The sequence below is a fragment of the Devosia naphthalenivorans genome (assembly GCF_003056355.1).
GTDB lineage: Bacteria > Pseudomonadota > Alphaproteobacteria > Rhizobiales > Devosiaceae > Devosia > Devosia naphthalenivorans.
Window position 1 is genome coordinate 54,578 of the sequence record NZ_PYVW01000002.1, and the last position, 57,671, is coordinate 112,248.

The 57,671-nt window shown below is 61.9% G+C and carries 54 protein-coding genes and 1 pseudogene (2 of these 55 running past the window's edge); 35 read left to right on the top strand and 20 right to left on the bottom strand.

Annotated features, from left to right (window positions below; all coding sequences use genetic code 11):
- The 9 genes from C8264_RS22350 to C8264_RS03445 form a co-directional block, all read left to right on the top strand.
- A protein-coding gene (locus tag C8264_RS22350; protein ID WP_205245608.1) for a hypothetical protein crosses the window boundary here: on the top strand, positions 1-498 show its final stretch. The gene continues 711 nt to the left of window position 1, outside the view; 498 of the gene's 1,209 nt are visible here — the last part of the coding sequence; its start codon lies off the left edge, out of view; the stop codon is at positions 496-498.
- A gap of 60 nt (positions 499-558) precedes the next feature.
- Positions 559-1,869: a Tol-Pal system beta propeller repeat protein TolB gene (gene tolB, locus C8264_RS03410; protein WP_245892920.1), complete on the top strand. Its 1,311-nt coding sequence runs from the start codon at positions 559-561 to the stop codon at positions 1,867-1,869.
- Positions 1,870-2,288: 419 nt separating this feature from the next.
- On the top strand, positions 2,289-2,744 hold the full coding sequence (pal, locus tag C8264_RS03415) for a peptidoglycan-associated lipoprotein Pal (RefSeq protein WP_108459973.1): 456 nt from the start codon (positions 2,289-2,291) through the stop codon (positions 2,742-2,744).
- A gap of 173 nt (positions 2,745-2,917) precedes the next feature.
- Entirely contained in the window at positions 2,918-3,934 is a 1,017-nt protein-coding gene (locus C8264_RS03420; RefSeq protein WP_162783436.1) for a tol-pal system YbgF family protein, read from the top strand.
- Positions 3,919-5,193, top strand: a complete 1,275-nt coding sequence (tilS, locus tag C8264_RS03425; protein ID WP_108459566.1) for a tRNA lysidine(34) synthetase TilS — start codon at positions 3,919-3,921, stop codon at positions 5,191-5,193. Before C8264_RS03420 ends, tilS begins: the two co-directional genes overlap by 16 nt.
- 869 nt (positions 5,194-6,062) lie before the next feature.
- Entirely contained in the window at positions 6,063-7,991 is a 1,929-nt protein-coding gene (gene ftsH / locus C8264_RS03430; protein WP_108459567.1) for an ATP-dependent zinc metalloprotease FtsH, read from the top strand.
- Between the two features lie 235 nt (positions 7,992-8,226).
- Positions 8,227-9,570: a phosphoglucosamine mutase gene (gene glmM / locus C8264_RS03435; protein WP_108459568.1), complete on the top strand. Its 1,344-nt coding sequence runs from the start codon at positions 8,227-8,229 to the stop codon at positions 9,568-9,570.
- Between the two features lie 151 nt (positions 9,571-9,721).
- On the top strand, positions 9,722-10,453 hold the full coding sequence (locus C8264_RS03440) for an outer membrane protein (RefSeq protein ID WP_108459569.1): 732 nt from the start codon (positions 9,722-9,724) through the stop codon (positions 10,451-10,453).
- A gap of 73 nt (positions 10,454-10,526) precedes the next feature.
- Positions 10,527-11,195 (top strand): HAD family hydrolase, encoded by a 669-nt coding sequence (locus C8264_RS03445; RefSeq protein ID WP_245892921.1) that lies wholly within the window; start codon positions 10,527-10,529, stop codon positions 11,193-11,195.
- Positions 11,196-11,207: 12 nt separating this feature from the next.
- Here C8264_RS03445 and C8264_RS03450 read toward each other — a convergent pair whose 3' ends face one another.
- A complete protein-coding gene (locus tag C8264_RS03450; RefSeq protein WP_108459571.1) occupies positions 11,208-12,140 on the bottom strand; it encodes a dihydrodipicolinate synthase family protein in 933 nt (310 codons plus the stop codon).
- A 373-nt stretch (positions 12,141-12,513) separates the two neighbouring features.
- On the opposite strand from C8264_RS03450, the gene C8264_RS03455 reads away from it, so the two are divergent.
- The 10 genes from C8264_RS03455 to C8264_RS03500 all read left to right on the top strand — a co-directional run bounded on the left by C8264_RS03455 (position 12,514) and on the right by C8264_RS03500 (position 21,941).
- Positions 12,514-15,453 (top strand): monovalent cation/H+ antiporter subunit A, encoded by a 2,940-nt coding sequence (locus C8264_RS03455; RefSeq protein WP_108459572.1) that lies wholly within the window; start codon positions 12,514-12,516, stop codon positions 15,451-15,453.
- On the top strand, positions 15,453-15,788 hold the full coding sequence (locus C8264_RS03460) for a Na+/H+ antiporter subunit C (protein ID WP_108459573.1): 336 nt from the start codon (positions 15,453-15,455) through the stop codon (positions 15,786-15,788). Before C8264_RS03455 ends, C8264_RS03460 begins: the two co-directional genes overlap by 1 nt.
- Positions 15,789-17,420 carry a monovalent cation/H+ antiporter subunit D gene (locus C8264_RS03465; RefSeq protein WP_108459574.1) on the top strand — a complete coding sequence of 544 codons (1,632 nt, stop codon included), beginning with the start codon at positions 15,789-15,791 and terminating at the stop codon, positions 17,418-17,420. It abuts the gene before it with no gap.
- Positions 17,417-17,908: a Na+/H+ antiporter subunit E gene (locus tag C8264_RS03470; protein WP_245892922.1), complete on the top strand. Its 492-nt coding sequence runs from the start codon at positions 17,417-17,419 to the stop codon at positions 17,906-17,908. The genes C8264_RS03465 and C8264_RS03470 overlap by 4 nt, the downstream gene beginning before the upstream one ends.
- Positions 17,905-18,186, top strand: coding sequence for a K+/H+ antiporter subunit F (locus tag C8264_RS03475; RefSeq protein ID WP_108459575.1), 282 nt, complete (start codon positions 17,905-17,907; stop codon positions 18,184-18,186). The genes C8264_RS03470 and C8264_RS03475 overlap by 4 nt, the downstream gene beginning before the upstream one ends.
- Positions 18,183-18,572, top strand: a complete 390-nt coding sequence (mnhG, locus tag C8264_RS03480; protein ID WP_108459576.1) for a monovalent cation/H(+) antiporter subunit G — start codon at positions 18,183-18,185, stop codon at positions 18,570-18,572. Before C8264_RS03475 ends, mnhG begins: the two co-directional genes overlap by 4 nt.
- 48 nt (positions 18,573-18,620) lie before the next feature.
- Positions 18,621-18,986, top strand: coding sequence for a response regulator (locus C8264_RS03485; protein WP_108459577.1), 366 nt, complete (start codon positions 18,621-18,623; stop codon positions 18,984-18,986).
- Between the two features lie 455 nt (positions 18,987-19,441).
- Entirely contained in the window at positions 19,442-19,870 is a 429-nt protein-coding gene (locus C8264_RS03490; protein ID WP_108459578.1) for a GreA/GreB family elongation factor, read from the top strand.
- Positions 19,871-20,094: 224 nt separating this feature from the next.
- Positions 20,095-20,493 carry a Tim44 domain-containing protein gene (locus C8264_RS03495; RefSeq protein WP_162783437.1) on the top strand — a complete coding sequence of 133 codons (399 nt, stop codon included), beginning with the start codon at positions 20,095-20,097 and terminating at the stop codon, positions 20,491-20,493.
- The gene (locus C8264_RS03500; RefSeq protein ID WP_108459580.1) at positions 20,493-21,941 is read left to right on the top strand and encodes an NAD(P)H-dependent flavin oxidoreductase; all 1,449 of its coding nucleotides are present in this window, start codon (positions 20,493-20,495) and stop codon (positions 21,939-21,941) included. Before C8264_RS03495 ends, C8264_RS03500 begins: the two co-directional genes overlap by 1 nt.
- Here the strand turns inward: C8264_RS03500 and C8264_RS03505 are convergent.
- Complete coding sequence (locus tag C8264_RS03505; protein ID WP_108459581.1) at positions 21,858-22,715, bottom strand: LysR family transcriptional regulator; 858 nt, start codon at positions 22,713-22,715, stop codon at positions 21,858-21,860. The genes C8264_RS03500 and C8264_RS03505 overlap by 84 nt on opposite strands.
- A gap of 129 nt (positions 22,716-22,844) precedes the next feature.
- Here C8264_RS03505 and C8264_RS03510 point away from each other — a divergent pair, with 129 nt between their 5' ends.
- The 6 genes from C8264_RS03510 to C8264_RS03535 all read left to right on the top strand — a co-directional run bounded on the left by C8264_RS03510 (position 22,845) and on the right by C8264_RS03535 (position 30,673).
- Positions 22,845-24,629: an assimilatory sulfite reductase (NADPH) flavoprotein subunit gene (locus C8264_RS03510; RefSeq protein WP_108459582.1), complete on the top strand. Its 1,785-nt coding sequence runs from the start codon at positions 22,845-22,847 to the stop codon at positions 24,627-24,629.
- Positions 24,626-26,362 (top strand): assimilatory sulfite reductase (NADPH) hemoprotein subunit, encoded by a 1,737-nt coding sequence (cysI, locus tag C8264_RS03515; protein WP_425430659.1) that lies wholly within the window; start codon positions 24,626-24,628, stop codon positions 26,360-26,362. Before C8264_RS03510 ends, cysI begins: the two co-directional genes overlap by 4 nt.
- Positions 26,359-26,985, top strand: a complete 627-nt coding sequence (locus tag C8264_RS03520) for a peroxiredoxin (protein ID WP_108459584.1) — start codon at positions 26,359-26,361, stop codon at positions 26,983-26,985. Before cysI ends, C8264_RS03520 begins: the two co-directional genes overlap by 4 nt.
- Positions 26,986-26,994: 9 nt before the next feature.
- The gene (locus C8264_RS03525) at positions 26,995-27,618 is read left to right on the top strand and encodes a carbonic anhydrase (protein ID WP_108459585.1); all 624 of its coding nucleotides are present in this window, start codon (positions 26,995-26,997) and stop codon (positions 27,616-27,618) included.
- A 132-nt stretch (positions 27,619-27,750) separates the two neighbouring features.
- Entirely contained in the window at positions 27,751-29,106 is a 1,356-nt protein-coding gene (gene gdhA / locus C8264_RS03530) for an NADP-specific glutamate dehydrogenase (RefSeq protein WP_108459586.1), read from the top strand.
- 556 nt (positions 29,107-29,662) lie between these two features.
- A complete protein-coding gene (locus tag C8264_RS03535) occupies positions 29,663-30,673 on the top strand; it encodes a PLP-dependent cysteine synthase family protein (RefSeq protein WP_342748681.1) in 1,011 nt (336 codons plus the stop codon).
- A gap of 175 nt (positions 30,674-30,848) precedes the next feature.
- Here the strand turns inward: C8264_RS03535 and C8264_RS03540 are convergent, their stop codons facing one another.
- From C8264_RS03540 to C8264_RS03555, 4 genes are all read right to left on the bottom strand, one after another.
- A complete protein-coding gene (locus tag C8264_RS03540; protein ID WP_108459588.1) occupies positions 30,849-31,556 on the bottom strand; it encodes a DUF421 domain-containing protein in 708 nt (235 codons plus the stop codon).
- Between the two features lie 137 nt (positions 31,557-31,693).
- Complete coding sequence (locus C8264_RS03545; protein ID WP_245892923.1) at positions 31,694-32,311, bottom strand: RNA polymerase sigma factor; 618 nt, start codon at positions 32,309-32,311, stop codon at positions 31,694-31,696.
- Between the two features lie 135 nt (positions 32,312-32,446).
- A complete protein-coding gene (locus tag C8264_RS03550; RefSeq protein ID WP_108459590.1) occupies positions 32,447-32,773 on the bottom strand; it encodes a cupredoxin domain-containing protein in 327 nt (108 codons plus the stop codon).
- The gene (locus C8264_RS03555; RefSeq protein WP_425430665.1) at positions 32,770-33,246 is read right to left on the bottom strand and encodes a DUF4142 domain-containing protein; all 477 of its coding nucleotides are present in this window, start codon (positions 33,244-33,246) and stop codon (positions 32,770-32,772) included. Before C8264_RS03555 ends, C8264_RS03550 begins: the two co-directional genes overlap by 4 nt.
- A gap of 268 nt (positions 33,247-33,514) precedes the next feature.
- Between C8264_RS03555 and C8264_RS03560 the strand changes: the two genes are divergently transcribed.
- The 8 genes from C8264_RS03560 (at position 33,515) to murB (ending at position 42,343) form a co-directional block, all read left to right on the top strand.
- Positions 33,515-34,606, top strand: coding sequence for a LacI family DNA-binding transcriptional regulator (locus C8264_RS03560; protein ID WP_108459592.1), 1,092 nt, complete (start codon positions 33,515-33,517; stop codon positions 34,604-34,606).
- Positions 34,607-34,769: 163 nt separating this feature from the next.
- Positions 34,770-35,777, top strand: a complete 1,008-nt coding sequence (locus C8264_RS03565; protein ID WP_162783476.1) for an ABC transporter substrate-binding protein — start codon at positions 34,770-34,772, stop codon at positions 35,775-35,777.
- 73 nt (positions 35,778-35,850) lie between these two features.
- Positions 35,851-36,657 carry an ATP-binding cassette domain-containing protein gene (locus tag C8264_RS03570; protein ID WP_108459594.1) on the top strand — a complete coding sequence of 269 codons (807 nt, stop codon included), beginning with the start codon at positions 35,851-35,853 and terminating at the stop codon, positions 36,655-36,657.
- Positions 36,654-37,916, top strand: coding sequence for a sugar ABC transporter permease (locus C8264_RS03575; protein ID WP_108459595.1), 1,263 nt, complete (start codon positions 36,654-36,656; stop codon positions 37,914-37,916). Before C8264_RS03570 ends, C8264_RS03575 begins: the two co-directional genes overlap by 4 nt.
- 24 nt (positions 37,917-37,940) lie before the next feature.
- Positions 37,941-38,669, top strand: coding sequence for an SDR family oxidoreductase (locus C8264_RS03580; RefSeq protein ID WP_108459596.1), 729 nt, complete (start codon positions 37,941-37,943; stop codon positions 38,667-38,669).
- A gap of 3 nt (positions 38,670-38,672) precedes the next feature.
- Positions 38,673-40,301: an FGGY-family carbohydrate kinase gene (locus C8264_RS03585; protein ID WP_108459597.1), complete on the top strand. Its 1,629-nt coding sequence runs from the start codon at positions 38,673-38,675 to the stop codon at positions 40,299-40,301.
- Positions 40,302-40,337: 36 nt separating this feature from the next.
- Complete coding sequence (locus C8264_RS03590; protein ID WP_108459598.1) at positions 40,338-41,186, top strand: sugar phosphate isomerase/epimerase family protein; 849 nt, start codon at positions 40,338-40,340, stop codon at positions 41,184-41,186.
- A 152-nt stretch (positions 41,187-41,338) separates the two neighbouring features.
- Positions 41,339-42,343: a UDP-N-acetylmuramate dehydrogenase gene (gene murB, locus C8264_RS03595; protein WP_108459599.1), complete on the top strand. Its 1,005-nt coding sequence runs from the start codon at positions 41,339-41,341 to the stop codon at positions 42,341-42,343.
- Between the two features lie 8 nt (positions 42,344-42,351).
- On the opposite strand, the gene C8264_RS03600 is transcribed toward murB, so the two are convergent.
- The 14 genes from C8264_RS03600 to C8264_RS03665 form a co-directional block, all read right to left on the bottom strand.
- A complete protein-coding gene (locus C8264_RS03600) occupies positions 42,352-43,500 on the bottom strand; it encodes an acetyl-CoA C-acetyltransferase (protein ID WP_108459600.1) in 1,149 nt (382 codons plus the stop codon).
- Positions 43,497-44,156 (bottom strand): 3-oxoacid CoA-transferase subunit B, encoded by a 660-nt coding sequence (locus C8264_RS03605; protein WP_108459601.1) that lies wholly within the window; start codon positions 44,154-44,156, stop codon positions 43,497-43,499. Before C8264_RS03605 ends, C8264_RS03600 begins: the two co-directional genes overlap by 4 nt.
- Entirely contained in the window at positions 44,156-44,869 is a 714-nt protein-coding gene (locus tag C8264_RS03610) for a CoA transferase subunit A (RefSeq protein WP_108459602.1), read from the bottom strand. The genes C8264_RS03605 and C8264_RS03610 overlap by 1 nt, the downstream gene beginning before the upstream one ends.
- Positions 44,870-44,880: 11 nt before the next feature.
- Positions 44,881-45,855 carry a branched-chain amino acid ABC transporter permease gene (locus tag C8264_RS03615; protein WP_108459603.1) on the bottom strand — a complete coding sequence of 325 codons (975 nt, stop codon included), beginning with the start codon at positions 45,853-45,855 and terminating at the stop codon, positions 44,881-44,883.
- Positions 45,855-46,742 carry a branched-chain amino acid ABC transporter permease gene (locus tag C8264_RS03620; RefSeq protein ID WP_108459604.1) on the bottom strand — a complete coding sequence of 296 codons (888 nt, stop codon included), beginning with the start codon at positions 46,740-46,742 and terminating at the stop codon, positions 45,855-45,857. The genes C8264_RS03615 and C8264_RS03620 overlap by 1 nt, the downstream gene beginning before the upstream one ends.
- Positions 46,743-46,798: 56 nt before the next feature.
- Positions 46,799-47,998 carry an ABC transporter substrate-binding protein gene (locus C8264_RS03625; RefSeq protein ID WP_108459605.1) on the bottom strand — a complete coding sequence of 400 codons (1,200 nt, stop codon included), beginning with the start codon at positions 47,996-47,998 and terminating at the stop codon, positions 46,799-46,801.
- A gap of 47 nt (positions 47,999-48,045) precedes the next feature.
- Complete coding sequence (locus tag C8264_RS03630; protein WP_108459606.1) at positions 48,046-48,786, bottom strand: ABC transporter ATP-binding protein; 741 nt, start codon at positions 48,784-48,786, stop codon at positions 48,046-48,048.
- Positions 48,779-49,549 carry an ABC transporter ATP-binding protein gene (locus tag C8264_RS03635; RefSeq protein ID WP_108459607.1) on the bottom strand — a complete coding sequence of 257 codons (771 nt, stop codon included), beginning with the start codon at positions 49,547-49,549 and terminating at the stop codon, positions 48,779-48,781. The genes C8264_RS03630 and C8264_RS03635 overlap by 8 nt, the downstream gene beginning before the upstream one ends.
- Complete coding sequence (locus C8264_RS03640; RefSeq protein ID WP_108459608.1) at positions 49,546-50,331, bottom strand: 3-hydroxybutyrate dehydrogenase; 786 nt, start codon at positions 50,329-50,331, stop codon at positions 49,546-49,548. The genes C8264_RS03635 and C8264_RS03640 overlap by 4 nt, the downstream gene beginning before the upstream one ends.
- 156 nt (positions 50,332-50,487) lie before the next feature.
- Positions 50,488-51,897, bottom strand: coding sequence for a sigma-54 interaction domain-containing protein (locus tag C8264_RS03645; RefSeq protein ID WP_108459609.1), 1,410 nt, complete (start codon positions 51,895-51,897; stop codon positions 50,488-50,490).
- 140 nt (positions 51,898-52,037) lie between these two features.
- Positions 52,038-52,643 (bottom strand): hypothetical protein, encoded by a 606-nt coding sequence (locus C8264_RS03650; RefSeq protein WP_108459610.1) that lies wholly within the window; start codon positions 52,641-52,643, stop codon positions 52,038-52,040.
- A 14-nt stretch (positions 52,644-52,657) separates the two neighbouring features.
- Positions 52,658-53,107 (bottom strand): universal stress protein, encoded by a 450-nt coding sequence (locus C8264_RS03655; protein WP_108459611.1) that lies wholly within the window; start codon positions 53,105-53,107, stop codon positions 52,658-52,660.
- Between the two features lie 131 nt (positions 53,108-53,238).
- Positions 53,239-53,781, bottom strand: a complete 543-nt coding sequence (locus C8264_RS03660; protein WP_108459612.1) for a DUF488 domain-containing protein — start codon at positions 53,779-53,781, stop codon at positions 53,239-53,241.
- Positions 53,782-53,872: 91 nt separating this feature from the next.
- Positions 53,873-56,050, bottom strand: a complete 2,178-nt coding sequence (locus tag C8264_RS03665; protein ID WP_108459613.1) for a heavy metal translocating P-type ATPase — start codon at positions 56,048-56,050, stop codon at positions 53,873-53,875.
- A gap of 67 nt (positions 56,051-56,117) precedes the next feature.
- On the opposite strand from C8264_RS03665, the gene C8264_RS03670 reads away from it, so the two are divergent.
- On the top strand, positions 56,118-56,549 hold the full coding sequence (locus C8264_RS03670; protein WP_108459614.1) for a MerR family transcriptional regulator: 432 nt from the start codon (positions 56,118-56,120) through the stop codon (positions 56,547-56,549).
- Between the two features lie 407 nt (positions 56,550-56,956).
- Positions 56,957-57,671: pseudogene (locus C8264_RS22825) on the top strand (ABC transporter ATP-binding protein) (it continues 277 nt past the right edge of the window).

Consider the following 57,671-nt stretch of genomic DNA (forward strand, 5'->3'; position numbering starts at 1 on the left):
GATGCCAAGGCTGCAGCGGAGGCTGCCGAGCGCAAGAAGGCCGAGGACGCAAGGCAAGCCGAGCGCGAGGCCGAGCAGGCTGCGCCCGCCCAACTCGATGCCTCACTGGCTGACGATATTTCGTCCATCATCAATCGCGACAACAGCACCGGCGCCACGACCGGGCAGGGCGGCGCGCCAACCCTGGGCGACACGACCGGCGCTTCGGCAACGCTGAGCCAGACCGAAATCGGCGCCCTCGTCGCCAAGATCAAGCAGTGCTGGTACTTGCTGCCCAACGAAGAGGCGAGCGGTGCCGAGGTGACGGTGAACATGCGTCTCAACCAGGATGGCTCACTGGTTTCCGCTGCGCAGATCGTATCGGTCAGCCAGCAACCTGAAGCGATCACCATTGCCCAGAAGGCAGTGGGGGCGGTTACTCAATGCGGGCCGTACACCATGTTGTCAGCCGCCAGCTACGATCAATGGCAGAATATCAACGTCACGTTGCGTCCGTGACTTATTGGCAGCACGTTCGTGACCCAGGATGGTGCGCGAATGGAAGGAATGGAGACTGAAATGAGTTTTGTCACCCGGCGCAATGCCCTCAAGTTAGGTCTTGCAGGCGGTTTGGCCATGGCCATGGCTTCCAGGGCAAATGCGCAGCTCAACATCACGGTCGAGGGCGCCAATTTCCGCCCGCTGCCGATCGCCATTCCCGACTTCGCTTCATCAGATCCGGCCTTCGGGCGTGAGATCGCCGAGATCGTGCGCAACAATCTGTCCCGCTCCGGCCTGTTCCTGCCGCTCGATACAGCCTCGCTGCCGATCCAGGTCGGCGACGTCAACGCGACGCCGGACTTCAACACCTGGCGCACGGCCAATGTCGATGCGCTCGTCATGGGCGGCGTCGAACGCGGCGGCACCATCTCGTCCTCGGTTCGCGTCTGGGATACCCGCCAGGGCGCGCAGGTGGTGGGGCAGAGCTACAACACCGATCCCAATTCCGCGCGCCGGGTCGGCCACATCATCTCGGACGCCATCTATTCCGCGCTGGCCGGCGGAACGGGATATTTCGACACCCGCGTCATCTATACGGCCGAAAGCGGCCCCAAGGCCAACCGCGTGCGGCGCCTCGCCATCATGGATCAGGACGGCGCCAATATGCAGTACCTGACCGATGGCAGCACCATGGCGCTGACGCCGCGCTTCTCGCCCAATGGCGACATGGTCACCTATATGAACTTCGCCGACGGCAATCCGCAGGTTTACCTGCTGCAGCTGTCGACCGGCCGCCAGCAGCGGCTCGCCAATGTCGGCGCCATGACCTTCGCGCCGCGTTTTTCGCCCGATGGCGGCACGGTTGCCTTCTCGGTGGAACAGGGCGGCGCGACCAATATCTATACCGTGGGCATCAATGGCGGCCAGCCGGTGCAGCTGACCTCTGGCGCAGCGATCGACACCGGTCCGTCCTATTCTCCCGATGGCTCGCGGATCGCTTTTGAAAGCGATCGTGGCGGCTCGCCCCAGATCTACATGATGGGCGCCAGCGGGGGTAACCCCAACCGCATCAGCTTCGGCCAGGGCAGCTATTCGACGCCCGTCTGGTCACCCCAGGGCGATCTCATCGCCTTCACCCGCCAGTCGGGCGGTCAGTTCAACATCGGTATCATGAACCCCGACGGCTCGGGCGAGCGCATGCTTTATTCGAGCTACCATGCGGAAGGCCCGACCTGGGCGCCAAACGGTCGCGTCATCATGTTCTTCCAGGACCCGGGCGGCAATGACGGCCCCAAGCTGCAGAGCATCGACATCTGGGGCCGTAACCTGCTCACCATCCCCACCGAAGGCTATGCCTCCGATCCTTCGTGGTCGAAGTTGCGGTCCTGATATCGTCCTTCCCACACATACGGCGTCATTCCCGCGAAAGCGGGAATCCCACTTTCGTGCTGGAGCAAGAGGAGATTCCCGCTTTCGCGGGAATGACGCCGTGAATACGGGATTGACGACGAGTGTGCGGGAGTGAGGTAGTCCATTTCGCAGGAGATGGATTGATCGCAGCGCGTTGAACGACCACCCCACCCTTAACCTTAACGCGCGCCCATCCGTCCGCTGTTGCACATCAGCATCATCACGAAAAAGCCTTGATTCCGGCCACATTCGAGCCGCGATAAGGCAACATTAACCACGCAGACAAACTCGGCCTTAAGATTAAGTGCGGTAAATGTCGTGCTTAAGATTGTTGCCTTTCAGGAGCCTCCCCCGTGGTTATCACCGCACCCATCAACACCGTATTGCGCGCTGCCGCGATGCTGCTTTTCGTCGTGGTCGTGGCGGCCTGTTCGCGCACGCCAAACAGCAATGTCGGCATGACCGGCGTTGGCAATCTGGGTCCGGGCGGTGGCGCTCCCGGTAGCCAGCAGGAATTCCTCGTCTCGGTCGGCGATCGCGTGTTCTTCACCACCGATTCCAGCTCGCTCACCCCAGAGGCTTCTGCCACCCTCGACAAGCAGGCTGCCTGGCTCAACCAGTACCAGAATTACCGCATCATGATCGAAGGCCATGCCGACGAGCGCGGCACGCGCGAATACAACATCGCGCTGGGTGCCCGCCGCGCCTCGGTGGTCGTGAACTATCTGGTGTCGCGTGGCGTCAACCAGCAGCGCATCACCTCGCAGAGCTTCGGCAAGGAACGCCCCGTGGCGATCTGTAACGACATCTCCTGCTGGTCGCAGAACCGCCGTGCGGTTACCGTCGTCCAGTAAGTAAAACGGCGGCGCCCTCCCGCGCTGCCGACACCATCCAGTGCAAACTGGAGGCAAGAGCGTCCGGAGCCACCAATTGGCCCGGGCGCTTTCTTTTGACCAAAATTGGCCTTTATTGGCTGCTTGCAACAAGCCGGCGCTCGCATTTGGCGGGGCCGTTGGAGGCTGCTGATTTGACCAAGAAGAAAATGGACGTGGCGCGCAAAACGGGTGCGCTCGCCACTGTGCTGGCACTGGGCCTGTCCCTGCCAACGCTGGCCCATGCGGCAATATTCGAATTCCCCTTCGCCAACAGCGCCGAGACGACCCGCGAGGCTCCCGCCGAGCGCCTCTATGTGGCGCAGTCGCAGGAAACCGCGCAATTGCTGCTGCGCATCCAGCAGCTTGAAGAACAACTCCGCTCGGTCAACGGGCAGGTCGAAGGCCTGACCTTCCAGATGACGCAGATGCAGGAATTGCTGACCCGCACCACTGAAAGTTACGAAGCGCGCCTGAGCGCCCTGGAAGGCGGTGCAGGGGGAAAAACTGATGCGGCAAATCCAGCAGGCGGCGTGACGCAGCCCGAGGCCTTGCCGCAGGACTCCAGCGGCGTGCCCTCCACCGAAATCCCGGCACAGGGCGTGCAACCGCTGCCCGGCGAAGCAGAGTTTGACCCGACCTTCGATGACGGCTCGGCTCCAGCGGACGAGTTGGGCAATTCCGCCGATCCGCTGGTCGGCACGGGCGCATCCGGCGGGGTCGATCTCACCACGGGCCAGCCGCTCGATCTCAACCTGACGCCGCAGGACACCGGCGATGCCGACGCCGATGCGCAGTTCGCTGCGGGCGCCGATGCCCTGGCCAAGGGTGATTATGCCTTTGCCGAGGACCAGTTCAGCCAGTTCCTGTCGCTCTATCCCGAAAATCCGCAGGCGCAGGATGCGGCAAACCTGCTGGGCGAGGCTTTGTTGCAGCGCGAGGCCTACAACGAAGCGGCCGATGTGCTACTCAAGGCCTATCAGCAGAAGACCGATAGCGACGTGGCGCCCGAATTGCTGCTCAAGTTGGGTGTTTCCCTGGCCGGGGTAGGGGAGCGTGAAGTCGCCTGCCGCACCCTGGCCCAGGTGGATGGCAATTATCCAGACCTTGAGCCAGAGCTTGCCGCACGTCTTGCCCAGGAGAAGACCAAAGCCGCATGCCCACCCGCCTGAGCTTTGACCTCGATGACGCGGCCGACCTCGACCGGCTCTTTGCGCCGGTAAAGGGGGAGCCCGCCATTGGGCTCGCCGTTTCCGGCGGAGCCGATAGCCTGGCGCTGATGGTGCTGGCCAAGCGCTGGGCGAACAGTGCTCCAGGACGTCCGCGCCTGCACGTCTATTCGCTCGATCATGGGCTACGGCCCGAAGCAGCGCGTGAAGTCGCGACGGTGATCGAGACCGCGACAAGCCTGGGCCTAAAGGCGACGGCGCTGCAATGGTCGGGCGACAAGCCCCGAACCGGCGTTCAGGAAGCCGCCCGCAGCGCACGCTATTCCCTGATCGGGCAAGCCATGGCGCAGGATGGTGTCGGCGTATTGCTCACCGCTCACCACCGTCAGGATCAGGCCGAGACCGTTCTCATGCGCATGGCCCATGGCAGCGGCATTGAGGGCCTCAAGGGCATGTCGTTGCTGGCCGAGGTCGAAGGCGTGCGGGTGTTCCGCCCCCTGCTCGATGTCGATCCCGCGGCCCTGCGCCAGGTGGTGGAGGATGCGGGCCTCACCCCGGCGGAAGATCCTTCCAATATCGACCCGCATTATGAGCGGGTACGCTGGCGCCTGGCCATGCCCGCCTTCGCAGAACTTGGCCTCGACGCCGCGGCGCTCTCCATTTTTGCCGAGCGGATCGCGGAAGCCGACGCCGCCATCGCGCAGATGGCCAATGCCTGCTTCACCGAACTGGTCCGGCTCGATGGTTTTGGCTCAGCCCGCATCGAGCTCGCGCCCTTTCTGGGCCTCAGTCCCGCCATTTCCACACGAATGCTGAGCCGGGTCCTCAACATCGTCGGCGGCCGGCAGAAGCCGCGCGCGCTGGGCCAGGTGGAGCGCCTGCGCCAATCGATTGCCGACGGCAGTCTGCCCAAATCCACCACGGTTCTGGGCTGCGTCGTCCGTTTCAAGGACAATGACATCGCCATTGCCCGCGAGCCCGGCCGCATTGCCCCGCCCGACGCCATGCTGCTGCCGCGCAGCGAGCTGGTGTGGGACGAGCGGTTTCTGATCATCAATGGCTCCGATCACGCGGACCTCACCGCCAGCGTCGCCGATTACCTGCCCCGCCACCGGCTCGAGGATTTCCTGGGCTTCAAGGTCACCGCCCCCGCCGAAGCCATCCGCACCGCACCCATCGTGCGCGACCCCGATGGCGGCGTGCTATCACTGGGCGGCTGGTCGTTCGACGAGCGCATCAAGGTGCAGCTGCTGATCGATTGAGAAGGCCATGAGCTCTACTGGGCGAATGCTTTAATGACACCGCAAGTGCAGTGCCTAGTGGTCAGCCGGGGTAGTAACACGCTTCCCATCGGCGAGCCCCAGACTGGGCACCGCCCCCTCAGTCATCTCCCTCCCCCTTGCGGGGAGGGATCAAGGGTGGGGGTTCCGGTCCCTGCTCAACCTCGATGTGGTTGTGTCCCGAAAGCGCCGCACCATCTCACCCACCCACCGTGCTTCCCTCGGGCTCGACCCGAGGGCCACCCTCCCCACGGCACAACCAACGAGAGACCCTTGGGTCAAGCCCGAGGGCAGAATGGCGTTTTTGATTACATCTCCCCACCCACCGCGCTAATCCCTCCCCCTCCCAGGGGGAGGTCAGGTGGGGGTTCTCTCCACACCCACAAATCTATCCATCTTCTCCCCCCTCCATCTCCCACATACTATCCTCCCCGATACCAACCTCACGCTCAGCGGGTCGCGCGAACCGGCTAGTGTCGTTGCCAGATGGGGCGGGGATGTCGTGATCCCCGCAGGCAAGCGGAAGTGTTACCGGGTCTATGGCGGCCCGGAGCCAGAGTCGCGCGCGCCGCAAATCCCATCGCATGTGGCGAGGCTCTGTCTCACACACTAAAACTTACCGGGGCAGGGCCTCGCCACGTGCACGCTGATAACCGCCGGGACACCCCGTGCGGTGTCTTGGCTTGCGCTATGGAACCATCGATTCCACGCCGTATTAACCCAAACGTGACAATATGGCTGGACGGGAAGGCCAAACGACCGCAGGTCTTGCCCTTGTAACGCCCTATTGCCGGACATACATTCGGCGCACGTACCGGCACCAACGGCCGGCCTCTCCGGGACAGGAATTGATGAACGGAAATTTCCGCAACTTTGCCATCTGGCTGGTCATACTTTTTATGCTGATGGGCCTGTTCCAGGTCTTTCAGTCTTCGACCCGCTCGGTTTCCGTTTCTGACAAGAGCTATTCCCAGTTCGTCACCGACGTTGAAGCCGGTTCGGTCACCAGCGTTACCATCACCGACAACGTAGTTTCGGGTTCGCTGCGCGATGGTACGCGCTTTGAAACCGTGCTGCCCGATGGCGCCGACGTAATCTCGCGCCTCGAAGACAAGAATGTGGCGATCACCGCCCGGGCTCCCGAATCGAGCCCGTTCTGGTCGATCCTGCTGTCGTCCTGGTTGCCCTTCATCGTCATCATCGGCGTCTGGTTCTTCTTTATACGCCAGATGCAGGGCGGTGGCCGCGGCGGCGCGATGGGCTTTGGCAAATCGCGCGCCAAGCTGCTCACCGAATCACATGGCAAGGTGACGTTCGAAGACGTTGCCGGCGTGGACGAAGCCAAGCAGGATCTCGAGGAAATCGTGGAGTTCCTGCGTGACCCAGGCAAGTTCCAGCGCCTGGGTGGCCGTATTCCGCGCGGCGTGCTGCTGGTCGGCCCTCCCGGTACCGGTAAAACGCTGCTGGCCCGCTCGGTTGCCGGCGAAGCCAATGTGCCGTTCTTCACCATTTCGGGTTCCGACTTCGTTGAAATGTTCGTCGGCGTGGGCGCATCGCGCGTCCGCGACATGTTCGAGCAGGCCAAGAAGAACGCCCCGTGCATTATCTTCATCGACGAAATCGACGCCGTCGGCCGCCAGCGTGGCGCCGGCCTTGGCGGCGGTAACGACGAACGCGAGCAGACCCTCAACCAGTTGCTGGTCGAGATGGACGGCTTCGAGGCCAATGAAGGCATTATCCTGATCGCCGCGACCAACCGTCCCGACGTGCTGGACCCTGCGTTGCTGCGTCCAGGCCGCTTCGACCGTCAGGTCGTTGTGCCGAACCCGGACGTGTCTGGCCGTGAAAAGGTGCTCAAGGTTCACGTCCGCAAGGTGCCGCTGGCCCCTGATGTGGATCTCAAGGTCCTTGCCCGTGGTACCCCCGGTTTCTCCGGTGCTGACCTGATGAACCTCGTCAACGAGGCCGCACTGATGGCGGCGCGCAAGAACAAGCGCTTCGTGACCCATCAGGAGTTCGAAGACGCCAAGGACAAGATCATGATGGGCGCCGAGCGCCGCACCATGGCGATGTCCGAGGACGAAAAGAAACTGACCGCCTATCACGAAGCTGGCCACGCCATCATCGCGCTCAAGGTTGCGGGCATCGACCCCATCCACAAGGCGACGATCATTCCGCGCGGCCGTGCACTGGGCATGGTGATGACCCTGCCCGAGAGCGACAGCTATTCGTTCTCCCGCGAAAAGGCCCTTGCCCGCCTGACCATGCTGTTCGGTGGCCGCGAGGCTGAGATCATCAAGTTCGGCCCGGAAAAGGTCACCTCTGGCGCCTCCGGCGATATCCAGATGGCAACCAATCTGGCCCGCTCTATGGTCATGGAATGGGGCATGAGCGAAAAGCTTGGCCGCGTGCGCTACAAGTCCAATGACCAGGAAGTGTTCCTCGGCCATTCGGTGACGCAGTCCCAGCATATGTCTGATGACACGGCCCGCATCATCGACCAGGAAGTGCGCAAGCTGATCGAGGATGGTGAAGCGTCCGCCAAGGACATCCTCACCACCTACCACGATGAATGGGAAGCGATTGCCCAGGCACTGCTTGAGTTCGAGACGCTGACCGGCGACGAGCTTCGCGCCCTGATGGAAGGTAAGCAGCCTGTGCGGCCAGATGATAACGGCCCGACCAACAAGGCGAGCGGCGTTCCATCTGCCGGCAAGCTGGGCAAGAAGCGCCCCGATGCGCCCCCCGAAGGCGGGCTCGAGCCACAGCCGGGTAGTTAGGGTACTGCGAGTTTGCTCGGAGTCATTCCCGCGAAAGCGGGAACCTCACTTCCCCACAAAAGTGGGATTCCCGCTTTCGCGGGAATGACATTGTGGCTTCTGGTTTGGATATAAGATTATAGGGCCGCTGCAAGGCGGCCCTTTTCCATTGCGCGCTTATCCGTTATTTCGCCGTGAAGCGGCGTTAACGTATAATCGCTAGAGTCGCCGGAATGGCGGACGAAGAGGGCAGATCATGGTCAGGAAATATTTCGGTACCGATGGTATTCGCGGGCTCGCCAATGGCGACAAGCTGACCCCGGAACTGGCCATGAAAATCGGCATGGCTGCCGGCAAGAAATTCGTGCGCGGCGAGCACCGCAATCGCGTCGTGATCGGCAAGGATACCCGCCGCTCCGGCTACATGATCGAAACCGCGCTGACCGCCGGGTTCACCGCCGTGGGCATGGATGTTTATCTGCTGGGCCCGATGCCGACGCCCGCCGTTGCCATGCTGACCCGCTCGCTACGCGCAGATCTTGGCGTCATGATCTCGGCTTCGCACAACCCCTATGACGACAACGGCATCAAGCTGTTCCGCCCCGATGGCTATAAGCTGTCCGATGAGGTGGAAGCCGATATCGAGCGCCTGATCGATGGCGACAGCCGCTCGCTTTTGGCGCATGGCATGGAGATCGGCCGGGCGCATCGCGACGAAGAAGCCCGCACCCGCTACATCGAATATGCCAAGCGCACCCTGCCGCGAAACGTGGACTTGTCGGGCCTGCGCGTGGTGCTCGATTGCGCCAATGGCGCGGCCTACAAGGTCGCACCCATCGCCCTGTGGGAGTTGGGCGCGGAAGTCATCACCATCGGCGTTGAGCCCGATGGCTACAACATCAACCACAAGGTCGGCTCCACAGCGCCGGACGCCGTGGCGGCCAAGGTGCGTGAGATGCGCGCCGATATCGGCATTGCACTCGATGGCGACGCCGATCGCGTCATCATCATCGATGAAAAGGGCAATGTGGTCGATGGCGACCAGTTCATGGCGGTGATCGCGGAAAGCTGGATGCAGCGCGAAATGCTGCAGGGCGGGGGGATCGTTGCCACCGTCATGTCAAATCTGGGGCTTGAACGCTATCTGACCTCGCTGGGACTGACGCTGGAACGCACCCAGGTGGGCGACCGCTACGTGCTCGAAGCCATGCGCGCCAAAGGCTTCAATGTGGGCGGCGAGCAGTCGGGGCACATCATCCTGTCCGACTTCACCACCACGGGCGATGGTCTGGTCGCGGCGTTGCAATTGCTGGCCGTGCTCAAGCAGCAGGAGCATCCGATTTCCGAGATCTGCGCGCGCTTCGCCAAGGTTCCGCAATTGCTGCGCAGTGTCCGCTTCAAGGCCGGCAAGCCGCTCGAGCACAAGCAGGTCATCGCCGCCATCGCCGATGGTCAGGCCATGCTGGGGCAGGGGGGGCGGCTGGTGGTGCGTGCCTCGGGGACCGAGTCCGTTATCCGCGTCATGGGTGAAGCGGACGATGCAGCATTGGTCACCACCGTGGTCTCCCAGATCGAGGCCGCTATTCTCCAGATCGCCTGAGATATTGCCTCATTTCCTTGCCGCTCCAGTATAGTGGCAAGCAGTTTGACGCGTGATTAGGGTTAAGCGTTTAGGTTAAGCGCGCTTTAATAAACTTCGACCATATTGATTGGCAACCAACTGGTGTCGTGGCAATCAAAGGACGAAACTCATGCGCAAGCTCATCGCTGCGGCTGTTGTGGCAGGAGCCACTCTCATCGCCGGTCAAGCAATCGCCGCCGACTTCCCCGAATACCCCCCGATCATCGAAATTCCGGAAGTGGACTACGGCGTAGAGGGTTCGTTCTACCTGCGCGGAAGCGCGGCCTTCAATGGCCTGTGGACCGAAGAAGGTATTGGCTATGAGTGCGGCGCCTGCGAGACCACTTTCCCCTTCGAGGAAATGGGCTACGGCTACAGCGTCGGCGCGGGCTTTGGCTATGAAACCGGCACTGGTCTGCGTGCCGACGTGACCGTTGACTACGTCAACAACGAAGATATCGAGTTCTCCAGCCCCTCTGGTCTGGGCAATTACAGCGCCAAGCTGCGGTCCACCATCGCCCTTGCCAACGTCTACTACGATTTCTCGCTTGGTGGGGAATATGGCTATGGCGCCGCTGGCGGCGCTTTTGGCTACGTCGGTGCCGGTGCGGGTGTCGCATTCAACCGGATCGAAGCCTCTACGCCAGCAGGCGACGCCGTCCCATCTGGCAACAATACCAGCTTTGCCGCTGCAGCAATGGCCGGCGTCGGCTACGACTTCGGCTCCGTCGTCGCGGACGTTGGCTATCGCGGCGTCTATATTGCCGAAGTGAGCAATCGCGCCGCGGTGCCGCAGAATATCGCCGCCGAAAACAATTGGCTGCACGAAGTGCGCGGCACCGTTCGCTATCGCTTCAACTAATCGCTGCACCAACAGCACCAATCCTGTTCATCGGCGCCCAAGGGCGTCGATCTTTTTTATTGAGGAAATTGCCGTGACCGCCTGGCCTAAACTGGTGTTGTTCGACCTGGACGGTACCCTGATCGATTCCGTTCCCGATATCCGGCTGGCCATCAATGAACTGGTCGCCCTGGATGGTCTTGCCCCGTTCAGTGAGGCCGAGGTGCGGTCCATGGTCGGACGCGGTCTGGGCAAGCTCGTCGAGCGTGCCTATAGGGCTCGCGGCATGGATCTCCCGGCCAGCGAACTCCGGGCCAGATTGCAAACCATGGCCGCTATCTACATGCGCCACCTGACCGGGCATACGACGCTGTTGCCGGGCGCACTGGAGGCGCTGAGCAAAAGGGAAGGGCGGCAGTTGGCTCTGGTGACCAACAAGCTGCAGGCGGCCACCGAGGCGCTTGTCGATCATTTCGGCCTGCGTGGTGCCTTTGCCATGATCCTGGGCGACAGCGGCATTCCGTTGAAGCCCGCGCCGGACATGCTCCTGCACATTGCCACCTCACTTGGTGTCCCGCCCGGTGACACGGTCATGGTTGGCGACAGCGCAGCCGATATCGAATCGGCACGTCGCGCGGGCATCGCATCGATCCTGGTGGAGGGAGGCTATTCCGACATTCCTGCTGCCGAACTTGGGGCAGACATCGTCATCGCCGACTTGCACCAGCTTGAAGCTGCCCTTGCAACGTTCGGTCAGGGCTGAGCGAGCAAACTCTCAGGCGTTGATTTGCTGAAGCCGGATAGCCTGGCGCGCCAGCAGCCGCTCGATATCGGCGACGTCCAGCGATGAAAGGGCAGGGCGCGGCTTGCGCAGGGCCGCCGATTTAATGACGCCGCGTTTGGCCAGCACATATTTGCGTGCCGCAAGGCCGATCCCCTGCTGTTGCTCGTAGCGCGCTAATGGCAGGTAGGCGGCAAAGATCTCGTGGGCCCGGTCGACATTGCCCTCCGCAAACGCATTGACCACGCCCACCATCATTTCGGGATAGCAGAAGCCGGTCATTGCGCCGTCGGCACCGCGGGCCATCTCCTCGGGCAGGAAAAGTCCGCCATTGCCACACAGGATGGAAATGCGGCGGGTTTCGCCCTTCTCGCTGGAAGCGCGGAGCGCCGTGATCTTAGCCAGACCCGGCCAGTCTTCATGCTTGAGCATGACGCAGTTGGGCACTTCGCGCACGATGCGGTCGATGACTTTGGGTGCGATGGTGACATTGGTGGTGAGGGGATAGTCCTGCAGCACGAATGGGATCTGTCCCAAGGCCTCACCAACAGATTGGTAAAACGCAAAGCTCTGATCGTCGGTCTTGGTGGTCCAGGGCGGCGCCACCATCACCCCGGCGGCGCCTTGATCCATTACCGTCTGTGCCAGCTCAGCCATCGGAGCAAGGCCGGGAGCCGAAACGCCGACAACCACCGGCAAGCGTCCGTCGAGGCGCTTGAGTACGCGCTGCACGACCTGGGCCGACTCCGCTGCCGTCAGCTTCGGCGCCTCCCCCAATTGCCCAAGCACGGTTATGCCCGTCACCCCAACGCTCTCGTAGAAATCGATCATGGAATCGATGCTTTCGAGATCGAGCGCACCATCTTCGGAGAAGGGGGTCACAGCGATGACGTATACGCCCTTTGCCGCTTCGTTCAGCATGGCCATCTGTTTTCTCCTGGGGAGCGCCGCTCGGCGGCTGAGGAAATATCTATCGGCCCGCAACTGACGATCTGTCATCGGGGGACCGGAATCGTTTATCGCAAAGGCTGTGCCGCGTCCTACCGATTTTCTGCTCAATAGCTGTCGCTGGAAAAACTGACAAGCAGCGGCAATTGTGGCGCTCTTGGCTGGACAATCAGCAGTGCATATCCCAAATGTCCTTCTGCATGCTGCATCAACCATCGAGCGCCAGCCCGGTGAGCGCGGCATGATTTTCGCTGCGCAAGGTGGGCGCGACAAGTTTGACTGTTGCATGCGCAGCCAAACACGAGTCACTGAGTGCATCCTTATTTCAAACTCGTGAGTTTGCTCAGCCCCGATGATTCTTCCCATTCTCCTGGTCACGATTGTTGCCTTGCCGTTCGCTGGAGCGCTTATCGGTGCGCTGCTTCCGCGGGAACAACAAACGACCGGAGCGTGGCTGGCGGGACTGATCGCGGCATTCGGGCTGGGTGTGACGCTGTGGTCGTATCCGCAGATCACCAATGGCAATGTCGTCCGCATCGACATTCCCTGGATCAGTTCGCTCGGACTTGACCTGATCTTCAGGCTCGATGGGTTGAGCTGGCTGTTCTGCCTGCTGATCACGGGCGTGGGCCTGCTGGTGGTGCTGTATGCCCGCTACTACATGTCCCCCAAGGACCCGGTTACCCGCTTCTTCTCGTTTTTCCTGGCCTTCATGGGGGCGATGCTTGGCGTCGTGCTTTCGGGGAATCTGATCCAGCTGGTGCTGTTCTGGGAGTTGACCAGCATCACCTCGTTCCTGCTGATCGGCTACTGGTTCCACCTGTCGGCGGCCCGCGATGGCGCGCGCATGGCGCTGATCGTCACCGGGCTCGGCGGGCAGGCGCTGCTGCTGGGCGCGCTGATCATCGGGCATATCGTGGGCAGCTATGATCTGGACGTGGTTCTGGCCTCGGGCGATCTGATCAAGGCGCATCCGCTTTACGTGCCGGCGCTGATCCTTGTCCTTTTGGGTGCCCTGACCAAAAGCGCGCAGTTTCCGTTCCAGTTCTGGCTGCCGCACGCCATGGCCGCGCCGACGCCCGTTTCCGCCTATCTGCATTCGGCCACGATGGTGAAGGCCGGGGTGTTCCTGCTGGTCCGGTTCTGGCCCGTCATGGCGGGGACGGACCAATGGTTCTGGATCGTCACCTTCGCGGGCCTCACCACGCTGATACTGGGCGCCTATGCGGCGATTTTCCAGACCGACCTCAAGGGTCTGCTGGCCTATTCGACGATCAGCCATCTGGGTCTTATCACCACGCTTTTGGGCATGAGCAGCCCGCTGGCTGCCGTGGCGGCGATCTTCCACATCGCCAATCACGCCACTTTCAAGGCCTCGCTGTTCATGGCGGCCGGCATTATCGACCATGAAACCGGCACGCGAGATATCCGCAAGCTAAGCGGGATATTCCGCTTCATGCCGTTCACCGCCACCCTTGCGATGGTGGCGAGTGCGGCCATGGCAGGGGTGCCGCTGCTCAATGGGTTCCTCTCCAAGGAGATGTTCTTCAGCGAAACCGCGCTGCGCGACGCCAACCCGTTCGTCAATCTGGCTTTACCGATCGGCGCAACCATTGCGGGCATGTTCAGCGTCGCCTACTCGCTGCGCTTCGTGCATGGAGTTTTCTTCGGCCCGGCTCCTACCCAGCTCGATCGCGTTCCGCATGAACCGCCGGCACTTATGCGACGCCCCATCGAAATCCTGGTGCTCGCCTGCCTGATCGTCGGGGTCATTCCGGGGATCACCATCGGCCCGTTCCTTGCGGCAGCCGTCGTCTCGGTGACGGGGCCCGAAACCCCATATTACAGCCTTTCGGTCTGGCACGGGTTCAACGTGCCGCTGGCCATGAGCGCTGTTGCCCTGGTGGGTGGCGTGCTGCTTTACTGGGCGCTGTATGGCTATCTGCAACGCGGCATCGAGGGGCCTCCCCTGATCCGCAATCTGCGTGGCCAGCGCATATTCGAGCGGGTCCTCACGACTATCTCGTGGAAGGGGGCCAAGTGGATGGAGCGCCGCTTCGGCACAAGGCGGTTGCAGCCGCAACTCGCCCTGCTGGTGCTGTTTGCCATCGGAGCTGCTGTTGCTGCGGTGTGGGGGCGACTGGGTGAGTTGATCGCTCCGCCGACGCGGATGGACCCGGCATTTGCCGCGATCTGGCTCGTAGGCATTTGCTGTGCCATTGCTGCAAGCTATCAGGCCAAGTTTCACCGCTTGGCCGCCCTGGTGCTGTTGGGGGCCACGGGCATCGTCACCTGCATCACCTTTGTCTGGTTCTCGGCGCCTGATCTGGCCCTGACGCAGCTGCTCGTGGAAATCGTAACGACGGTGCTGATCCTGCTCGGCTTGCGCTGGCTGCCCAAGCGCGTCGCCTTTGCCGGCGATGATGTCGCCTTGCTCAAGGTGCGTATTCGCCGTGTGCGCGATCTAGCGATCGCCATTGTCGCGGGTATGGGCATGGCGCTGCTCGCCTATGCGGTGATGACCCGCCCGGTGCTGGTTGGCAGCATCGGCGATTATTTCCTGGAGCACGCCTACAAGCTTGGCGGCGGCACCAATGTGGTCAACGTGATGCTCGTGGATTTCCGCGGCTTTGACACATTGGGCGAGATCACCGTCCTCGGCATCGTGGCCCTGACGGTCTTTGCGCTCCTGCGTCGCTTCCGCCCTGCGGCGGAGTCGGTGGACAAGCCCGAGCAGCAGCGTTTGCAAAATGCGTTCGATGCTCAGCAGCCAGAGCGCTATGATGGTGAAACGGTCAGCGAATACCTGCTGGTTCCTGCCGTCATTATGCAGTGGATGTTCCCCGTCATCATCGTTCTGGCAGTGCATGTGTTTTTGCGCGGTCACGACCAGCCGGGCGGCGGGTTTGCGGCCGGGATCATCATGTCGATCGGCTTCATCCTGCAATACATGGCCGCCGGTACGCGCTGGGTAGAAGACCACTTGCGTATCCTGCCCATCCGCTGGATCGGGTTTGGTCTTCTGGCGGCGATGGGCACGGGACTGGGTTCGTGGGTGTTTGGCTATCCGTTCCTCACCAGCCACTTCCAATATGCCGAGCTCCCCTGGATCGGCCGGGTACCGATGGCGACCGCCCTGCTGTTCGATCTGGGCGTCTTTATCCTCGTGGTCGGAGCAACCGTGTTGATCCTGATTGCCCTGGCCCACCAGTCGGTGCGCTCCCCGCGCGCCGCGCGTCCGCCGGTCCGGGTGCCGGAAACCGAAGCGCAAATCGGGCAGGAGGTGCTCTGATGGAGCTTATTCTTGCCATCGGCATAGGGGTGCTGACCACTTGTGGCGTCTGGCTGCTGCTGCGGCCCCGCACGTTTCAGGTGATCGTGGGGCTGTCGCTGCTGTCCTATGCGGTCAATTTGTTCATCTTCGGCATGGGGCGCCTGCGCATCAATGCCGCTCCGGTGGTCAATGGCGGCACTGTCGATCCGCTGTCCTATACCGACCCTGTGCCGCAGGCGCTGGTGCTGACCGCCATCGTCATCGGTTTTGCCATGACGGCGCTATTTCTCGTCGTGATGCTGGCGGTGCGCGGCTTTACCGGTACCGACCACGTCGATGGAAAGGAGCGCTAGATGATGATGCTTCAGGATCATCTGATTATCCTTCCCATTCTGCTGCCGCTGGCAACGGGTGCATTCCTGCTGTTTGTGGATGATCGCCACCGCCCGCTCAAGGCAGGCATCAGCTTTGCCTCGACGCTGGCGCTGCTGGTGGTTGCGGCTCTGCTCGTCCATCGCGCGGGCCTTGTCGGTCCGGTGGATGGCGAATTGACCGCCACCTACCCGCTCGGCAATTGGCCCGTGCCGTTCGGCATCGTTCTGGTGGGCGACAGGTTGGCGGCGCTCATGGTGCTGCTGACCGCCGTGCTGGGGATGTGCACGCTGGTCTTTGCCATTGCCCGCTGGCACGCTGTTGCCCCCAGCTTCCATAGCTTGCTGCACTTCCTGCTTATGGGCTTGTGCGGGGCGTTTCTCACCGGCGATCTGTTTAATCTCTTCGTGTTCTTCGAAGTGCTGCTGGCCGCGTCTTATGGTCTGCTGCTGCATGGGTCCGGTTCCGCCCGGGCGCGTGCCGGATTGCACTACATAGCGGTCAATCTGGCGACGTCGTCCCTGTTCCTGATTGGCGCGGCACTGATCTATGGAACAACCGGCACGCTCAACATGGCTGATATTGCCGCCAAGATCACCAATGTGCCCGAGGCTGATCGCGGGTTGCTCGAAGCCGGAGCCGCCATTCTGGGCGTTGCTTTCCTCACCAAGTCGGCGATGTGGCCGCTCGGGTTCTGGTTGACCGGCGCCTATGCCGCGGCCTCCGCGCCGGTTGCCGCGGTATTTGCCATCATGACCAAGGTGGGCGTCTACGCGCTCTTGCGGCTGTCCTTGCTGTTCTTCGGGGATGCAGCGGGCGTGTCGGCAGGGTTCGGTCAACTGGTGCTGCTCTATGGCGGCATGGGAACGATAGCCTATGGCGCGGTCAGCGCCCTGGCCGCGCAGACCACGGCGCGATTGTCGGGCAGCCTCGTTCTGGTATCGTCAGGCACGCTGCTGGCAGCCATCGGGCTGGGCAACGAAGGCGTCGTCGGCGGTGCGCTGTTCTATCTGATCAGTTCGACACTGGCGATCAGTGCAATGTTCCTGCTGGTAGAACTCGTCGAACGCGTCCGCATGGAAGGCGCTGATATCCTGGCCGTCACCATGGAAGCCTATGGTGATGATGAGGAGGATGAAGCGGTGCAGGAAATTGGCACGGTCATTCCCGGCGCCATGGCCGTGCTGGGCATCAGCTTTGCCGTTTGCGCCCTGGTGCTGTCCGGTCTGCCGCCGCTATCGGGGTTCCTCGCCAAGTTCGCGATGATCTCGCCCATGCTCAACCCGGAAGGACTGGCGACCCAAAATGTCGTTTCGCCCCAGGCCTGGTGGCTGGCGAGCCTGCTGATCATTTCGGGCTTTGCGGCCCTCGTCGCGCTGGTGCGCACTGGCATCAACACGTTCTGGGCTACGCTCGAAGAAGCGCCGGCAGACGTACAGGTTATCGAGATCGTGCCCGTGGTAACGCTGCTGGCGCTGTGCATCGTCATGGCTGTCATGGCAGGCCCCATCCTGGGCTACATGGACGCAGCCGCCCAGGCACTTTACACGCCTGCCGGCTATATCAACGACGTTCTGGGCGCACCCCTTGCCGGTTCGGTGGCCGCGCCATGATCAAGCGTTTATTGCCCTATCCCCTGCTGTTCGTTGGTCTGGTGCTGATGTGGGTGCTGTTGCAGCAATCGGCCGGGATCGGTCAGTTGCTGCTGGGCGCTGCCGTGGCCTTCGGCGCGACCCACGCCATGGCGGCCCTGGTGCCCGAGCAGCCAAAGGTGCGGCGCCTCGACAAGGTGCTGCTGTTGATGTGGCTCGTGCTGGTGGATGTCGTCCGCTCCAATATCGCGGTCACCGCCATCATCATTCTGGGGCACCGGCGCCCGGAGCAGTCCGGCTTCCTGCGTTTGCCGCTTGATCTGCGCGACAAGACGGGCTTGGCCGTCTTGGCCTGCATCGTCACGGCAACGCCGGGCAGCGCTTGGCTCGAACACCGGGCCGCCGATAACTCCGTGCTGATCCACCTGCTCGACCTCAAGAGCGATCAGGAATGGATCACCACCTTCAAGGATCGCTACGAAACACTGCTGCTGGAGATCTTCCAATGAGCGCAGACCTGTTGTTCTGGATGCTGACCATCGCCCAGATATTGCTCGCGCTGGCGATGGCTGCCACGGCCTACCGCATCATCCGTGGTCCCCGGGCGCAGGATCGGATCCTGAGCCTTGATGCCCTCTACGTGAACGCCATGCTGGTTCTCGTTATCTTCGGCATGAAAACCGGCACCACGACCTATTTCGAGATCGCCCTCATTATCGGATTGCTCGGATTTGTCGGAACGGTCGCCCTTGCCAAGTTCCTGATGCGCGGAGAGGTGATCGAATGAGCCTTTCCGAACTCCCGCTCTGGTTGGTGCTTGCCGTGGGGATCTTTGCAATACTTGGTGCCATGCTGACCCTGGTCGGTACCATAGGCCTCGTGCGGCTCAATAATTTCTACGAGCGGGTCCATGCGCCAACGCTCGGCACCAGTCTTGGAAGCGGCTTCATCCTGCTCGCGTCAATTCTCTATTTCAGCGTAACCGCGCAGCGGCCCTCGGTGCACGAAGTGCTGATTTTCATCTTCGTTTCCCTGACCACGCCGGTGACCTTGATGCTGCTGGCCCGTGCGGCGCTCTACCGGGACCGCATGGAAAGCCCCAATGCCCGGCTCGACCCGGACGCTGATATCAAGTCCGAAATCCCTGGCATTGAAATTCGGGAAATACGCTAGTTAACTCATGTTAGCGGACTCCAGGGCGCGCCTGCGCTAGCATCGCGCATGGACCAGAATTGCCCATTGGCCTTGTTGCTGGAAGACGAGGCGCTCATTGCGATGGATGTGGAACAGGCACTCGACAGTGCAGGCTTCGCCGTAGCAACCATGTTGACCTGCGCCGATGCCGAGCAGTGGCTAGAGGCGCACCGGCCGGACGTGGTGATCGTCGACATCATGCTCAAGGACGGAACATGCGAGGCCATCGTGTCGAGGCTCGTGCAGGATCATGTCCCCTTCGTCGTGCATTCCGGCGACGTGCCAAGCCTGCATGCCAATACGCTGTTTTCCCGAGGTGTCTGGGTCAGCAAACCTTCCGATAGCCGAGAACTGGCGGAAGCCGCCAGCGGACTGATCCTCCAGACCAGTTGATGGGGCTGCCCGTCTCGGGAAATGCGCTCAGCTTGACTTTATTTATTCGCGGCTTACGCTGACTGCATGAGCCTGATCTCCAATATCTATCAAGCATTTGCCCACCGGACAGTTCCGGCCGAAGGATAGTTTCCCTAAACCGCGCATGTTTTTCTGCGCAAGGTTTAGGGATCAGGAACTCCAACACATCACCGATCACAGCCGTCAGCGTCCAGCCGCAAGTGCTGGGTTTAACGGAGTGCAACTGAAATGCTTGCTTATGGTTCGGCGCGCGGAAAGCTGATGCTGCTGCGCCTGTCCGGATTTGACCTGCCAATGAGCGCCTTGCCTGGTTCGGCCACCTGCTGCGGCAAGAGCTGAACCAGGTAAACCATTCCCTCCCTTCATCGCATTGATCCAGGGTGAACCGCCTTTGCGTAGGTTCCCGGATCATGAGAGCTCTTGGAAAATCTTTAATGACAATCGCAATGACACCCCTTCTTACCGAACGCGACCATGCCATCCTGGTTGGATTGTTCCGCCAGGGCGGCCTCCACACGGCAACTTACCTCCAGCAATTGCATGAGAAGCTTCAGACTGCTGAAGTCGTGCCGCTCGAGGAGGTGGAACCCGACCTCGCGACTTTCGGTAGTTTCGTTCGTTATCGCGTCAACGAAGGCCGGTCGATGGAACACAAGCTGGCGCTTCATCCCCGTCGCGGCCAGGAGCAACACACGATCTCGATCAGGACTGCGCGCGGCCTGGCACTCCTGGGCATGCGCGAGGGCCAGGTCTTTACCGCCCGGCAATCCCAGGACGTTCACGAAAGCATAGAAATCGAGATGATCATGTTCCAGCCCGAAGCAGATGGCGAGCAGCTCCGCCCTGAAGCCTTTGGGAGCTGACCTTCGGATCGCCGACGGGGGCCTCTCGGCGAACAGCGCCGGGAGGTCTTGTGGTATTCAGCAGATAAACTGCAGACAAACCGCAACAATATTCATTTGCTTACGAATGCTTCGTAACCATAGGCTGGCTCATGCGTATGGAGTGGCCGTTCAGGTTTGAGGCAGCGCCTGGTGCAGGGAACATCTCGGGCCCGGCCTCCGCGACTGCCGCTCAGACAAACCTCGTGGCCTTTCATCCTTTGCCAGACATCCACACCATCTTCGAGCAAGTCGTCAGCGCCTACGCTGATCGACAGCTGCAGCGGGTGAGGAATGTCCTTTCGCCTCGATTGTACAGTCAGTTGTCGCTGGAAATCTCGGAACGCGAGCAGGCGGGCCATGTGCTTCACTCGGAACTGGTCAAGTTCGTTGCAGCGGAGCTTCTCGAGCCCGAGGAACAATCAAAATTGCGCCGCATCGAAATGCGGTGCATCTCGAGGATGATCGTCGCCCTGAAAGACGCAGACGGCCGCATCCTGGCAGGTGACCCCGAACATGTAAGGTGCTTGTCCGAAGTGTGGACGCTGGAAAGGCCGGCTGGTTCTTCTGGATGGGTCGTGACCTCGATCGAAGAGGACGAGTGATGCGTATCCGGCAGGCAAGCAAAACCAGAGAAGCTTGCACGCTTTTAGGGTGCGAGCTTCCAATTGTTCTCGCTGGAATGGGAGGCGTCGCGCGTTCAGAACTGGTCTCGGCAGTCTCGGCGACCGGCGCTTTCGGCTTCTTGGGGATGGTTCGCGAACCACCCGCACTCATCGAGCAGGAGGTCGGCCGCGTGCGCGATGCCGGTCATTGCCGGTTCGGTGTGAACCTCATTCCCGCAGCCACCGAACCGGACCTGCTGGCGCGGCAACTCGATGCCGTTATCGCCCTTGAAGTACCTGTCGTTGAATTGTTCTGGCAAATCGATACCGCAGTGGTCGGCCGATTGCGCGATGCCGGGATCGTCGTGGTTTACCAGGTTGGCTCGGTGCAGGAAGCGCGAACGGCCGAGCGCGCAGGGGCACAGATCGTAATCGCCCAGGGTGTCGAAGCAGGTGGGCACGTGCGCGGCATCACCCCACTTCGCGACCTGCTGCCCGCGGTGGTGGACGCAGTGCATGTTCCGGTACTGGCCGCCGGCGGGCTGGCGCTCGGTTCCGACCTTCTCACGGCGACGGCTCTGGGTGCACAGGGCATAGTGCTGGGTACGGCGCTCCTGGCTACCTTTGAGTCGTTCGCCCACCCATATCATCGGGAGCGGCTCGTTGCTGCCGATGCAGCTGACACCGTTTTGACCAGCGCCTTCCACATCAATTGGCCATCCGATGCGCCGGTACGGGTGCTTCGAACTCCCGTTGTGGCGCTCGGGGAGGAGCAGGCAGAAGGCCGGGTGATCGGATCGGAGGAGGGGAGGCCGATATATCTGTTCAGCACCGACTCGCCGCTGCGCTCGATGACCGGGGACTTCGCCTCGATGGCACTCTATGCCGGAACCGGAGTGGGTGAGATCAAGTCGATCGTTTCTGCTGCCGACCGCATCGAGACCATCCTGTCCGAGGCAGAGGAGGCCTTGCCTGCCGTCGATACACTGCTTGCTCCGACAAGCTCGCCCGTGTGTCTGGCGGGGGAATTCTCTGGCGACTACATGGGCCATGCCGATCAGGACGAGATCAATGCCGCGGTGGCGGCATTGGTCGAGGAACTGCGGGCGATAGTGCAGTTGACGCTGAGACAGCAGGAGGCAGGGCCGAGCGGCGATCATCCACCCTTCCGTCCGGAAGCGGCAGCAATGGCAGGCTGGCTGTGGCTGTTCAGCGAGAACAGGCGCCCCAGGTCCAGCGATCTGCCGCAAGGTGGATTGGACATCGAAGCACGGCGGCTCCGCGCGCGACAGATATTGCAAGGCCTGCTGCCCAGGATGGCCGAGTCAGACCTGCGCAACACGCTTTCGGCATTGCAGGTTCAACTAACGCCCGAATTCGAGATTATCCCTGATAGCAAGAAATCCGGATCGAACCCGCTCAACCAGGGAAGTCTCGGCACGGTTTGAATAGACCAGGTGCATCGAGTAGGCGAATTCAGGGGCGTCGGCCACGCGATAGAGCGTTCCCGCATCGAGGAACTCTTTGACCGCGCTTTGACGGAAATATCCGCTGCCACCGGACTGCGCGATGTACAGCAGGGCCAATGGGCCGTGCGATATCGAAACATCAGGCACACCCAAATCGGGGAAAGCCGCCTGATGGCTGGCCTGGAACGTCATGCCCCAATCCACATAGACGTAATCTTCCTGCCGCCCGATTGTACCATCCGGCCGCGAGGTGACCATGATCAGTCGCTCCTCGACGAGCAGCTCCACGACGAGATGGCCGCTATGCGGTGGATCATACGCCACCGCCATATCGAGAGAGCCATCCTTGACGCGTTCCAGCAGGTTCGCGGTTGTGTCCACTTCGGCCGCTATGGCGACGTCGGGATGTTCCTGCCGCATCCAGGTGAGCCAGTCCACGAGAGTGGGGTTCCATAGACTTATTTCGGCGCCGACGCTGGCAATGTCCACCCTGCCTTCCGGCAGACCAACCTGCAGACGGGCCCGATCCCATACCTGGATGAGGTTTGCAGCATGTTTGACGAAGCGCTCACCGGCCGGCGTCAGCCGTGCGCCGGCTTTGTTGCGAACAAAAAGGCGCCGCCCAAGCTGTTCTTCAAGCGTGCGGACGCGCGCGCTCACTGCTGTCTGCGTTACGTTTAATTTGCCTGCAGCAGTAACGAAGCTCCCTGACTCCGCGATCTCGAGGAATGTCTTTGCCAGAACGAGGTCCATGGGTGTTTATGCATTCTTTTTGTTGCAAAACCGTATTATCATTCATTTGACCGTCTGTTAAGCGGCTGTCAACACTCCGCACCAGTTCGCCGATCAAGTAAGCGGGCATAGGGGTTAGCGGATACCGACATGACAAAAACCGAATTTCCCGGACTGGGTCTCAGCGACGACCAGTGGGAAAGCCTGAAGGCACTCGCCTCTTCGCTCAACCCGCAGCAATCCACCTGGGTGGGAGGCTATTTCACCGGTTTCGGCGATGGTGTCCGCTCGCTCGATGTTGCTCCACCCAAGGACGTTGCGCCCGCAGTGGTGCCGGTCCGAACCTTGGCGGTGCTATATGGCAGCGAGACCGGAACCGGTGCGGCCCTGGCTGGTGAAGTTCTGGCTTCAGCCATTGCGCTGGGCCTCTCAGCCAAGGCCATCGACATGGCTGACTACGAACCTTCGGCCCTCAAGCAGGAAGACGATCTAATCGTCATAACCAGCACCCATGGCGATGGTGATCCACCTCAGCCTGCGATCGGCTTTTTTGAATTCATGGGCAGCCGCAAGGCGCCCCGTTTGGACAATCTGCGTTTCGCAGTGCTGGCCTTGGGAGATTCCACCTACGAATTTTTCTGCGGAGCGGGCCGCCACATCGATCAACGTCTGGGCGAACTGGGCGCCAGCCGCCTGGCTGACCGGATCGACTGCGACGTCGATCAGACCCCGGCTGGAAGAAATTGGGCAAAGGGTGTGCTGGAAAGCCTCGTTCAGTCGCGTCCCACAGTGGCTGCTTCTGCCGAGGAACCCCAACCGCCCGCGCGACGCGCCGCCGACCAAGACAATCCCGTCGTAGCGCGCCTGCTGGAGAATTTGGTCATTACCGGGCGCGGGTCGAGCAAGGAGACGCGCCATATCGAGCTGGACCTTGAAGATTCCGGGCTCGCTTATGAACCCGGCGACGCCCTGGGTATCATCGCCCGCAACAGCGAAGAGGTGGTGGATGGGCTGATTGACGTGCTGTCCCTGGACGAGGCAGAGGCAGTTCAAATCGACGGCGAGACGCTGTCCCTGCGCGCTGCGCTAGCGAGCAAATACGAGATTGCCGGCGCGACACCGCGGTTTCTAGAGCAATGGGCGCGGCTCAGCGGCGCTGCCTCGCTTTCGAAAATGGGCGTGACCGAGAGACTGGCCTATCTTGAGGCGAACCACGTCGTCGACATCGCTCGCCAGTACCCCGCTTCGGGTGTCGGTGCCGCCGATTTTCTGGCTGGCCTGCGCCGGCTTCAGCCCCGCCTCTATTCTATCGCTTCCAGCCAATCCGCACATGAAGGGGAGGTCCACCTGACCGTCTCCACGGTCCGCTACGCGCTTCACGGCAGCGAGCGTCTTGGCGTGGTAACGGGCTCGCTCTGCGACCTGCCAGACGATGCCGCGCTGCCGGTCTATGTTAGGCCAAACCCTCACTTCCGGCTGCCCAAGGACGATGTTCCCATCATCATGGTCGGGGCGGGAACCGGCGTGGCGCCGTTCAGAGCGTTTATCCAGGAACGCCGCCAGCGCTCCGCCAATGGCAAGGCGTGGCTGTTCTTTGGCGACAGGAATTTCCGGAGCGACTTCCTCTACCAGGCCGAGTGGCAGGGTCATCTTAGGGACGGCGTGCTCAGCCGCATGGACGTGGCCTTCTCCCGTGACCCCGGCGATCGCGCATACGTTCAGCAGCGCATTCGGGAGGCCGCGGCCGAAGTCTTCGCCTGGCTTGAGGAAGGCGCACATTTCTATGTGTGCGGTGACGCCAAGGGACTGGCGCCAGACGTCAACGCAACCCTCATCGACCTTGTGGCCGATGCTGGCGGCCTGGGGCGCGAGCAGGCCGAGGAATATGTACGGGACCTGCAGCGCCAAGGCCGCTACCAGAGGGATGTCTATTGATGATCACCGATACCATCAGCCGCGACGCCGACCTCTCCCAGCCGCTGGAGCGGCTCGGACCGGACGAGACATTGAAGGCCAACAGCGATCAATTGCGCGGAAGCATTGCGCTCAGCCTGCTCGACCGCATCAGCGGCGGCGTGACGCCTGAAGACACCAAACTTCTCAAGTTCCAGGGCATCTACCAGCAAGACGACAGGGATGTCCGGGAGGAGCGGCGGCGGCAAAAGCTTGAACCGGCCTACCAGTTCATGGCCCGTGTCAGGCTGCCTGGCGGTGTGTGCACGCCGGAACAATGGCTGGCCATCGACAATTTGGCGCGCCAGCATGGCGGCGACACGCTGCGCCTGACCACCCGCCAGACCTTCCAGTTCCATTGGCTGCTCAAGGACAATCTTCGAGCAACAATCCAGGGGCTGCACGCGGTGCTGCTCGATACGGTCGCTGCCTGTGGCGATGACGCCCGAGGCGTGATGTGCTCGGTAAATCCCGGTCTTTCCAGCCTGCACGCGGAGCTTTCCGCCCTGGCGAAGCGCGCTTCAGACCGCGCCGTGCCGCGCATGCCCGCTTACGGCGAGATATGGCTGGACAAGGAGCGGCTGGCGACCACCGAACCCGAAGAACCCTTCTACGGACATACCTACCTGCCGCGAAAGTTCAAGGTCGGGTTCGTCCTCCCGCCGACCAACGACATCGACGTTTACGCGCAGGATCTGGGCTTCATCACCATCGTGGAGGCCGGGCGATTGGTTGGCTTCGACGTCGCCATCGGCGGCGGCATGGGTCGAACGGACCGAGTTGCGACAACATACCCCCGCCTCGCCAGCGTCATCGGCTATGTGGACAAGGAAGCCGTGCCTGCCGTCACCGATGCGGTCATGTCCGTGCAGCGCGATTACGGCAACCGCGTCGACCGCGCACGAGCCCGCTTCAAGTACACGATCGACGACAAGGGCCTGGACTGGGTCACCGCCGAGATCGAAAGACGTCTGGGCTTCGCCTTCAAGCCTGCCCGCACTTTCGAGTTCACCAGCAATGGCGATGCCTTTGGCTGGGCGCGGGGCGAAGATGGCCGCCACCACTTCACCTTGTTCATCGAGAACGGACGGCTTGGCCTGGGCGCGACCCGGGACGCCATGACCGCGCTGCGCGCCATCGCCGAGGTTCACAAGGGAAGCTTCCGGCTGACCCCGAACCAGAACGTGGTGATCGCCGACATCGAACCCGGCGAACGTTCCCTCATCGCCGGCATTCTCGACAGTCATGGTCTGGTCGATCCGGAATGGCCGGGGACACTGCGGCAGAACGCCATGGCCTGCGTCGCCTTCCCGACATGTGGTCTGGCCATGGCCGAGAGCGAACGATATCTGCCCAGCCTGATCGGCAAGCTTGAACTGCTTCTGGCCGAGCACGGCCTCTCGGAAGAACCAATTACCCTGCGGATGAGCGGCTGCCCCAATGGCTGCTCCCGGCCATATATCGCCGAGATCGCCCTGACGGGCAGGGCGCCGGGAAAATACAATCTCTACCTCGGCGGCGGCTTTCATGGGCAGCGGCTTGCCCAGCTCCATCTTGAAAACGCAGCCGAACCCCAGATCCTTGCCACTCTCGGGGACCTCTTCGGCCGCTACGCCGCAGGGCGTGAAGCCGGAGAGCATTTCGGCGATTTCCTCGTCCGCACAGACCTTCTTTCACCCCTCGCTCCACCTCAAACCCCAGGAAAACATCCATGAACCTTCAACTCGGCCAGATAGCTCCCGATTTCACGCAGCAGAGCACGCATGGCGAAATCCGCTTCCATGACTGGCTCGGTGACCAATGGGGCTTGTTCTTCAGCCATCCGAAAAATTTCACGCCGGTCTGCACGACTGAGCTGGGCGAGGTTGCCCGGCTCAAGCCCGAGTTCGACCGCCGGCTTGTCAAGCCGATCGGACTTTCAGTGGACGCCGTGCAGGCTCACGAAGATTGGGCGGACGACATCGAGCAAACCCAGGGCCATGCCCTCAATTTTCCGATGATTGCCGATGTCGATGCCGGCGTGGCCGATCTCTACGGAATGATCCATCCGGAGGCTGACCCGACCGTTACGGTGCGCTCGATTTTCGTGATCGACCCGGCCAAGAAAATCCGCCTGATCCTGACCTATCCACCAAGTGCCGGGCGCAATTTCCAGGAAGTGCTGCGGGTAATCGATAGCCTGCAACTCACCGACACCCAGAAAGTGTCCACCCCGGTCAATTGGTTCCCGGGCGAGCGCGTGGTGATATCGCCGGCCATATCGGACGAAGCTGCGCGGCAGAAATATCCGCAGGGTTTCGAAACGCTGCGCCCCTACCTGCGTCTGGTGCAGCTATAGGAGCAGCGCTTGACCCTTCCTGATATTCTTGTTGCCGGCCACCGGCATTTTCGCGAGGGCTTCCCCGGTGCCGAAGACCGGTACCGGCAATTGGCAACCGAAGGCCAGAAGCCGCCCGCCCTGGTCATAGGGTGCTGCGACAGCCGGTCTGCACCGGAATCGATCTTCGGCAGCGGTCCGGGCGAGCTCTTTGTGGTGCGGAATGTCGCCAATATCGTCCCGCCCTATCAGCCGGATGCGCATTTCCACGGTACGTCGGCGGCGATCGAGTACGCTGTCGATGTATTGGAGGTCGAGCATGTGCTGGTGCTTGGGCACGCCGGCTGTGGCGGCATCCAGGCTGCGCTGGGGAACGCGCCACGCACGGACTCCGCCTTTATCGGCAATTGGGTCCTGCCCCTGGCCCAACTGGCAGGCAGCGTCCAGGTCCCACCGGGACCGGCAGCCGCAAAGGACCGGGCGACAGCGCTGGAGCGGCTGGCCGTATTGGCGTCCATCGCCAATCTTCGAACGTTTCCATTCGTGTCCGAGCGTGAAAAAGCTGGGCGTCTGGCGCTGCACGCAGGCTGGTTCGATATCCCGACCGGTCGGCTGTGGGTGCATGAGGATGACGTTTGGCAGGTTTGCGAGTGACACTTTTGCTACTCACCGGCGAGTTGCAAAAAAAACGGGCAGTGCGCTCAATTTCTATTCGACACACCGGACAGTTAGGATAGATGAAAGGCCATCTATCAAGACTATGACAACGCGCGAGTGGCCCCCCCGATGATCGATGAAAAGCTTCAACCCATTCTCGAGGGCGTGCTGCAGCGCAATGCAGGCGAGCCCGAGTTCCATCAGGCCGTGCGGGAAGTGCTGGAGAGTCTGGGACGCGTTATCGCCAAGCGTCCGGACTATCTTGAGCAGGCGCTGATCGAGCGCATTTGCGAGCCTGAGCGTCAGATCATCTTCCGCGTGCCGTGGGTGGACGACAAGGGACAGGTGCAGATCAATCGCGGGTTCCGCGTGCAGTTCAACTCGGCCCTGGGCCCCTACAAGGGCGGGCTGCGCTTCCACCCGTCGGTGAATGTCGGCATCATCAAGTTCCTCGGGTTTGAGCAGACCTTCAAGAATGCGCTCACCGGAATGCCTATCGGCGGCGGCAAGGGTGGGTCGGACTTCAACCCGCGGGGCCGCTCGGACGGCGAAATCATGCGTTTCTGCCAGTCCTTCATGACGGAGCTATACCGGCACCTGGGCGAATATACAGACGTTCCGGCCGGTGATATCGGCGTCGGCGGGCGCGAAATCGGCTTCATGTTTGGCCAGTACAAGCGCCTGACCAACCGCTACGAGGCGGGCGTGCTCACCGGCAAGGCGCTGTTCTACGGCGGCTCGCGTGCCCGCACCGAAGCCACCGGCTATGGCAACACCTATTTCGTGCAATCCATGCTTGCCACCAAGGGTCACACCTTCGAAGGCAAGAAGGTTGTCGTCTCCGGTTCGGGCAATGTGGCGATCTACAGCATCGAGAAGGTTCAGTCGTTCGGTGGCAAGGTTATCGCCGTCTCGGACAGTTCCGGTCATATCGTGGATGAAAGCGGGATAGATCTCGAGCTGCTGAAAGAGGTCAAGGAGGTCCGCCGCGCGCGCGTTTCCGAATATCTGCAGCTCAAGGGCGAAGGCCATGGCGCCTATTTCGTCAAGGCGGCCAAGGGCTCTATCTGGGATGTGCCTTGCGATGTGGCGATGCCTTCGGCAACCCAGAATGAGCTTACCGGCAAGGATGCCAAAGCTCTGGTCTCCAATGGCGTGATTGCGGTGGGAGAGGGGGCCAACATGCCCTCGACGCCCGAAGCCATTCGCATCTTCCAGGAAGCCAAGGTAATGTTCGCGCCGGGCAAGGCCGCGAACGCCGGTGGCGTTGCGACGTCCGCGCTGGAAATGCAGCAGAATGCCTCGCGCGACAGCTGGTCATTCGAGCAGACAGAAGAGCGCCTGGCCGAGATCATGCGCACCATCCACGACAACTGCGCGAACACTGCCGACGAATATGGCGCGCCGGGCGATTATGTCCTCGGTGCCAATATCGCCGGTTTCGTGCGGGTCGCCGAAGCCATGAGGGCTCTCGGGGTTATATAAGCCTCGCCTCCTGGCGCGTCGCCTTTGGTGGACCTCATGTGTACGTCCCTGAGACCTCATGGTGAGCTTGTCGAACCACGAGAGCCTGCCCCGGGCTTGACCCGGGGTCGGGCGAGTGGAGGGCGGGTGTCACGACCTCGTGGTTCGACGAACTCACCATGACGTCTGCTGGGTGAACCCCGTCCGTTGCGACAAATGTCAGTGCCGGTGTCCTCCTTGGCAAAGAGGACATCGGCCTTTGTCATTCCAGGAGAACGGCACAAGACCATTGTCGCTACGCAGTGCGGCGTCCCTTTTTCGAAAGCCATTTGCGTATTTGACTAGGTGCATTCTATTAAATATCACGTTGTTAGAACGTGTTGCTCAGAGCATGGACAAAAATAGACTAACGTTGCGCTATCCTCGTACAATATGGTAACTGCATCTTCTCACTAAATGTATGTGGAGGATGGCGATGCAGGTGATGCCATGTTCGAGGGAGTGGCGAGCAAATGCTGTCCGGCTCATGGATGCCGACAGCCGCCGTTCTGCGGACTCCCACCTTATCCCCCTGAAAATGACGGGTTTCGATGGCGTGGATATCTACCTCAAGGATGAGTCCACCCATCCCACGGGAAGTCTGAAGCACCGTCTGGCGCGCTCGCTCATCCTCTATGGGATCTGCAATGGCCTGATCGGGCCAGAGACCAGGCTATTCGAAGCTTCGTCGGGATCGACAGCGGTGAGCGAAGCCTACTATGCCCGCCTGCTGGGCCTGACCTTCACGGCCGTGCTGCCGCGCTCCACCAGCAAGAGCAAAATCGAGGCGATCGAGCGGCAGGGTGGCCTGTGCCGCTATGTCGATGATCCCTCAATGATCTACGAAGAGGCTCGCTCATTGGCTGATTGTCCGGGCGGCTATTATCTGGATCAGTTCACCTACGCCGAACGAGCGACGGACTGGCGTGGCAACAACAACATTGCAGAGTCGATCTTTCAGCAGATGTCCCTGGAGCGACACCCGGTTCCGCGCTGGATCAGCATGAGTGCCGGCACCGGCGGTACCTCCGCGACCATTGGGCGCTATATTCTTTACCGGGGCTTTTGTACCCGGCTTTGCATTCCTGATCCGGAACACTCCGCCTATTTTGCGGGTTGGTCCGAAGGCGATGGAGCAATGCGATGCAATCGCGGTTCGCGCATCGAAGGCATTGGGCGCCCGCGGGTAGAACAGTCGTTCCTGCCCGGCGTCGTTGACGCCATGATCAAGGTCCCCGACGCGGCATCCATCGCCGCTACCCATGTGCTGTCCCGGATGCTGGGGCGGCGCGTCGGAGGCTCGACGGGCACGAACTTTATCGGCGTGCTCTGGGCTGCCGCCGCGATGAGGAACGCCGGCGAGGAGGGCTCCATCGTCACATTGATCTGCGATAGCGGCGAGCGGTACGCGGACACATATTTCGACGATGACTGGCTGCGCGAGCAGGGTCTCGACACGGCAATGGCGACACAGTTCGTCGAGGAGAGTCTGGAGCGAGGCTATCTTCGGCCAGAACTCCTGTCGGCCGAGAAACTGCGGGTACCTTAAAGCGTTGTAAGTCAGCAAGGGCAGGGGTCCGGCGATTGCTGGCGCCACCTCACCCACCCACAATTGCTGCCCTCGGATCTGATCCGAGGGCCACTCTCCACACGATATGCGCAACGAGAGCCCCCCGGATCAAGTCCGGCGATGGGGAAGCTCTGGGACTACATCTACTCCCCACCTAACTCCGTGCAACCGTCCACTCGGAGTGCTTGCAATTGGGGCATTCGTGGGGGGCGGGGTGCGTCTCCGGCAATCTGAGCGTGCCGCAATTGAGGCACGCAAGTATCTCTGGAGAACCAGCTGCATCGTCCGGTGTCAGCGTCACGGGCGGGGTGATTTCCCATGGCGGAACAATGGGAAGGCCTGGCAGGGGTGCAGCCTTGGTCTTGAACACTGTCAGTGTGCCGTTGGTCTCCACATAGGCATGCTCTACCTGTCCCAACTGCTCGATGCCGTGCGCTCTGAGCTGCTGGAACAGTTCGCTGTTGCTCAATGTCGTGCTGTGCAGGAAGTCAACGCAAATGGCACCAGCCTTGATGGCCTCCTCCGGTATGCCGTCGAGGGCGCGTTCGACTGGCGCGCGGCGTGCCATCATGACATCCAGAAGCTTATTGGCGAGGACCACGACGGTGACGACAGCCAGAGAATGGAGCAGCGGCACGTCCGGGTAGAACATGGCGTCGCCCACGGCGGAGCCAAGTGCGATGACGAGCAGAAATTCAAGATTGGACAACTGGCTAAGAGTGCGGCTGCCCAGCCAGCGGAGCAAGCCCAGGGTGTAGAGATAGATCACCAGTGTCCGAAAGAGGATCTCCAGGAAGAACCAGGGCGGCTCTTCGCCGAGCAATATCCGTCCCCAATCGAACATCTGAACAGGCGCTTCCAAGGCAGCTCCTTCACAAGCGGTGACGCAAGCGGATTAGCCTGTGATTGACTGGTGGTCCATCCCGGCAGTCCTCGACAAGCTGTTTAGCCGGTGAACTGCCGTTGCGCCATGGTCTCACGCTGCTCGTGGGAGCGGCTTCAGCTTCGCCCCAGGCTGGCGATCACCTTGTCCGCCATGGAAGTGCACCGCTTGCCATCGAACGGGTACAGTGCGGCAAACCCGCCGGCGAGTTGCTGTTCCAGGTGCGAGCGGAGTTCAAGCCGGGCACGACGCAGCCGGGACTTGACCGTTTCGGCCGGGATGGCCAGGAAGTCGGCGGTTTCTTCGACGCTCCAGCCCTCCACCTCGCGGAGCACGAAAACCGATCTGAAATCGGGTTGCAGGCGATCAACCGTCCGCTCCAGCAGCAGGGAAACTTCCCGTCGTGACGCTTCCTCCTCCGGGCTCGGCTCCCGGGCGATCGACGCGGATGTTTCCACCTCTGCCTTGAGGCTTTCAATGGCACCCATCCGCGGGCGCTTGCGCAGCCGGCCGAGCGCCTCGTTCACCGTAATCCTCGTGAGCCAGGTGGCCATGCTCGATTCTCCCCTGAAGCCGTCCAGGTGGGTGAAAGCTCTGACATAGGAGGCCTGCACAATATCTTCGGCCTCCGTATTGTTGCCTGCAATCGAGCGGGCGGCCCGGAACAAGCGTTGGTTGTGCCGCTTGATGAGCAATCGGATTGCCCGCTCGTCCCTTTGGCTGGCAAGCGCCACCAATGCCGTTTCGTCCAGTGCACCATAGTCTACCGCCGGCGGGGTGCATTCCGTCGCGGTTCTCTCCACAAGCATTGTCCTGCGCCTCCTGCGATAGGCCGGCGTCGAATGCCAGGGCATCCGGCGCCAGCAAGATCATGGGCTGACAGTCAGCGTGCCAACCATACCCGAATGGAGGCGGCAGTAGAACTCGATGCTGCCGGCCGACTCGAGCACAAGCCGCGCTTCGGCTTTGGGTGGCAGATCGACATCGAAACTGCCGTCCCGGTCCGTAGCCGTGTGCCGGAACATGTCATTGTTTCGCCAGATGATCACATCGCCGACCTTGAGCTCGGCAGGTACGTCGCCGAATTCCATCTGATCGATCGTAACGACGTATTCCTCGGCAAGCACAGGCGCTGCCGGGCTCAGAAAGCAAAGCAAACCCGCAAGCATGCTTCGCCGAATGAGAAGCGTGCTCATTGCAAATCCGCAGCGAGATGCTCGGCATGCGCTTGGTGGCTTGCGAACAGCTTCAGGCCGGTTTCGAGGAGTGCCTTCAGTTCGGCATTGTCCGCGGAGGGGATCAGGGTGCCCTCGAGCGCCTCGTTCACCGTCCTATGATACGCCACCTCGTTAGCAACATAAGCTGCGTCAAAGGCCTCACCCTCGAGAGCCTCGAGTTCTTCGCTCTTGGCCTGGGCCGCGTCAGAAAGCGCCGTGCTGGTGGCGTTTTCTTCAGGCGTCACGCCGAGTTTTTCAACCAGTGCAAGGGCTTGCACGTTCACCGCCTTGTGGTCGCGTACCATGGTCTGCGCGAAATCGGTGACCGTTGGATTGGTGCTCTTGCGCAGCGCCTGCTCGGCCGCCGTGATATCGATCTGACCAGCCGTATACGCGATGTGCGCGATCTGAGGATCGCTCAGGTCGTCCTGGGCAATGCCAGGGGCGGTCATGACAAGGGCCAATGCTGCCGATGCGAGTAGTGTTCTGAACATCTTTGCCTCCGTTGTGAGGAACCTCCGGCGCCGCTCCACTAAACGCCGCCGGTGAGTTCTGAACCATTGGATGCGCGGCAGCTGGAAAAGGGTCCCGCAAAAGTGCAATCATTTGATTTTCAAGCCGTATTTCCCGAAAATCCCGCCCAAGCGATCCGCCCAACGAGCGCTTGACTCATGGCCGACAGCGTGAAACGATTTACGTAAATCGTTTTTTGGCTCTAACATGAGCCTGTTCGGGGAGGACGGAGCGATCAAACCGCCGGTAACCATGAAGGATGTTGCCAACCGCGCCGGCGTGTCCATCGCGACGGTGTCGAACGTCCTGTCGGGTGAGAAGCCGGTCAGGGCAAAGTCGCGGGAGCAGGTGCTCGCGGCGGTCAAGGCGCTGAACTATCGGATAAACCCTGCGGCATCCTATCTGCGCAGCGGGCGCTCCAAAATTGTGGCGGCGGTGGTGCCGACGCTGGACAATCCATTCTTCCCCACGATCCTGGCTGCAGTCGAGGCCGGTTGCCAAAAGGACGGCTACGAGTTGATCGTTGCCAGTTCCGCCAATCAGCCCGAGGTCGAAGAGGCGCGCATCAGGGCCTTGATGCATTGGAAGCCGGCCGGCTTCATCGTCATCCCCTGCTCAGGCGAGTTGCCCGCCCGCAAGCAGATCGAGGCGTCTAAGATCCCGCTGGTCTTTGCCGACCGCGCGCCCGACGGCGAGCCGGGTGATTTCGTCGAGATCGACAATGTGACAGCGGGGGCGTCCGCCGCCCGACATCTGACCCAACTGGGCCATCGGCACATCACCGTCTGCACGCCTTCATTGTCGGTGCGGAATTTGCGGGAGCGCATCCAGGGGGTTGCCCAGGTGCTTGCCGAATTCGGGACTGAACCGGTTGTGGTGGAGACCGGATTGGGCGGCGTACCCGAGGCCCTGCCGGGCGAGGCGGAAGCCCAGATCGGCCGCGCCAGCGCTATCGTGGCGTTGATGAACACGACGACGCTGCAAGTTCTGGCCGCGCTCAATCGGGCAGGACGTTCGGTTCCCCACGATGTGTCACTGATCGGGTTCGACGATTATTCCTGGATGCCGGTGGCCCGGCCGTCCATCACCGCCATCCGGCAGCCGGTCGACCTGATCGGGCGCCTGGCATGGTCGCAACTGCTGGAACGCATCAACGGAGCCAGCGGAGCGCCGGTACATCGCAGGCTGCCAGTCGAGCTGGTGCTGCGGGAATCCACAACGTCGCCATCAGCGGAGCGAGAGACGCCCGTGCTGCCAACGGAAGGAGCTGCCGTATTGTCGCTGGCGACAAGGCGCTGAGACGAGACTTCTCCGGGGGAAGGCCGGAGAAGCTTTGGAGATTCAAGGAATTCCCGCCCAGACGGAATAGTCGGGCTGGAGTAGTGCATAACGCAACCAGAATTGGGAGGAATACATGTCTAGAACTATGATCGGAACGGCACTGGCAACCACGCTTGCCGGCATGCTGATGGCAGGGCCCGCCCTGGCGCAGGTGGAGAACGCCACGGTGGCGTTCCTGATGCCTGACCAGGGCTCGACCCGCTATGAGGAGCACGACTGGCCCGGGTTCCAGGCCGAAATGCAAAAGCTGTGCGCAAGCTGCACGCTGATCTACCAGAACGCCACGGCCGATGCGGCGCTGCAGCAGCAGCAGTTCAACTCGGCAATTGCCCAGGGCGCCACGGTGATCGTGCTGGACCCGGTGGATTCGTCGGCCGCCGCTTCGCTGGTGCAGCAAGCTCATGCACAAGGCGTCAAGGTCATCGCCTATGACCGCCCGATCCCCTCGACACCCGCCGACTATTATGTGTCCTTCGACAATGAAGGCATCGGGGCGGCCATCGCGCAGTCGCTGGTCGATCATCTCAAGGCCGAGGGCGTGCCGGAAGGCTCGGGCGTGCTGCAGATCAACGGCTCGCCGACCGACGCAGCGGCCGGACTGATCCGCGACGGCATCGATTCCTCGCTTGATGGCTCGGGCTATGAAACCCTGGCCGAATTCGACACCCCCGATTGGGTGCCGGCAGAGGCCCAGCAATGGGCGAGCGGGCAGATTACGCGCTTTGGCGACCAGATCGTGGGCGTTGCGGCCGCCAATGACGGCACCGCAGGCGGCGCCATCGCGGCCTTTAAGGCCGCCGGTGTCGATCCTGTGCCACCGGTTACCGGCAATGACGCGGTGATCGCGGCGCTGCAACTGATCATCTCGGGCGATCAGTACAACACCATCTCCAAGCCTTCCGAGATCGTCGCGGCTGCCGCGGCGCAGGTTGCGTACAAGCTGCTGAATGGAGAAACCCCGGAGCCCAAGACTACGCTCTACGACACTCCCTCGGAACTTTTCGTGCCGGTGGTGGTGACGCGCGAGAACATCAAGGCGGAAATCTTCGACAAGGAGATTGCCAGCGCGGAAGAGGTTTGCACCGGCGAGTACGAGGAAGGCTGCCGCGAGCTCGGCATCCTCGAGTAACGTCAGCCAACGTCCGTCCGGCCAGCACAATGGCCGGACGGACATCGCGCCGTCTTGCGAAGGGGCCAAGACCATGTCCGACTTACCAGACTACACTCAGCGCCTTGGCGAGCCCGTGCTCAGCCTGCGCGGAATATCCAAGAATTTCGGCGCTGTCTCGGCGCTGACCGATATCGAACTCGACGTCCATGCCGGCGAAGTCGTTGCGCTTGTCGGTGACAATGGCGCCGGCAAGTCCACCCTGGTCAAGATCCTCGCCGGGGTGCACCAGCCAAGCTCTGGCGTTATCCGCTTCAATGGCCAGGAAGTGGCGCTCGGTAGTCCTGCCGACGCGCTCAATCTGGGCATTGCCACGGTGTTCCAGGATCTGGCGCTGTGCGAAAACCTCGATGTCGTTGCCAACATCTATCTGGGCCGCGAGCAGGAGCCTTGGCGCCTCGATGAAGTTGCCATGGAAGTGCGCGCCTGGACGCTGCTCAACGAATTGTCCGCGCGCATCCCCTCGGTACGCGAACCGGTAGCCTCGCTGTCGGGCGGACAGCGCCAGACCGTCGCCATCGCCCGTTCGCTGCTGCTTGAACCCAAGCTGATCATGTTGGACGAGCCAACCGCAGCGCTTGGCGTCGCGCAGACCGCCGAAGTGCTGAACCTGATCGAACGGGTCCGCGCCCGCGGGCTGGGAGTCATCATGATCAGCCACAATATGGAGGATGTGCGAGCGGTCGCGGACCGCATCGTCGTGCTCCGCTTGGGCCGGAACAGTGGCGTGTTCACGCCCGAGGATTCCAACCATGAACTGGTGGCCGCTATTACCGGCGCCAGCGAAAATGCCGTATCGCGGCGCATGAACCGCAAGCAGGCTTCGGAGGCAATGCAATGAGCCAGCTCGATCAGGTCAAATCCGAAACACCCCCGCAGGCCCTGGATCGCAGCGACGTGCGCGTGCGCCACGATGAGGGGATCAGGGGCACCGTGCGCGCCTTTATCGACCGGGTGCGCTCGGGCGATCTGGGCATGTTGCCGGTTGCGGTCGGGCTGGTGGTTATTTCGGCGGTGTTCACCGCGCTCAACCCGGTGTACCTAGCGCCCAATAACCTCGTGAACCTGCTGTTCGATTGCGCCACGGTGGGCATTATCTCGCTGGGCATCGTCTGCGTGCTGATGCTGGGCGAGATCGATCTGTCCGTAGGCTCGACGAGTGGGCTCGCCTCGGCGCTGTTCGGTTCGCTGTGGGTGACCCAGGGCTGGCCGCTCGGCTTTGCCCTCATCGCGGCGCTGGTCGCCGGCGTTGTCATCGGTAGTCTTTATGCGCTGCTCTACAACCGGTTGGGCATGCCCAGTTTCGTCGCGACGCTGGCGGGCTTGCTCGCCTTGCTGGGCCTGCAGCTCTACATCCTGGGCAATGCCGGGTCGATCAATCTGCCCTATCAGTCGCCGCTGGTGATGTTCGGCCAGATCCTGATGATGCCCAAATGGCTGTCCCATGCCCTGGGCGTATTGCCCGGCATATTCACCATCCTGGTAGGCATGCGGGTCATCCGCCGCCGCCGCGAGGCCAATCTGAGCGCAGGTGGCATGGCGGGCCTCCTCTTCAAGGCGGCGGTACTGACGGCAGTCATCGAAGGGGTGGTCTATTATCTCAATCTGGGTCGCGGCGTGCCGTGGATGTTCGGCCTTTTCGTCGCGCTCGTCATCATCATGGACTATGCCTTTACCCGCACCAAATGGGGCCGCTCTATGCAGGCCGTGGGCGGTAACAAGGAGGCTGCGCGGCGGGCTGGCATCAATGTGCGCCGCATCTATGCCAGCGCCTTCATTCTCTGTTCCAGCTTTGCCGCGCTTGGCGGGGTGCTCGCGGCCTCAAGGCTTGCCTCATCAAGCCAGCAGGCGGGCACGGGCGACGTCAATCTCAATGCCATCGCGGCAGCCGTCATTGGCGGCACCAGCCTGTTCGGAGGACGGGGCAGTGCCTATTCGGCGCTGCTCGGGATCATCGTGATCCAGGCCATCGCCAACGGGCTGACGCTGCTCAATCTCAGCTCTTCGCTGCGCTACATGATCACCGGGGCCGTGCTGGCCATCGCCGTGATCGTGGATTCACTGGCCCGCCGCTCGCGGGCGTCGCACGGGCGTGCGTAGGACCAAGCATACGGAGTATCCAATATGAGCAATGAACTGAGCGGCAAGATTGCCGCGGTAACTGGCGCGGCTTCCGGCATTGGGCTCGAATGCTCCAGGGTCATGCTGAACGCTGGGGCCACAGTCTTTCTGGTCGATCGCGCGGGCGAGCGGCTGGACGCGCTCTGCGCGGAACTGGGGCCGCGCGCCATTCCGCTGGTAATTGACCTGCTGGATGCTCAAAGCGTCGCCACCATGATGCCGGCCATTCTGGAGCGGGCCGGCCGGCTAGACATTTTCCACGCCAATGCCGGCGCCTATATCGGTGGCGAGGTGCTCGAGGGCGATCCGGACGCCTGGGACCGCATGCTGGACCTCAATGTCAACGCCGTGTTCCGGACCGTCCATGCGGTGTTGCCGCATATGGTGGAGAAGGGCAGCGGCGACATTCTCGTCACCAGTTCGGTAGCTGGGGTCATTCCGGTGGTGTGGGAGCCCATCTACACCGCCTCCAAGCATGCGGTGCAGGCCTTCGTCCACACGGTACGGCGGCAGGTGTCCAAGCATGGCATTCGCGTCGGTGCGGTCCTGCCGGGACCGGTGGTGACGGCATTGCTCGATGATTGGCCCAAGGCCAAGATGGAAGAGGCGCTGGCCAATGGAAGTCTAATGCAGCCCAAGGAAGTGGCCGACGCCGTCATGTTCATGCTGACCCGGCCGCGCAACGTGGTGATCCGCGACCTCACCATCCTGCCCGTCAGCCTGGACCTCTGAGCCATGACCTCGCCAGCCTCTTCTCGCGGCGTCATCGGCGTCGATGTCGGTACCGGCAGTGCGCGCGCCGGGGTGTTCGATCTCGCGGGGCGCTTGCTGGGATCAGCCAAGCGGCCGATCACCATCTGGCACGAGAATGTGGATGTCGTCGAACAGTCGAGCGAACAGATCTGGCAGGCGGTGGCGCAAAGCGTGCGCGAGGCCGTTGCGGCTTCAGGGCTGCGGCCCGGCGATATCGCGGGGATCGGGTTCGACGCGACCTGTTCACTGGTTGCCGTCAAGGCGGATGGTACGCCTGTAACGGTCAGTCCGTCGGGGGATGCGGCGCGCAACATCATGGTGTGGATGGATCACCGCGCAGCAAGGCAAGCCGAGGAAATCAATGTTGGCGGCCACGACGTGCTGCGCTATGTCGGCGGGCGAATATCGCCCGAAATGGAAACGCCCAAGCTCGTCTGGCTGAAGCGCAACCTGCCCGATTCCTTTGCTGCCGCGGATCACTTCTTCGATCTGGCCGACTATTTGACCTGGCGCGCGTCGGGCTCGGCAGCGCGCTCGATCTGCACCGTTACCTGCAAATGGACCTATCTTGCCCATGAACGGCGCTGGGACGCGGAGTTCTTCCGGGCGGTTGGTCTAGGCGAGCTGGCGGACGAAAACTTCGCCCGCATCGGCGCCGAGATTGTGGAGGCGGGCTCTTCGCTGGGCGACGGCTTGACCGCCGAGGCCGCAGCCGATCTGGGGCTGATGCCGGGAACTCCCGTGGCGGCGGCATTGATCGACGCCCATGCAGGAGGCGTGGGCACGCTGGGCACCACGGTCGAGGGTACGGGTCTCGAACTCGGCTCGCGGCTGGCCTATGTTTTCGGAACCTCCGCCTGCTCCATGGCCTCGGCCAGCGAACCGGTTTTCGTGCCGGGCGTATGGGGGCCCTATTTTTCTGCCATGGTGCCCGGTCTCTGGCTGAACGAAGGTGGTCAGTCCGCCGCGGGCGCCGCCATCGACCATCTGGTCAGCCTGCATGCCGCGGCGCCCGATACGGCGCAATTGGCTGCACGAGAGGGCCTGACGCTGGTCGAATGGCTGGACCGGGAGGCATCGCGCCTCGCTGCTTCTCCAGAAAGGGTCGTGGAACTCGCGGGTAGTATCCATGTCGTGCCCGAATTCCTGGGCAACCGCTCGCCTCATGCCGACCCGGACGCCCGGGCGGTGATTGCGGGGCTCGGCATAGACCGCGATGTCGCAAGTCTTGTGGCCCTTTACGTCGCAGGTGTTACGGGCATCGGCTATGGCCTGCGCCAACTCCTTGATCGGTTCGCTGCCGATGGGATCGCCATATCGACAATCCTCGCAAGTGGCGGTGCGGCGCGCAGTCCGCTTGTTTGCCAGATGCTGGCCGATGCAACGGGCGTTCCAGTCGCAGTGGCCGAAACGAGCGAACCTGTGCTGCTCGGCTCGGCAATGCTGGCGAGCGTTGCCGCCGGTGGCCATCCGTCGCTGGTCGATGCGATGCGCGCGATGTCCGGCACCTCGGTGCTGTTCAGACCTGCCCAGGGTCACGCCGCCGAACGCCATCGCCAGCGCTACGCGGCCTTCGAAATATTGCAGAAAGCGGCGCGCCAGATCCGGTGAAATCCGGTGGTTCAATCATCAAGAAGAGGAAAAACGATGCAGGGGTTTGGTGTCCATACCAGCATGTGGACGATGAACTGGGACCGTGCCGGTGCGGAGCGGACCATTGCGGCTGCGGTCGGCTACGGAATGGATTTCATCGAGATCGCGCTGGTAAACCCCGCCGTCGTCGATCCTGCCCACACCCGCGCCTTGCTCGAGCAGAACAATCTTCGGGCAGTCTGCTCGCTAGGCCTGCCGGAAGGCGCCTGGCCCTCGATTGATCCCGAAGCAGGTATTGCCCATCTGAAACAAGTGATCGATGTCGCCGCCGAGATGGGGGCGGAGGCGCTGTCGGGCGTTACCTATGGCGGCATCGGGCAGCGCACGGGTGTACCGCCCACCACGGTCGAGTACGACAATGTCGCACGTGCGCTGGAGGTTTCGGGCCGCTACGCCAAGCAGAAGGGGCTGGCTTTCGGCATCGAGCCGGTCAATCGCTACGAGAACCATCTGATCAACACGGCGGCACAAGCCCGCTGGATGATCGAAAAGGTCGGCGCCGACAATATCTTCATCCATCTCGACACCTACCACATGAATATCGAGGAAAAGGGCGCCGGCAATGGCATCATCGATGCAGGTGATCTGCTGCGTTATATCCACATGTCGGAATCGGATCGCGGTACGCCGGGCGAGGGCACCTGCGACTGGGACGAAATCCACGCCACGCTCGCGGCCATCGGCTTCAAGGGCGGCATCGCCATGGAAAGCTTCATCAACATGCCGCCCGAACTGGCCTACGGTCTAGCCGTATGGCGACCAGTCGCCCCGAGCTTCGAAGACGTGATGGAAAAGGGCCTGCCTTTTTTGCGCAACAAGGCCAGGCAATACCGGCTGGTATAGGCTGGCTCATGAGAAGCGCTGTTGATCGGCCGGTTTGCAAACTCGCAGACTTGCCGCAGTGGTGCCGGGCGTTAGTGCAGTGGTAGTGGAACTCACCTATGATAGGGCCCGGACGCCCGATGGCTGCCAAGCGCGCCGCAACCAGGTGAAAGATGAGCCTTAGTCTCTCGCAGAATTTCGATCTGACAAACCACAACAGCTTCCAGCTACGCGGCAATTCGGCTTATGCCCGAGCCATAGTTGACGAGGCCGAACTGCCGCAGCTGTTTGAGGTTGCCGAAGAGCTTGGTGTTCCCGTGCGTATCCTGGGAGGCGGCAGCAACGTCATTCTGAGCGAGCAGTATGACGGCATCACCGCTATCATGTCATCACGGGGACGCTCGCTTGCAGATGGAGAAAACGGGCAGTTTATCGTCGAGGCCAGTGCTGGAGAAAACTGGCATGAGTTGGTGACGTGGACCGTTGAGCAGGGTCTGTGGGGGCTGGAGAACCTGGCGGGTATTCCCGGAACCGTCGGCGCAGCCCCGATCCAGAATATCGGTGCTTACGGTGTCGAGCTCAGCGATCTGTTTGAGTCGCTGGTGGCGTTCGACCGGACCGAGCGGCGTTTTGTATCGATGGATGGGCCATCTTGCCGGTTTGCCTATCGGCAGAGCCTCTTCAAACAAGAGCCGGGCCGATATGTAGTGACAAGTGTTCGCCTGAAGGTAAGTCAGTCGCGTGGACCCAGCTTGGGGTATCGCGATCTGTCTGCCTTGGGTCCGTTCCGGTCACCATCAGAGGTCATGCAGGCTGTGTTGCGGTTGCGCGCGTCGAAACTGCCGGACTGGCGCATCCTGGGTAATGCCGGATCATTCTTTCACAATCCGGTCCTCTCAGCTGACGCCGGTCAGGCTTTCACGTTGGATTTTCCCAATGCGCCCGCCTTCCCCCAAACCGATGGTTCGATCAAGCTTTCGGCTGGTTGGCTGATCGAGCAGGCTGGGTTGAAGGGGTACAGGCGAGGCGCTGTCGGCGTATTCGAGCGACACGCCCTGGTGCTGGTCAATCATGGCGGCGCCACCTGCAAGGACATTCTGGAGCTGTCCGATTTCATCATGACAAGCGTGCGCGACAAATTCGGAATTACTCTCGGGCGGGAACCGGAATTGTTCTAGACTAGCGGTCAGATGCGCTCGATGCACAAAGCCACGCCCATACCGCCGCCGATGCATAGAGTGGCAATCCCCTTGGCGGCCTGGCGGCGCTGAAGTTCATGGATGAGGGTGACCAGAACGCGGGCGCCGGAGGCGCCGATCGGGTGGCCGATGGCGATTGCGCCACCGTTGACGTTGACCTTGGCAGTGTCCCAACCCATGCTTTGATTCACGGCGCAGGCCTGTGCCGCGAAGGCTTCATTGGCCTCGATCAGGTCGAGATCCGCCGCTGACCAGCCGGCCTTTGCCAGCGCCTTTTGCGAGGCGGGAATGGGGCCAGTGCCCATAAATGCTGGGTCAACACCGGCGGTTGCCCAGGAGGCGATGCGAGCAAGAGGTGTAAGACTACGGCGCTCGGATTCGCTCGCGTGCATCAGCACCAGTGCCGCAGCGCCATCGTTGATACCCGAGGCATTGCCGGCAGTCACGGTACCTGCCTTGTCGAAGGCGGGGCGCAGTTTGGCAAGTGCCTCGGCGGAGGCGTCGGGGCGGGGGTGTTCGTCGCTGGTGATCTCTACGGGGACGATTTCCTTGTCGAAGTGGCCAGCAGCCTTCGCTTTTGCTGCTTTTTGCTGCGAAGCAAGTGCGAAAGTGTCTTGTTGTTCGCGGGTGATCCCAAACTTGGCGGCGACGTTCTCGGCTGTGATGCCCATGTGGTACCCACCGAAGGCATCGGTGAGCCCATCCGAGAGCATGGTGTCGACCAAGGATATAGGGCCCATCCGCGCGGGCTGGCGCAAATTCTGGCAGTGGGGGGAGAGCGACATGGATTCCTGCCCTCCCGCGACCAAGACCCGCGCATCGCCGGTCATGATCTGCTGCATGCCCAGCGCAACGGCGCGTAAGCCGGAGCCGCACACCTGGTTCACGCCCCAGGCCGTAGCGCTTTGCCCGATGCCGGCGGCCAAGGCTGCCTGACGGGCCGGGTTCATGCCCTGTCCCGCCGTCAGCACCTGCCCGAGAATGACTTCGTCCACCTCGGCCCCCGCGACTTGGGCGCGCTCAAGGGCGGCTCTGATCGCGGTTGCGCCAAGCTGATGCGCCGGCACGGTGGCGAAGGCCCCAAGGAAACTTCCAACCGGCGTCCGGGCGGCGCCGACAATGACGATATCGCTCATGCGTCCACCTGTTGGCCCAAGCTTACCTCGAAGCGTGCTTGCGTTTTTGCCATAATTTCTTCCAGCGAGACGCCCTCAGCCAGTTCGATCAAGACCATCCGCGGCTCACCCTTGCGCGCCAGGGTGAAGACGCCAAGATCGGTAATCACCAGATCCGCGCAACGCTGGCCGGTGAGGGGCAGGGTGCATTCGCGTAGCAGTTTCGGCTCGCCCCGTGCCTCGTGCTCCATCACCACGACGACGCGGTTGACGCCTGCCACCAGATCCATGGCGCCGCCCATGCCTTTGACCATTTTGCCCGGGATCATCCAATTGGCCAGATCGCCATTCTCGGCCACCTGCATGGCGCCCAGGATCGACAGATCGATATGGCCGCCCCGGATCATGCCGAAGCTGTCGGCACTGGAAAAGAAGCTGGTCTGCGGCAATTCGGTGATGGTCTGCTTGCCGGCATTGATGAGGTCGGGGTCTTCCTCGCCCTCGAAAGGGAAAGGGCCCATGCCCAGCATGCCGTTTTCGCTCTGCAGCGTCACACTGATGCTTGGCGGGATGTAGTTGGCCACCAGGGTCGGAATGCCGATCCCGAGATTGACGTAGAAACCGTCCCGAAGTTCGCGGGCGGCGCGAGCCGCCATCTGATCGCGGGTCCTTGCCATCAGGCGTTCTCCTCCAGGCGCGAGCGCGTGGTGCGCTGCTCGATGTGTTTTTCCGCGTCTGGCACATGGACGATGCGGCTTACGAAAATGCCGGGCGTGTGAATGCCGTCGGCGTCGATCTCGCCGGTTTCGACCAGATGCTCGACCTCGGCAATGGTGAGCCGGCCGGCAGTGGCCATCACCGGATTAAAGTTACGGGCAGTCTTGCGATAGACGAGATTGCCCTCGTGGTCGCCCTTCCAGGCATGGACCAGGGCAATGTCGGCGACCAAGCCCCGCTCCATCACGTATAATTCGCCGTCAAATTCCTGCACTGGCTTGCCCTCGGCAATGATGGTTCCCACGCCCGTCTTGGTGAAGAAGGCGGGAATGCCCGCGCCGCCCGCACGGATGCGTTCGGCCAGGGTGCCCTGGGGATTGAATTCGAGTTCCAGCTCACCGGACAGGAACTGCTGGGCGAACAGCTTGTTCTCACCCACATAGGACGAAATCATCTTGCGGATCTGCCGGGTCTCAAGCAGCGTGCCGAGACCGACCCCGTCCACCCCGGCATTGTTTGAGATGACGGTGAGTTCGCGCGCTCCCGACAGGCGGACCGCATCGATCAGTGCCTGCGGAATACCGCAGAGGCCGAACCCGCCTGACATGATGGACATCCCATCCCGCAATTGTCCTGCCAGAGCCTGGGCAGCGGTGGAGTAGACTTTCTGCACTTGGATGGCTCCTAAAGTGGTTTCTTGATCCAGCGCGATATCACGCCGACGATGCCTTCCCGGAACAGCAGCACGCTGATCACGAAGATCATGCCCTGCAGCACGGTGACCCATGCGCCGAAGCTGGCGAAGTAATTCTGCATGCCGATGATCACCGCAGCGCCCACCAAGGGACCGAAAATGGTGCCCATGCCGCCCAGCAGGGTCATCAGCACGACTTCGCCGGACATGGTCCAATGCACATCGGTCAGGGAGGCGAGCTGGAACACCAGCGCCTTGATCGCCCCGGCAAGGCCGGCCAGCGTGGCCGACATCACAAAGACGGCGAGCTTATAGCGATCGACCTTGTAGCCCAGCGACGTGGATCTGGGCTCATTGTCCCGGATGGCCTTGAGCACCTGCCCGAAGGGGGAGTGGATGATCCGGTAGATGGCCAACATGCCGCCGGTGACTATCGCCAGCACGACGAAATAGAAGGTGAGGTCGTTGGCCAGATCGATGAAGCCGAAAAGGCGTCCGCGCGGTACGGCCTGGATGCCATCCTCGCCGCCAGTGAACGGTGCCTGGAGAGAGAAGAAATAGACCATCTGCGCAAAGGCCAGGGTGACCATGGCGAAGTAGATGCCCTGGCGGCGTATGGCCAAGGCGCCGATCAGCAGGCCAAGAACGGCGGCAGCGGCCGTGCCGAGCAGGATGGCCAGTTCGGGGGGCAGGCCCCAGACCTTGGCCGTGTAGGCAGAAACATAGGCGGCAATGCCGAAATAGGCCGCATGACCGAAGGACAGGAGCCCGCCGAAGCCAAGGAGAAGATTAAGCGCGCTGGCAAAGAGGGCGAAGCACATCACCTTCATCAGGAACACCGGATAAAGCACGAAGGGTGCCACCAGCATGATGAGGAGGAGGGCAAAAAAGACCAGCGTATGGTGACGGGGCGCGCCGACCTTTGCCGCGGAATTGGGGAGTGTTGCAGGAGCGTCAACAGCCATCAGGCGACCCTTCCGAACAGTCCGGCGGGCTTGACCAGCAAGACCAGCGCCATGATGACGAACACGGCCACGGCCGATGCTTCAGGATAGAAAACCTTGACCAATCCCTCGACGATGCCCAGGCCAAAGCCGGTCAGAATGGCACCCAGGATCGATCCCATGCCGCCAATGACCACCACCGCGAACACTACGATGATGAGATCGGCGCCCATATTGGGATTGACCGAATAGATCGGCGCGGCCAGCACGCCTGCCAGCGCTGCCAAGGCCACGCCGAAGCCGTAGGTCAGCGTGATCATGCGCGGCACGTTGATGCCAAAGGCGCCGACCAGAGACGGGTTTTCGGTTGCGGCGCGCAGATAGGCGCCAAGCTGGGTGCGCTCGATTGCGAACCAGGTGCCCAGGCACACGGCGAGCGAAGCCACGACCACCCAACCGCGATAGGTGGGCAGGAACATGAAGCCCAGATTGGTGCCGCCGCTAAGCTCGGCCGGTATCGAATAGGGCAGGCCGGAGACGCCGTAATAATTGCGGAACAGGCCCTGGATGACGAGCGCCAGGCCGAAGGTCAGCAGCAGCCCGTAGAGATGGTCGAGATGATAGAGCCGGGAGATCATCAGCCGCTCGAGAACGATGCCGGTGGCACCCACGGCCAGGGGCACCAGCAGCAATGCCCACCAATAGTTGACGCCGAAATAGGTCAGCATCATCCAGGCGACGAAGGCTCCCATCATGTACTGGGCGCCATGGGCGAAATTGATGATGTTGAGCAGCCCGAAAATAACGGCTAGCCCCAAGCTCAGAAGGGCATAGAACGACCCGTTGATCAGCCCCAAAAGGAGCTGGCCGAACAGGGCCTGCGGGGGAATGCCGAATAGCTCGACCATGGCCTATCCTCGTTGGTGAAGGTGCGCGCCGCGGTGGCGCGCACCTTCTGACGTAACTACTGGGTGACCAGCGCGCAGCCGCCTTCTTCCATCGGGCGGAAGGCTTCTGCCGCCGGGATGGTGGCGAGCAGGTTGTAATAGTCCCAGGGGCCAGAGGACTCTTCCGGCGTTTTCACCTGGAACAGGTACATGTCGTGAATCTTGCGGCCATCGGCACGAACTTCGCCCTGACCGAATAGTGGATCGTCGGTCGGCGTGTCCTTCATCGCGCTCATCAGCTCGGCGGTGTCCTTGCCGCCGGTGGCTTCGACGGCCTTGAGGTAGTGCATGACCCCGGAATAAACGCCAGCATGCACCATCGTTGGCATCTTGCCCCCGTTTTCAGCGGCGAAACGCTCGGACCATTCGCGCGTCTGGTCATTGAGATCCCAATAGAAGCTTTCGGTCAGCACCAGACCCTGGGCGGCTTGAAGGCCGAGCGCATGGACGTCCGTGATGAAGATCAGCAGACCCGCAAGATTCTGACCGGCCTGGGTGATGCCGAATTCGGCAGCCTGCTTGATGGCGTTGACGGTGTCACCGCCAGCGTTGGCAAGGCCGATCACGTCAGCACCGGAGGATTGCGCCTGGAGGAGATAGGAGGAGAAATCAGTGCCGGGGAAGGGATGGCGGGCCGTGCCCATTACCTCGCCCCCGGCCGCCTCGACCACCTTTGTGGTTTCTTCTTCGAGGGAATGGCCGAAAGCATAATCGGCCGTGATGAAGAACCAGTTGGTATCGCCCTGTGCCACCATGGCGCCGCCCGTACCCTTGGCCAGGGCGTAGGTGTCATAGGTCCAGTGGATGGTGTTGGGCGAGCATTGGTCACCAGTCAGTGCAGTGGAACCGGCGCCTGAATTGATGAATACCTTGTCCTTTTCGCGGGTGACTTCGCTCACCGCCAGCGCGGCGGAGGAGGTGGGTACGTCAACGATGATGTCGACGCCATCCTGGTCGTACCACTGCCGGGCGATGTTGGAAGCAACGTCGGGCTTGTTCTGGTGGTCGGCCGAGACGATCTCGACATTGATGTCCTTGTTGGCTGCGTCGAAATCCTCGACGGCCATGCGGGCGGCGATCACCGAGCCTTCGCCCGAGAGGTCGGCGTAAACGCCGGAGCGGTCGTTGAGCACACCGATCTTGATGTCGGTGGCCATGGCGGTACCGGCCATCAGAGTGGTGGCCAAAGCCGCCAGCAGCAGAGTCTTGGTTGTCATAATCGTTCTCCTCCCGATTTTGGTTGGCCCCATTGGCGGGGCAAACACTACACGCCCAGATAGGCGTGAAGCTTGGCTGTGTTGGCCGTCAGGTCTGCGTTTGGGATCATGTCGATCACCCGGCCCTGTTCGACCACGTAGTGCCGATCCGCGACCGACGCCGCGAAACGGAAATTCTGTTCCACCAGAACGATGGTGAAGCCCCGTGCCTTGAGCATCGCCAGGGTTCGGCCAATCTGCTGCACGATGACCGGGGCCAGACCCTCGGTTGGCTCGTCGAGCAGAAGGAATTTGGCGCCGGTTCGCAGGATGCGGGCGATTGCCAGCATCTGCTGTTCGCCGCCGGATAGCTTGGTACCCTGGCTGGAAAGGCGCTCCTTGAGATTGGGGAATATGTCGAGCACTTCCTCACGCCCAAGCCCGCCCGGGCGCACGATCGGCGGCAGCATGAGGTTTTCGTCGACCGAGAGCGTGGAGAAGATGCCGCGTTCTTCGGGGCAAAATGCAATGCCGGCGCGGGCGATCTGGCGAGGGGGCAGGCCCAGAAGCTCCCGTCCCTCGAAGCTTATCGAGCCCTCGCGGCGCGGCAGCAGGCCCATGATGGCGCGCAGCGTACTGGTCTTGCCTGCCCCGTTGCGCCCCAGCAGGGTCACGACTTCGCCGGGGCGCACGTCGAAACTGACGCCGTGCAGGACGTGGCTTTCGCCGTACCAGCCATTAAGATCACGAACGCTGAGCTGGATGTCGCCAGGCGCGGTTTCGGCGGCAGTCGCGGCTGCGTCACTCATGGCCCGCTCCGATATAGGCTTCGATGACGCGCGCATCCCCGGAGACCTCCTCATAGGTGCCTTCGGCGAGCACTTCTCCACGCGCCAGCACCGTGATGCGATCGGACAGGTCGGCCACCACGGAAAGATTGTGTTCCACCATCAATATGGTCCGGTTGGCCGAGATCCGGCGGATCAGCGCCGAGATGCGCGCTACGTCCTCCTGCCCCATGCCCGCCATGGGTTCGTCGAGCAGCATCAGCTCCGGTTCGAGCGCCAGGGTGGTGGCGATCTCCAGCGCCCGCTTGCGGCCATAGGAGAGATCGCCCGCCTCGGCAGCGGCGTAATCGGCCAGCCCCACCTCATCCACCCGACGAAGCGCATCTTCGTCAAATGCGGAGAGAACCTTTTCGGAGCGCCAGAAGTCGAAACTGTCGCCGCGCCGGCGCTGGAGCGCGATGCGGACGTTTTCGAGCACGGTGAGCCGCGGGAATACCGCCGAGATCTGGAATGAGCGGATCACGCCAAGTCTGGCGATTGCGGCGGGGGAGAGGCTGGTGATGTCGCGGCCATTAAAGCGGATGGCTCCGGCGCTGGGCTGCAGGAATTTGGTCAGGAGATTGAAGCAGGTGGTCTTGCCGGCGCCATTGGGGCCGATCAGCGCGTGGATGGAGCCGCGCCGCACAGCCAGGTCTACCCCATTTACCGCCACGAAGCCGGCAAAGCGCTTGGTCAGCCCTTGGGCGGATAGGATAATGTCGTCTTTTGCTGCGGCGGTGCTCATTTGGCGGTCCACCCCCCATCGATGCTGATGGCCGATCCGGTGATGGAGCGCGCCCAATCCGAACAAAGATAGGCGGCCAATTCAGCAATCTCCTCGGGCTGGACAAACTGACGGGTCGGCTGCGGCGCCAGGATCACCTGCCGGATCACTTCGTCTTCGCTGCAATTGTGCACCGCTGCCTGGTCTTTCACCTGCTGGGCGACCAGCGGCGTCCAGACATAGCCGGGGCAGATGGCGTTGACTGTAACGCCTCGCTCGGCCACCTCAAGGGCCACGGTCTTGGTGAGCCCGACCACCCCGTGCTTGGTGGCGACGTAGGCCGATTTGTAGGGCGAGGCTCGCAGGCCATGGGCGGAGGCGATGTTTATGATGCGGCCCCATCCAGCCTGCGCCATGCCTTCGATGGCTCCGCGGATGGTGTGGAAAGCGGAATCCAGGCTCACCGCAACGATACGATCCCAATCGGAGGGGGGCAGCGCCTCGATCGGGGCGACCTTCTGGATGCCGGCATTGTTGACGAGGACTTCGAGACTGCCGAAATCGGCGATCACCCGCTTGACCAGCGCGTGGCTCGCCTCGCCATCGGCAAGATCGGCCTGATAATAGGCGACACGGCCAGTAGCGCCGGCGCGCAATTGCTGCATCACTCCGGCTACATCTGCCTCAGGCTCGAAGCTGTTGACCGCCACGTCATAACCCATGGCGACGAATTTGCCGGCGATCGCCAGGCCAATGCCACTCGTGGAGCCAGTCACCAATGCGGTGCGCTTTGCATCGCTCACTGCGTTCTCTTCCCTTGCTGGACCTTTAGTCGATCCTTCCCCGGAACGTTGCAGGTTCCGTGCCAACTCCGGCAGCGAGGCAAGCCGGGCAATGTCAGGTGATGAGGTGTCCGGGAATTGGGACGATCTAGCAGGATGTCCGGAAAGCCGGACAGATCAGAGAGCGTGGCGCTTGAGCTTTTCATAGAACTGGGAGCGGGATACGCCCAGCCGCCGCGCCGCGGCTGTCCGGCTGCCGCCGCTGGCAGCGAGTGCGTCGACCAGAGCCTGCCGCTCGGCTGCTGCCAGGCGCATGGAGAGATCGCCCTTGTGGGTGGCCGCGGGGTTGTTGCGCTGGCGCTGTGGCAGGGCGCGCTCGATCAGCGGTCCGCTGATCTGATCATTGGCGGCCATGGCGGCCGCCCGCTCAAGAGTATTGCGCAATTCGCGCACGTTGCCGGGCCAGTCATGCTGCATCAGCTGGGTGATGGCTTCCGGTGAGATGATCCAGCCGCTGCCGTCGGGGGGAGGGGCGATCTGCTCGAGGATGACTTCGCTGATTGGTCCAATGTCCTCCAGACGCTCCCGCAGGGGCGGCACGTAAACCGTCAGAACCGCGATCCGGTAATAGAGGTCCGCCCTGAATGATTTCTCGGCGAGGCGGCTTTGGAGATCCTGCGAAGTCGCTGCGATGATGCGGACATCGACCTTCTTAACCGTGTTGGAGCCCAGGGGCTCGATTTCACCCTCCTGGAGGGCGCGCAGCAGCTTGGCTTGCAGCGAAGCCGGCATATCGCCGATTTCGTCCAGAAAGAGGGTGCCCCCATGGGCGAGTTCGAACTTGCCCTTGCGCGGCTTGCGGTCGGCACCGGTGAAGGCGCCCGGCGCCACCCCGAAGAATTCCGCTTCCAGCAGGGTTTCGGGGATGGCGGCGACGTTGATGGCAACGAACGGCCCATCCGCGCGGTCCGATTGCTGGTGCATCGCATGGGCCAGCAATTCCTTGCCAGTGCCGGTTTCCCCCTCGATCAGCGCGGCGCCGTCGCGCAGGGCGAAGCGCCGGACAGTCGCCTTGAGTTCGCGAACGCATTCGCTGATGCCCACGAAGCTCGACAGCGTGTACTTGGTTTGCCGCTCGCGGGTGAGGGCTGCCCGGGCCCGGCTGAGCTGCTGCTGCAGGCTGGCGAACTTGTCCAGAATTGGCGCAAGATAATCGACATTGTCGTAAAAGACGAAACCGACCGCCCCTTCGACATGGCCGTTCTCATCCTTGAGCGGAATGCGGCAGACCACGAACTGGCGATCATCGAAGTCCATGATATCGAGCAATATCGGCCGCCCGGTCTCTACCACTCTTCGCAACAGCGAATGGGGAATGACATCCTCGACGGACAGGCCGAGCGGATCGAAACTCGGATCCAGCTTCAGCAGTTCACGATAACGAGTGTCGATCCAGGTGATGCGCGTCTGCGCATCGACAATGATCGCTCCCTCGAAATAGTCGCGCAGCAGGCTGAACGCGTCAACCGCCTGCTCGATGCTGGCGAGACGGTGTGCCGGTTGGAGAGCGCGGAGCGTTTCGGTCAAGTCTTGTGATCCTGAATGGCGATCACAGACTAGCCATGTCCGACTTTCCGGGCAATCGGTCTTGCAGAGCTACGTTCTCATGACCACGTTTCCAGCGATGGGTCATCAGTGGCATTGAGCCCCCGGCACGTGTTTCACCTCTATGACTGCTGCTTCGTGTCCGCTCCGTGCGTCGCATCTTCCACGCTGGCGAGAAACCAATTGGGATCGGCTGAACGCAGATTGCGTTCAAAAGTCCAGGTCTGCAGCGCTGTCATGGCCTGTTGCCTGCTTTCGCTCCAACTCCTGGGGCTGTCCCAGAGACCAAGGGGTACGCTGGCCCTGCCGAACCGCACCTTGATCCAGGCGTGCCGGCCGATGATCCCCGCGCCGACAATCTCGGCGAAGCTGGCCATCTCGCCGCTATACAGGCCAACACAGCTGCCGATGCGCTCCCGCGCGGACATCGAAGCCAGCGCAGTTGTCTGGGTCATCTCGCCTTTGCGCGCGGCGTCGGTGAGTTGATTGAATGCGTTTTCTGCGCCGAGCAAAAACTCACTTGCCGTGGCGTAGCCGCAAGCAAGGCAAATCCGCTGCATGGTCTGTCCAAGCTGGTCCGCGCCAGTGGGGCCAGTATCTGGAAGATCTGGGGGAACACCAAGCGCTGCGCCGGAATAATAGTTTCCATAAAGGTCGTGCTTGATCACCAGCCAAATATACAAGGCGATCAATGGCCCCAACAGCAGCAAACCAGCCAGATTGTCCATCCTCGGCCACCTTCCTACTTGATAACCAGAACGGGGACTTTCCCGCGCGTGATCACCTCAAGCGTCTCGCTCCCGAGGAGAAGCCTGGCCATGCCGCGCCTGCCGTGTGAGGCCATTACGATGAGATTGATGTCGTGTTCTTCGGCGGCCTCCAGGATGCCTTCGCCGGCATGGCGATCGCGTAGAAGAAGCGGCTCCACGTCCACTCCAAATTCGCTCGCCTGCTTTCCGGCCGCTGCAAGGACTTCTCTGGCCTGCTTTTCCAACGTGGCCGCATAATCGGCTGCGGCGTCGATGCCGCCGGTCTGGGCGGATAGATCTTCCAGGCCCACCCTGGACCAGGGTTCCGTTACCGTGAGTACAAAGACTTTTGCCTTGAGGGTTTTCGCAAGTGCCAACCCATGGTCCAAGCCCCGCTTCGCCAGGTCCGATCCATCGGTCGCAATCAGGATGCGCGTATACATCTCGCCCTCCTTTCAGGATGAATCCTCGCAGCGGGTGACAGCTTTGTCCAAGTAATTGTTTTGCAAGATGGCAGCAATAAAACTGCGCAGTAGCGAACCCTTCCTCGCTTATGCTGGAAGCGCGATGATCTTTACTGGTCGTCGTGGACATCGGGGTAAATGACCTTGTCTCCCTCGATCTTGGCGCCGCGGGTGAGAGATGCACTCGTGACCTGTTCCTCTCCCATGATGTGAAAGACCGTCTCGCCCTTCGCCAGCAGGTAGTCAGCGATGATCCGGCGGTGGCAGCGCCACCAGACCGCCTCGGCACACATGATCGCCGGCCGGCCCGTCTCGGCCAGATCGATCAATTGCTGCAGCCCGGCGCGGAACTCGGGTGTTTGGGAATAGTCCGCATAGTTCTGGAAACTCTGGTTCCGCCAGAACCTGCCTTCGGCGTGCGGGAATTGACGCTGCTTGCCACGAAGCCCTCCCAGGCCGGCAATGTGGCAGTAGGCGATCTGATATTCCTGCAGGGTTGTGCCCAGCACGTCCAGATTGAACTGCGGGTTGGTTCTGGATCGTGGAACCGTGCGCACATCCACGAGGTATTTAATCTCGGAATGCTGCAGCAGGCTTACGAATTCCTCGATGGAGCGTGTGGAGTGCCCGATGGTGAAGAACGGATAGGTCAACGGTGTGAGGCTCCCAAGGCAGTTTCCTTCCGACGCCCATGCGCCCTCAACTGCAACATGTTTCGCCTGGGATAAGGTTCCAATGGGCGCGTCATCGGTCAGGGAAAACCGACATCCCCTTCCAGCCAAGAAGCCGCATTGCGTTGGCCGTCACGAGAACCGTGGCGCCGGTATCGGCCAGGATCGCTGGCCAAAGCCCGGTGATCCCAAGGATGGTGGTCACCAGAAAAACTGCCTTGAGTCCCAGGGACAAGGTGATGTTCTGGCCGATATTGGCCATGGTCGCGCGCGACAGAAGCATCATGTTGGCGATATCGATAACGCGCCCATGCAGGATGGCCGCGTCGGCCGTTTCCAGGGCGACATCTGTGCCGCCGCCCATGGCGATGCCGATATCGGCCGCGGCAAGGGCAGGGGCGTCGTTGATCCCGTCGCCCACTTTGGCGACGATGGCGCCGGCCGCCTGAAGCTCACGAACGATACGCTGCTTGTCTTCGGGCAGCAGGCCGGCGCGGACGGTCATGCCAAGAGAAGATCCGATGGCACGAGCGGTGCGCTCGTTGTCGCCCGTCAACATCACCGTTTCGACGCCGGCATCCCTTAGCGCCGAAAGGCCCGCATGGGCGTCGGGTCGCGGCTCATCACGGATCGCGAAGATGCCCACGATTTTATCGTTGGCCAGAAGGACTGAAACGGTCTTTCCCTCATCGTTGAAGCCATCGATCCGCGCCTGCAATTGGGCTGGAATGTCGCCCAGCTCGGCAGCGGCCCTCGCGGAAGCAAGCAGCAGACGATCGCCGCCGACGGTCCCGGTCACGCCCTTTCCTCCGATAGCCTTGGCGTCCATCGCCGGCGGTACCGGAACGTTCATCGCCTTGGCTTTGGCCAGGATCGCCAGGGCCAAGGGGTGGCTCGAACCGGTTTCGATGGCTGCCGCCATGGACAGGAGCTTGGCTTCCGCGATACCGATCGCCACGACATCGGTGACCTGCGGCTTGCCTTGGGTCAGGGTTCCGGTCTTGTCAAACGCCACCATGGTGATCTTGCCGAGACCTTCGAGGATGGCGCCGCCCTTCAGCAGCAGGCCGCGCCGCGCCCCGGCCGACAAGGCAGCGGCAATTGCCGCAGGCGTCGAAATCACCAATGCGCACGGGCAGCCGATCAGGAGGATCGCCAATCCCTTGTAGATCCACTCGCCCCAGGATTGGCCCAGCAGCAGTGGCGGCAGACTGGCAACCAGGGCTCCCACCACCAGCACTGCGGGCGTGTAAAACCGGGAGAACCGATCGATGAAGCGTTCGGTGGGTGCCTTGCTCTCCTGCGCTTCCTCGACGAGACGGATAACCCTCGCGATGGTGTTATCGCTCGCCTGGGCGGTGACACGGATCTTGAGGACATTGTCGGTGTTGATGGTGCCGGCAAAGACCCCGTCGCCCGGCTGCGTGCTCTTGGGCATGCTTTCCCCCGTCACCGGCGATTGGTCGACGGCGCTGCTGCCCTCAATGACGGTGCCATCGGCGGGAATCCGGTCGCCGGGGCGGACCATGACCAGTGCGCCGATGGCCAGGCTGGCAGCAGGCACTTCGCGAACCTGGTCGCCTTCGATGAGTTGGGCGGTCTTGGGAACCAGGTCGGCAAGGCCCTTGATGCTGGATCGGGCCCGGCCGGCAGCCACGCCCTCGAGCAGTTCGCCCACCAGGAACAGCAACACCACGGTGGCGGCTTCCTCGGTAGCACCTATGATGACGGCGCCGATCGCGGCAATGCTCATCAGGGTTTCGATGGAGAAGGGTGACCCCGCCATTGCCCCTGCGATGGCTCGCCGCCCGATCGGGACAAGCCCCACCAGCAGGGCGAGCAGGAACGCCCAATGACCGATTTCCGGCGCGAGCCTCCCTACCAGATAGGCGGCCAGAAGCGCCGCCCCGCATGCCAGGGCCAGCAAGGCCTTCCGGGTTTTCGACCAGGGGCCGTCTATATTGAACTCGGGGTCGCCGTGAAGGTGCGGCCCGGCGGATGGCTCCGATGTGTCCTGCGGTTGGGCCGGACGAATGGGCTTGGTCGGGTACCCGAGATTGCTGATTTGAGCGGCGATGGCACGCAGGTCGGCCTTTGCCTCATGCCTCACCGACATCGTGCCTGCCATGACGGAGACGGAAACGTCTTCGACACCAGCCACGCGGCGGGCAGCAGTGTCCACTTTTGCAGCGCAACTGGCACAATCCATGCCCTGCACACTGAAGCGTGTCGTTTCAATTCCGGCCGTCATGGCACCAACTCCTTGCATTCTGCATTTGGTGCCTACATCCTCCAGTGACTATAGGAGCAAGAGGAAAATGCAGCACGCAATCGCTATCGGCAAGGTTTCGGCAGCAACCGGGGTGAAGGTGCCCACGATCCGCTATTACGAGCAGATCGGGCTGCTGCCGCCACCGCCTCGCACGGAAGGCAACCGTCGGACCTATGACCGGAAGGATGCCGAGAGGCTGACCTTTATTCGCCACTCGCGCGAGCTGGGTTTCGAGATCGACCAGATTCGCACCTTGCTTTCACTGCAGGACCGTCCCGACCAATCGTGCGGCGAAGCGGACGTTATTGCCAAGGCGCGGCTGGCCGAGGTCAAGGAAAAGATCGCGAGCCTTCTGGCGCTTGAAGCGGAACTTGAGCGCATGGTCGAGGGCTGTTCCCATGGCAGGGTCGAAACCTGCCAGGTGATCGAGATCCTGGCCGACCACGGCAAGTGCCGGCACCACCAGCACGAGCAATAGTCGATCCAGGTGGTGGCCCCTCCACGATCACGAATGTCACGCAGGGCTGCTCATGTCAGTGGGCTCCTGGTCGTTGGGGTCGGGATTGTTCTGGGCAGCAGGCAGAACGCGTAGTGCCTGCTGGCCCGGTCCCGGCCCAAAGCGACTTTTACCGATCCTACGCCAGGGGCTCGGCGGCCTGACCCTGCGGTGACGAGAAGCAAGATCTTCAGCGGATATCTGCTGGTCTATGCACAGTTGGCTTTGTTGTAGTCCGGCGCACGATATCAGGCTATTCAACGGAGCTTAGACCCATCTCTTTTGCTCGAGCGCGCGGTAGCGAGCATCGAGCCCAATAAGTGACTAGCTCTACTGACAGGCAGCCGCCCGGCTGACCGGTCGGCGATCCATGTGGGAAACGGGAGACCATGGAAAGCATCATTTCTGTACGTGAGGTCTTCAAAACATTCCGTCAGCCGAAGCGTTTCCCGGGCCCCGGGGGAGCCGTGCGCAGCATTTTCAGCCGGGATTTCACGGAGGTTCGTGCTGTCTCCGGGATCAGTTTCGATATCGCTGCGGGCGAGGCGGTGGGCTATCTCGGCCCGAATGGCGCCGGCAAATCCACCATGATCAAGATGATGACGGGGATCCTTGTTCCAACGTCTGGCACGCTGACGGTTCTTGGTCGTACACCCCATCAAGAGCGGATGATCAATGCAGGCGAAATCGGCGTCGTCTTCGGCCAGCGTAGCCAGCTTTGGTGGGACCTGCCGGTAAGCGATAGCTTCTCGCTGCACAGGCGCATCTACGACATCCCCGATGCGCGATACGCCGAAAACCTGTCCTATCTCAGCGCGATGCTGGCCATGAACAGCTATCTCGATCGCCCTGTTCGTCAGTTGAGCCTGGGGCAGCGCATGCGCGCGGAAATCGCCATGGCCCTCCTGCACGATCCGAAGGTCTTGTTTCTGGACGAACCCACCATAGGGCTCGACGTGGTGGCAAGGACGCGGTGCGCAAATTTCTTTCGGAGGTAAACCGCGAACGCGGCACGACCATTGTGCTCACAACACACGATCTGCAAGATATCGAAGAAATATGTCCGCGCCTGATCATGGTCGACGACGGCAAGCTGCTGTTCGA

Excerpts from the sequence above, each read along its gene's own strand:
- tolB (WP_245892920.1), top strand. The coding sequence starts at position 559 with ATGAGTTTTGTCACCCGGCGCAATGCCCTCAAGTTAGGTCTTGCAGGC.
- pal (WP_108459973.1), top strand. The coding sequence starts at position 2,289 with ATGCTGCTTTTCGTCGTGGTCGTGGCGGCCTGTTCGCGCACGCCAAAC.
- tilS (WP_108459566.1), top strand. The coding sequence starts at position 3,919 with ATGCCCACCCGCCTGAGCTTTGACCTCGATGACGCGGCCGACCTCGAC.
- ftsH (WP_108459567.1), top strand. The coding sequence starts at position 6,063 with ATGAACGGAAATTTCCGCAACTTTGCCATCTGGCTGGTCATACTTTTT.
- glmM (WP_108459568.1), top strand. The coding sequence starts at position 8,227 with ATGGTCAGGAAATATTTCGGTACCGATGGTATTCGCGGGCTCGCCAAT.
- C8264_RS03440 (WP_108459569.1), top strand. The coding sequence starts at position 9,722 with ATGCGCAAGCTCATCGCTGCGGCTGTTGTGGCAGGAGCCACTCTCATC.
- C8264_RS03450 (WP_108459571.1), bottom strand. The coding sequence starts at position 12,140 with ATGGCCATGCTGAACGAAGCGGCAAAGGGCGTATACGTCATCGCTGTG.
- C8264_RS03455 (WP_108459572.1), top strand. The coding sequence starts at position 12,514 with ATGATTCTTCCCATTCTCCTGGTCACGATTGTTGCCTTGCCGTTCGCT.
- C8264_RS03460 (WP_108459573.1), top strand. The coding sequence starts at position 15,453 with ATGGAGCTTATTCTTGCCATCGGCATAGGGGTGCTGACCACTTGTGGC.
- C8264_RS03465 (WP_108459574.1), top strand. The coding sequence starts at position 15,789 with ATGATGATGCTTCAGGATCATCTGATTATCCTTCCCATTCTGCTGCCG.
- C8264_RS03470 (WP_245892922.1), top strand. The coding sequence starts at position 17,417 with ATGATCAAGCGTTTATTGCCCTATCCCCTGCTGTTCGTTGGTCTGGTG.
- C8264_RS03475 (WP_108459575.1), top strand. The coding sequence starts at position 17,905 with ATGAGCGCAGACCTGTTGTTCTGGATGCTGACCATCGCCCAGATATTG.
- mnhG (WP_108459576.1), top strand. The coding sequence starts at position 18,183 with ATGAGCCTTTCCGAACTCCCGCTCTGGTTGGTGCTTGCCGTGGGGATC.
- C8264_RS03485 (WP_108459577.1), top strand. The coding sequence starts at position 18,621 with ATGGACCAGAATTGCCCATTGGCCTTGTTGCTGGAAGACGAGGCGCTC.
- C8264_RS03490 (WP_108459578.1), top strand. The coding sequence starts at position 19,442 with ATGACAATCGCAATGACACCCCTTCTTACCGAACGCGACCATGCCATC.
- C8264_RS03500 (WP_108459580.1), top strand. The coding sequence starts at position 20,493 with ATGCGTATCCGGCAGGCAAGCAAAACCAGAGAAGCTTGCACGCTTTTA.
- C8264_RS03505 (WP_108459581.1), bottom strand. The coding sequence starts at position 22,715 with ATGGACCTCGTTCTGGCAAAGACATTCCTCGAGATCGCGGAGTCAGGG.
- C8264_RS03510 (WP_108459582.1), top strand. The coding sequence starts at position 22,845 with ATGACAAAAACCGAATTTCCCGGACTGGGTCTCAGCGACGACCAGTGG.
- C8264_RS03520 (WP_108459584.1), top strand. The coding sequence starts at position 26,359 with ATGAACCTTCAACTCGGCCAGATAGCTCCCGATTTCACGCAGCAGAGC.
- gdhA (WP_108459586.1), top strand. The coding sequence starts at position 27,751 with ATGATCGATGAAAAGCTTCAACCCATTCTCGAGGGCGTGCTGCAGCGC.
- C8264_RS03535 (WP_342748681.1), top strand. The coding sequence starts at position 29,663 with ATGACGGGTTTCGATGGCGTGGATATCTACCTCAAGGATGAGTCCACC.
- C8264_RS03550 (WP_108459590.1), bottom strand. The coding sequence starts at position 32,773 with ATGAGCACGCTTCTCATTCGGCGAAGCATGCTTGCGGGTTTGCTTTGC.
- C8264_RS03555 (WP_425430665.1), bottom strand. The coding sequence starts at position 33,246 with ATGACCGCCCCTGGCATTGCCCAGGACGACCTGAGCGATCCTCAGATC.
- C8264_RS03560 (WP_108459592.1), top strand. The coding sequence starts at position 33,515 with ATGAGCCTGTTCGGGGAGGACGGAGCGATCAAACCGCCGGTAACCATG.
- C8264_RS03565 (WP_162783476.1), top strand. The coding sequence starts at position 34,770 with ATGCTGATGGCAGGGCCCGCCCTGGCGCAGGTGGAGAACGCCACGGTG.
- C8264_RS03570 (WP_108459594.1), top strand. The coding sequence starts at position 35,851 with ATGTCCGACTTACCAGACTACACTCAGCGCCTTGGCGAGCCCGTGCTC.
- C8264_RS03575 (WP_108459595.1), top strand. The coding sequence starts at position 36,654 with ATGAGCCAGCTCGATCAGGTCAAATCCGAAACACCCCCGCAGGCCCTG.
- C8264_RS03580 (WP_108459596.1), top strand. The coding sequence starts at position 37,941 with ATGAGCAATGAACTGAGCGGCAAGATTGCCGCGGTAACTGGCGCGGCT.
- C8264_RS03585 (WP_108459597.1), top strand. The coding sequence starts at position 38,673 with ATGACCTCGCCAGCCTCTTCTCGCGGCGTCATCGGCGTCGATGTCGGT.
- C8264_RS03590 (WP_108459598.1), top strand. The coding sequence starts at position 40,338 with ATGCAGGGGTTTGGTGTCCATACCAGCATGTGGACGATGAACTGGGAC.
- murB (WP_108459599.1), top strand. The coding sequence starts at position 41,339 with ATGAGCCTTAGTCTCTCGCAGAATTTCGATCTGACAAACCACAACAGC.
- C8264_RS03600 (WP_108459600.1), bottom strand. The coding sequence starts at position 43,500 with ATGAGCGATATCGTCATTGTCGGCGCCGCCCGGACGCCGGTTGGAAGT.
- C8264_RS03605 (WP_108459601.1), bottom strand. The coding sequence starts at position 44,156 with ATGGCAAGGACCCGCGATCAGATGGCGGCTCGCGCCGCCCGCGAACTT.
- C8264_RS03615 (WP_108459603.1), bottom strand. The coding sequence starts at position 45,855 with ATGGCTGTTGACGCTCCTGCAACACTCCCCAATTCCGCGGCAAAGGTC.
- C8264_RS03620 (WP_108459604.1), bottom strand. The coding sequence starts at position 46,742 with ATGGTCGAGCTATTCGGCATTCCCCCGCAGGCCCTGTTCGGCCAGCTC.
- C8264_RS03625 (WP_108459605.1), bottom strand. The coding sequence starts at position 47,998 with ATGACAACCAAGACTCTGCTGCTGGCGGCTTTGGCCACCACTCTGATG.
- C8264_RS03630 (WP_108459606.1), bottom strand. The coding sequence starts at position 48,786 with ATGAGTGACGCAGCCGCGACTGCCGCCGAAACCGCGCCTGGCGACATC.
- C8264_RS03635 (WP_108459607.1), bottom strand. The coding sequence starts at position 49,549 with ATGAGCACCGCCGCAGCAAAAGACGACATTATCCTATCCGCCCAAGGG.
- C8264_RS03650 (WP_108459610.1), bottom strand. The coding sequence starts at position 52,643 with ATGGACAATCTGGCTGGTTTGCTGCTGTTGGGGCCATTGATCGCCTTG.
- C8264_RS03655 (WP_108459611.1), bottom strand. The coding sequence starts at position 53,107 with ATGTATACGCGCATCCTGATTGCGACCGATGGATCGGACCTGGCGAAG.
- C8264_RS03665 (WP_108459613.1), bottom strand. The coding sequence starts at position 56,050 with ATGACGGCCGGAATTGAAACGACACGCTTCAGTGTGCAGGGCATGGAT.
- C8264_RS03670 (WP_108459614.1), top strand. The coding sequence starts at position 56,118 with ATGCAGCACGCAATCGCTATCGGCAAGGTTTCGGCAGCAACCGGGGTG.